60 protein-coding genes (2 of these 60 only partly in view) are annotated in these 56,921 nt (G+C 69.0%); 15 read left to right on the top strand and 45 right to left on the bottom strand.

Annotation, left to right across the window (positions count from 1 at the left end; genetic code table 11):
• Positions 1-659, bottom strand: partial view of a ParA family protein gene (locus A5767_RS22005; protein WP_024101487.1) — the 5' portion only. It extends 142 nt beyond the left edge of the window; 659 of the gene's 801 nt are visible here — the first part of the coding sequence; the start codon lies at positions 657-659; its stop codon lies beyond the left edge, outside the window.
• 74 nt (positions 660-733) lie between these two features.
• On the opposite strand from A5767_RS22005, the gene A5767_RS22000 reads away from it, so the two are divergent.
• Positions 734-1,219, top strand: a complete 486-nt coding sequence (locus tag A5767_RS22000; protein WP_006550239.1) for a GNAT family N-acetyltransferase — start codon at positions 734-736, stop codon at positions 1,217-1,219.
• A gap of 6 nt (positions 1,220-1,225) precedes the next feature.
• On the opposite strand, the gene A5767_RS21995 is transcribed toward A5767_RS22000, so the two are convergent.
• Positions 1,226-1,648: a hypothetical protein gene (locus tag A5767_RS21995; protein ID WP_024101488.1), complete on the bottom strand. Its 423-nt coding sequence runs from the start codon at positions 1,646-1,648 to the stop codon at positions 1,226-1,228.
• Positions 1,649-1,695: 47 nt separating this feature from the next.
• Between A5767_RS21995 and A5767_RS21990 the strand changes: the two genes are divergently transcribed.
• Both A5767_RS21990 and A5767_RS21985 read left to right on the top strand, forming a co-directional pair.
• Positions 1,696-2,634, top strand: coding sequence for a diacylglycerol/lipid kinase family protein (locus tag A5767_RS21990; protein ID WP_064853134.1), 939 nt, complete (start codon positions 1,696-1,698; stop codon positions 2,632-2,634).
• Between the two features lie 271 nt (positions 2,635-2,905).
• Positions 2,906-3,160, top strand: a complete 255-nt coding sequence (locus A5767_RS21985; RefSeq protein ID WP_006550236.1) for a WhiB family transcriptional regulator — start codon at positions 2,906-2,908, stop codon at positions 3,158-3,160.
• A gap of 80 nt (positions 3,161-3,240) precedes the next feature.
• On the opposite strand, the gene A5767_RS21980 is transcribed toward A5767_RS21985, so the two are convergent.
• The gene (locus A5767_RS21980; protein ID WP_064853133.1) at positions 3,241-4,716 is read right to left on the bottom strand and encodes a sensor histidine kinase; all 1,476 of its coding nucleotides are present in this window, start codon (positions 4,714-4,716) and stop codon (positions 3,241-3,243) included.
• Positions 4,717-4,750: 34 nt separating this feature from the next.
• Positions 4,751-4,966 (bottom strand): biotin/lipoyl-binding carrier protein, encoded by a 216-nt coding sequence (locus tag A5767_RS21975; protein ID WP_006550234.1) that lies wholly within the window; start codon positions 4,964-4,966, stop codon positions 4,751-4,753.
• Positions 4,967-5,061: 95 nt separating this feature from the next.
• On the opposite strand from A5767_RS21975, the gene A5767_RS24230 reads away from it, so the two are divergent.
• On the top strand, positions 5,062-5,136 hold the full coding sequence (locus A5767_RS24230) for a 50S ribosomal protein bL37 (protein ID WP_022597109.1): 75 nt from the start codon (positions 5,062-5,064) through the stop codon (positions 5,134-5,136).
• A gap of 165 nt (positions 5,137-5,301) precedes the next feature.
• On the opposite strand, the gene rsrA is transcribed toward A5767_RS24230, so the two are convergent.
• Together rsrA and A5767_RS21965 are read right to left on the bottom strand one after the other, a co-directional pair.
• Complete coding sequence (gene rsrA, locus A5767_RS21970; RefSeq protein ID WP_006550233.1) at positions 5,302-5,583, bottom strand: mycothiol system anti-sigma-R factor; 282 nt, start codon at positions 5,581-5,583, stop codon at positions 5,302-5,304.
• Complete coding sequence (locus A5767_RS21965) at positions 5,580-6,218, bottom strand: sigma-70 family RNA polymerase sigma factor (RefSeq protein WP_051121509.1); 639 nt, start codon at positions 6,216-6,218, stop codon at positions 5,580-5,582. The genes rsrA and A5767_RS21965 overlap by 4 nt, the downstream gene beginning before the upstream one ends.
• A 212-nt stretch (positions 6,219-6,430) precedes the next feature.
• On the opposite strand from A5767_RS21965, the gene ybaK reads away from it, so the two are divergent.
• Positions 6,431-6,928, top strand: coding sequence for a Cys-tRNA(Pro) deacylase (gene ybaK, locus A5767_RS21960; protein ID WP_064853132.1), 498 nt, complete (start codon positions 6,431-6,433; stop codon positions 6,926-6,928).
• A 22-nt stretch (positions 6,929-6,950) separates the two neighbouring features.
• On the opposite strand, the gene A5767_RS21955 is transcribed toward ybaK, so the two are convergent.
• Positions 6,951-7,709 carry an SOS response-associated peptidase gene (locus tag A5767_RS21955; protein ID WP_064853146.1) on the bottom strand — a complete coding sequence of 253 codons (759 nt, stop codon included), beginning with the start codon at positions 7,707-7,709 and terminating at the stop codon, positions 6,951-6,953.
• 80 nt (positions 7,710-7,789) lie between these two features.
• On the opposite strand from A5767_RS21955, the gene aroA reads away from it, so the two are divergent.
• Positions 7,790-9,076, top strand: coding sequence for a 3-phosphoshikimate 1-carboxyvinyltransferase (aroA, locus tag A5767_RS21950; protein WP_037216114.1), 1,287 nt, complete (start codon positions 7,790-7,792; stop codon positions 9,074-9,076).
• On the top strand, positions 9,043-10,062 hold the full coding sequence (rsgA, locus tag A5767_RS21945; RefSeq protein ID WP_006550228.1) for a ribosome small subunit-dependent GTPase A: 1,020 nt from the start codon (positions 9,043-9,045) through the stop codon (positions 10,060-10,062). The genes aroA and rsgA overlap by 34 nt, the downstream gene beginning before the upstream one ends.
• A 74-nt stretch (positions 10,063-10,136) precedes the next feature.
• On the opposite strand, the gene A5767_RS21940 is transcribed toward rsgA, so the two are convergent.
• The 6 genes from A5767_RS21940 to A5767_RS21915 form a co-directional block, all read right to left on the bottom strand.
• Positions 10,137-11,372 carry a fatty acid desaturase family protein gene (locus A5767_RS21940; RefSeq protein ID WP_006550227.1) on the bottom strand — a complete coding sequence of 412 codons (1,236 nt, stop codon included), beginning with the start codon at positions 11,370-11,372 and terminating at the stop codon, positions 10,137-10,139.
• A 35-nt stretch (positions 11,373-11,407) separates the two neighbouring features.
• Positions 11,408-12,721, bottom strand: coding sequence for a fatty acid desaturase family protein (locus tag A5767_RS21935; RefSeq protein ID WP_082937769.1), 1,314 nt, complete (start codon positions 12,719-12,721; stop codon positions 11,408-11,410).
• Between the two features lie 31 nt (positions 12,722-12,752).
• Positions 12,753-13,883: a ferredoxin reductase gene (locus A5767_RS21930; protein WP_019288492.1), complete on the bottom strand. Its 1,131-nt coding sequence runs from the start codon at positions 13,881-13,883 to the stop codon at positions 12,753-12,755.
• A gap of 110 nt (positions 13,884-13,993) precedes the next feature.
• Complete coding sequence (locus A5767_RS21925) at positions 13,994-14,503, bottom strand: DUF6912 family protein (RefSeq protein WP_006550224.1); 510 nt, start codon at positions 14,501-14,503, stop codon at positions 13,994-13,996.
• Between the two features lie 3 nt (positions 14,504-14,506).
• The gene (locus A5767_RS21920; protein ID WP_026061398.1) at positions 14,507-15,916 is read right to left on the bottom strand and encodes a WS/DGAT/MGAT family O-acyltransferase; all 1,410 of its coding nucleotides are present in this window, start codon (positions 15,914-15,916) and stop codon (positions 14,507-14,509) included.
• Complete coding sequence (locus A5767_RS21915) at positions 15,913-16,401, bottom strand: HAD-IA family hydrolase (protein WP_024101497.1); 489 nt, start codon at positions 16,399-16,401, stop codon at positions 15,913-15,915. Before A5767_RS21915 ends, A5767_RS21920 begins: the two co-directional genes overlap by 4 nt.
• Before the next feature lie 174 nt (positions 16,402-16,575).
• Between A5767_RS21915 and A5767_RS21910 the strand changes: the two genes are divergently transcribed.
• Entirely contained in the window at positions 16,576-17,127 is a 552-nt protein-coding gene (locus A5767_RS21910) for an Rv3235 family protein (protein WP_019288495.1), read from the top strand.
• 92 nt (positions 17,128-17,219) lie between these two features.
• Here the strand turns inward: A5767_RS21910 and secA are convergent, their stop codons facing one another.
• From secA to A5767_RS21830, 16 genes are all read right to left on the bottom strand, one after another.
• Complete coding sequence (gene secA / locus A5767_RS21905; protein WP_064853145.1) at positions 17,220-20,060, bottom strand: preprotein translocase subunit SecA; 2,841 nt, start codon at positions 20,058-20,060, stop codon at positions 17,220-17,222.
• Between the two features lie 184 nt (positions 20,061-20,244).
• Entirely contained in the window at positions 20,245-20,913 is a 669-nt protein-coding gene (gene hpf, locus A5767_RS21900; protein WP_024101500.1) for a ribosome hibernation-promoting factor, HPF/YfiA family, read from the bottom strand.
• 235 nt (positions 20,914-21,148) lie between these two features.
• Positions 21,149-21,793 (bottom strand): ComF family protein, encoded by a 645-nt coding sequence (locus A5767_RS21895; RefSeq protein WP_039584801.1) that lies wholly within the window; start codon positions 21,791-21,793, stop codon positions 21,149-21,151.
• Positions 21,794-21,845: 52 nt separating this feature from the next.
• Positions 21,846-23,630 carry an MtrAB system accessory lipoprotein LpqB gene (gene lpqB / locus A5767_RS21890; protein ID WP_019288498.1) on the bottom strand — a complete coding sequence of 595 codons (1,785 nt, stop codon included), beginning with the start codon at positions 23,628-23,630 and terminating at the stop codon, positions 21,846-21,848.
• Positions 23,627-25,276 carry an MtrAB system histidine kinase MtrB gene (gene mtrB, locus A5767_RS21885; protein WP_019288499.1) on the bottom strand — a complete coding sequence of 550 codons (1,650 nt, stop codon included), beginning with the start codon at positions 25,274-25,276 and terminating at the stop codon, positions 23,627-23,629. The genes lpqB and mtrB overlap by 4 nt, the downstream gene beginning before the upstream one ends.
• 68 nt (positions 25,277-25,344) lie before the next feature.
• Positions 25,345-26,022 (bottom strand): MtrAB system response regulator MtrA, encoded by a 678-nt coding sequence (gene mtrA / locus A5767_RS21880; protein WP_024101503.1) that lies wholly within the window; start codon positions 26,020-26,022, stop codon positions 25,345-25,347.
• A 5-nt stretch (positions 26,023-26,027) separates the two neighbouring features.
• Entirely contained in the window at positions 26,028-26,693 is a 666-nt protein-coding gene (locus A5767_RS21875; RefSeq protein ID WP_039584803.1) for a dTMP kinase, read from the bottom strand.
• A gap of 56 nt (positions 26,694-26,749) precedes the next feature.
• Positions 26,750-28,219, bottom strand: a complete 1,470-nt coding sequence (gene ahcY, locus A5767_RS21870) for an adenosylhomocysteinase (RefSeq protein WP_006550214.1) — start codon at positions 28,217-28,219, stop codon at positions 26,750-26,752.
• A 128-nt stretch (positions 28,220-28,347) separates the two neighbouring features.
• Positions 28,348-28,953: a TetR/AcrR family transcriptional regulator gene (locus A5767_RS21865; protein WP_039584805.1), complete on the bottom strand. Its 606-nt coding sequence runs from the start codon at positions 28,951-28,953 to the stop codon at positions 28,348-28,350.
• Between the two features lie 69 nt (positions 28,954-29,022).
• Positions 29,023-29,208, bottom strand: coding sequence for a rubredoxin (locus A5767_RS21860; RefSeq protein ID WP_039584806.1), 186 nt, complete (start codon positions 29,206-29,208; stop codon positions 29,023-29,025).
• A complete protein-coding gene (locus tag A5767_RS21855) occupies positions 29,205-29,372 on the bottom strand; it encodes a rubredoxin (RefSeq protein WP_006550211.1) in 168 nt (55 codons plus the stop codon). The genes A5767_RS21860 and A5767_RS21855 overlap by 4 nt, the downstream gene beginning before the upstream one ends.
• Before the next feature lie 2 nt (positions 29,373-29,374).
• Positions 29,375-30,619 carry an alkane 1-monooxygenase gene (locus A5767_RS21850; protein ID WP_064853131.1) on the bottom strand — a complete coding sequence of 415 codons (1,245 nt, stop codon included), beginning with the start codon at positions 30,617-30,619 and terminating at the stop codon, positions 29,375-29,377.
• A 210-nt stretch (positions 30,620-30,829) separates the two neighbouring features.
• Positions 30,830-32,107: a mannose-6-phosphate isomerase, class I gene (gene manA / locus A5767_RS21845; RefSeq protein ID WP_006550209.1), complete on the bottom strand. Its 1,278-nt coding sequence runs from the start codon at positions 32,105-32,107 to the stop codon at positions 30,830-30,832.
• Positions 32,107-33,192 (bottom strand): hypothetical protein, encoded by a 1,086-nt coding sequence (locus A5767_RS21840; protein ID WP_033097092.1) that lies wholly within the window; start codon positions 33,190-33,192, stop codon positions 32,107-32,109. Before A5767_RS21840 ends, manA begins: the two co-directional genes overlap by 1 nt.
• 147 nt (positions 33,193-33,339) lie before the next feature.
• Complete coding sequence (locus tag A5767_RS21835) at positions 33,340-34,710, bottom strand: phosphomannomutase/phosphoglucomutase (RefSeq protein ID WP_019288507.1); 1,371 nt, start codon at positions 34,708-34,710, stop codon at positions 33,340-33,342.
• Positions 34,711-34,786: 76 nt separating this feature from the next.
• Positions 34,787-35,182, bottom strand: a complete 396-nt coding sequence (locus tag A5767_RS21830) for a DUF3499 domain-containing protein (RefSeq protein ID WP_170318468.1) — start codon at positions 35,180-35,182, stop codon at positions 34,787-34,789.
• An 87-nt stretch (positions 35,183-35,269) separates the two neighbouring features.
• Between A5767_RS21830 and A5767_RS21825 the strand changes: the two genes are divergently transcribed.
• Positions 35,270-35,764, top strand: coding sequence for a metallopeptidase family protein (locus A5767_RS21825; RefSeq protein WP_033097091.1), 495 nt, complete (start codon positions 35,270-35,272; stop codon positions 35,762-35,764).
• A 123-nt stretch (positions 35,765-35,887) separates the two neighbouring features.
• Here A5767_RS21825 and A5767_RS21820 read toward each other — a convergent pair whose 3' ends face one another.
• Complete coding sequence (locus A5767_RS21820; protein WP_167414258.1) at positions 35,888-36,154, bottom strand: WhiB family transcriptional regulator; 267 nt, start codon at positions 36,152-36,154, stop codon at positions 35,888-35,890.
• A gap of 334 nt (positions 36,155-36,488) precedes the next feature.
• Here A5767_RS21820 and cofD point away from each other — a divergent pair, with 334 nt between their 5' ends.
• The 3 genes from cofD to A5767_RS21805 are packed head-to-tail and all read left to right on the top strand — an operon-like array spanning position 36,489 to position 39,402.
• Complete coding sequence (gene cofD, locus A5767_RS21815) at positions 36,489-37,478, top strand: 2-phospho-L-lactate transferase (RefSeq protein WP_072740421.1); 990 nt, start codon at positions 36,489-36,491, stop codon at positions 37,476-37,478.
• Complete coding sequence (locus A5767_RS21810) at positions 37,478-38,845, top strand: coenzyme F420-0:L-glutamate ligase (protein WP_039584812.1); 1,368 nt, start codon at positions 37,478-37,480, stop codon at positions 38,843-38,845. Before cofD ends, A5767_RS21810 begins: the two co-directional genes overlap by 1 nt.
• 2 nt (positions 38,846-38,847) lie before the next feature.
• A complete protein-coding gene (locus A5767_RS21805; RefSeq protein WP_006550201.1) occupies positions 38,848-39,402 on the top strand; it encodes an NUDIX hydrolase in 555 nt (184 codons plus the stop codon).
• A gap of 87 nt (positions 39,403-39,489) precedes the next feature.
• Here the strand turns inward: A5767_RS21805 and A5767_RS21800 are convergent, their stop codons facing one another.
• From A5767_RS21800 to rfbD, 4 genes are read right to left on the bottom strand one after another with little or no spacing between them, the layout of a single operon-like run.
• Positions 39,490-40,254 carry an SGNH/GDSL hydrolase family protein gene (locus A5767_RS21800; RefSeq protein WP_064853130.1) on the bottom strand — a complete coding sequence of 255 codons (765 nt, stop codon included), beginning with the start codon at positions 40,252-40,254 and terminating at the stop codon, positions 39,490-39,492.
• A 14-nt stretch (positions 40,255-40,268) separates the two neighbouring features.
• Complete coding sequence (locus A5767_RS21795) at positions 40,269-41,354, bottom strand: sugar phosphate nucleotidyltransferase (RefSeq protein WP_006550199.1); 1,086 nt, start codon at positions 41,352-41,354, stop codon at positions 40,269-40,271.
• Positions 41,344-42,270: a glycosyltransferase family 2 protein gene (locus A5767_RS21790; RefSeq protein ID WP_052227252.1), complete on the bottom strand. Its 927-nt coding sequence runs from the start codon at positions 42,268-42,270 to the stop codon at positions 41,344-41,346. The genes A5767_RS21795 and A5767_RS21790 overlap by 11 nt, the downstream gene beginning before the upstream one ends.
• Positions 42,271-42,329: 59 nt before the next feature.
• Complete coding sequence (gene rfbD, locus A5767_RS21785) at positions 42,330-43,199, bottom strand: dTDP-4-dehydrorhamnose reductase (RefSeq protein ID WP_006550197.1); 870 nt, start codon at positions 43,197-43,199, stop codon at positions 42,330-42,332.
• Between the two features lie 296 nt (positions 43,200-43,495).
• On the opposite strand from rfbD, the gene A5767_RS21780 reads away from it, so the two are divergent.
• Together A5767_RS21780 and A5767_RS21775 are read left to right on the top strand one after the other, a co-directional pair.
• The gene (locus A5767_RS21780; RefSeq protein ID WP_006550196.1) at positions 43,496-44,989 is read left to right on the top strand and encodes an LCP family protein; all 1,494 of its coding nucleotides are present in this window, start codon (positions 43,496-43,498) and stop codon (positions 44,987-44,989) included.
• A 51-nt stretch (positions 44,990-45,040) separates the two neighbouring features.
• On the top strand, positions 45,041-45,751 hold the full coding sequence (locus tag A5767_RS21775; protein ID WP_006550195.1) for a TIGR03089 family protein: 711 nt from the start codon (positions 45,041-45,043) through the stop codon (positions 45,749-45,751).
• On the opposite strand, the gene A5767_RS21770 is transcribed toward A5767_RS21775, so the two are convergent.
• The 7 genes from A5767_RS21770 to A5767_RS21740 form a co-directional block, all read right to left on the bottom strand.
• Positions 45,729-46,082, bottom strand: coding sequence for a hypothetical protein (locus tag A5767_RS21770; RefSeq protein WP_442978770.1), 354 nt, complete (start codon positions 46,080-46,082; stop codon positions 45,729-45,731). The genes A5767_RS21775 and A5767_RS21770 overlap by 23 nt on opposite strands.
• A gap of 254 nt (positions 46,083-46,336) precedes the next feature.
• A complete protein-coding gene (locus A5767_RS21765; protein ID WP_064853129.1) occupies positions 46,337-48,781 on the bottom strand; it encodes an FtsX-like permease family protein in 2,445 nt (814 codons plus the stop codon).
• Complete coding sequence (locus A5767_RS21760; RefSeq protein ID WP_064853128.1) at positions 48,778-49,563, bottom strand: ABC transporter ATP-binding protein; 786 nt, start codon at positions 49,561-49,563, stop codon at positions 48,778-48,780. Before A5767_RS21760 ends, A5767_RS21765 begins: the two co-directional genes overlap by 4 nt.
• Before the next feature lie 112 nt (positions 49,564-49,675).
• Entirely contained in the window at positions 49,676-50,404 is a 729-nt protein-coding gene (locus A5767_RS21755) for a response regulator transcription factor (RefSeq protein WP_006550191.1), read from the bottom strand.
• A 1-nt stretch (position 50,405) separates the two neighbouring features.
• A complete protein-coding gene (locus tag A5767_RS21750; RefSeq protein ID WP_064853127.1) occupies positions 50,406-51,596 on the bottom strand; it encodes a sensor histidine kinase in 1,191 nt (396 codons plus the stop codon).
• Between the two features lie 12 nt (positions 51,597-51,608).
• The gene (gene purE, locus A5767_RS21745) at positions 51,609-52,121 is read right to left on the bottom strand and encodes a 5-(carboxyamino)imidazole ribonucleotide mutase (protein ID WP_019288515.1); all 513 of its coding nucleotides are present in this window, start codon (positions 52,119-52,121) and stop codon (positions 51,609-51,611) included.
• Entirely contained in the window at positions 52,114-53,388 is a 1,275-nt protein-coding gene (locus tag A5767_RS21740) for a 5-(carboxyamino)imidazole ribonucleotide synthase (protein WP_033097087.1), read from the bottom strand. The genes purE and A5767_RS21740 overlap by 8 nt, the downstream gene beginning before the upstream one ends.
• Before the next feature lie 156 nt (positions 53,389-53,544).
• Here A5767_RS21740 and A5767_RS21735 point away from each other — a divergent pair, with 156 nt between their 5' ends.
• Positions 53,545-54,078 carry a GtrA family protein gene (locus A5767_RS21735; protein WP_024101520.1) on the top strand — a complete coding sequence of 178 codons (534 nt, stop codon included), beginning with the start codon at positions 53,545-53,547 and terminating at the stop codon, positions 54,076-54,078.
• Between the two features lie 12 nt (positions 54,079-54,090).
• On the opposite strand, the gene A5767_RS21730 is transcribed toward A5767_RS21735, so the two are convergent.
• From A5767_RS21730 to A5767_RS21715, 4 genes are all read right to left on the bottom strand, one after another.
• A complete protein-coding gene (locus A5767_RS21730) occupies positions 54,091-55,398 on the bottom strand; it encodes a sensor histidine kinase (protein ID WP_064853126.1) in 1,308 nt (435 codons plus the stop codon).
• 10 nt (positions 55,399-55,408) lie between these two features.
• Positions 55,409-56,092, bottom strand: coding sequence for a response regulator transcription factor (locus A5767_RS21725; protein WP_024101522.1), 684 nt, complete (start codon positions 56,090-56,092; stop codon positions 55,409-55,411).
• A gap of 117 nt (positions 56,093-56,209) precedes the next feature.
• Entirely contained in the window at positions 56,210-56,779 is a 570-nt protein-coding gene (locus A5767_RS21720) for a PH domain-containing protein (protein WP_006550184.1), read from the bottom strand.
• A gap of 55 nt (positions 56,780-56,834) precedes the next feature.
• Positions 56,835-56,921, bottom strand: partial view of a biotin--[acetyl-CoA-carboxylase] ligase gene (locus tag A5767_RS21715; RefSeq protein WP_019288519.1) — the 3' portion only. It continues 759 nt past the right edge of the window; only the last 87 of its 846 coding nucleotides appear in the window; the start codon falls outside the window, past its right edge; the stop codon is at positions 56,835-56,837.

Here is a 56,921-nt window from a genome sequence, read left to right as displayed (position 1 = left end):
TCCGCGAAGCGGACCGTGCGGGGTACGGGCGGGGCCAGCACCGGCAGGTCGTACCGGTCGGAGACATCGGCGAGCACGTCGCGACTGTGCGTGGTCCGCGAGTCGTACAGGGTCGGCAGCGCGCCGAGCAGCTCGAGATCCGGATTGGTGATCTGTTTCACCTCGTTCACCGTGCGCAGGAGCTGCCCGACTCCCCTGTGCGCGAGCGTCTCGCACTGCAGCGGAACGAGCACGGACCGCGCCGCGGTCAGCCCGTTGAGGGTGAGGACGCCCAGAGAGGGCGGGCAGTCGATGACGACGACGTCGTAGTCGTCCTCCACCGACGCCAGCGCCCGCTTCAGGGTGTATTCACGCCCCGGCTTCATGAGCAGCATCGCCTCCGCACCCGCGAGGTCGATGGTCGCCGGCAGCAGCGACATCCCCTCCGCTGTCCCGAGCAGAACGTCCTTCGTCTCGACACCGCCCACGAGCACCTCGTGCACGGATTGTTCGAGCTTGTCGGGGTTGTGCCCGAGAGAGAAGGTCAGGCACCCCTGGGGATCGAGATCGACGACGAGCACCCGCCGGCCCAGCGCCGACAGCGCGGCCCCCAACGACGCGACGGTGGTTGTCTTGGCGACGCCACCCTTCTGATTTGCCACTGCAAGTACCGTTGCCACGACCCCGATCCTCGCGCACTCGGCGGCGCAGCGCGAGGTGAATCCGCCCACGAGACCGCAGGAGGCAGCCCGCCGTGATCCGCAGAGCCACACCCGAGGACGTCCCCGCGATCACCGGGCTGATCTACGACCTCGCCGAATACGAGAAGGCCCGGCACGAGTGCACCGTGGTGCCCGAGCAGATCCACGAGGCTCTTTTCGGGCCGCAGCCCTCGGTGTACGCGCACGTCGCAGAGGAATCCGGAGAGGACGGCACCGAAGGCCGGGTCGTCGGGGTGGCGTTGTGGTTCCGGAACTTCTCCACCTGGGACGGCGTGCACGGGATCTACCTCGAAGATCTGTTCGTCCGTCCCGAACACCGCGGCAAGGGACACGGACGGGCACTGCTCGCGGCGCTCGCCCACGAATGCGTGGAGCGCGGTTACACCCGCCTGAGTTGGTCGGTGCTGGACTGGAACGAGCCGTCCATCGGTTTCTACCGATCCCTCGGTGCCGTCGCGCAGGACGAGTGGACGACCTTCAGGCTCAGCGGCCCCGCCCTGCAAGCGCTCGGCAGCTGAGCCGGATCACTCGTCGACGTCGGGCGCGTACTCGTGCGCGAGCCACCGCGACGTGGGCGGGCTGAACAGCAGCACGAGCGTGGGGACCACGACGAGCGCCAGCACAGTGCCGATGACCGGCTGGTGGGAGTCCGTCAGCAGCGACCACACCACGGGCAGCAACAACAACTGCGCGAGTATCGCCACGGCACGTCCCCAGCGCACACCGCGCACGAGCGCGATCCCGCCGGCCAGGACCCCGCCGAACAGGATGAACAGCCACAGCGCGAAGCCGTAGCCATTGGTGACCGACTGATCGTGTTCGCCCGAGGCGGCGCGGATGATCGAGTACACCGCGAATCCCATCGCGACGACGCCCTCGAGGACGACGAGCCAACCGGCGGCACGCACGGTCGACGGAACGCTGCTGCGAGGTGTTTCGAGAGGCACCCGTCCAGCGTAGTGGACCCGCCGGGCACCACTTAGGCTGATGTTCCGTGCGCGCCCTGCTGATCGTGAACCCGAATGCGACGACGACCACCCCGGCCGGTCGCGACCGCCTCGCTCACGCCCTGAGAGGCCGGCTCGCGCTGACCGTCGCGCACACGACCCACCGCGGGCACGCCGCAGAACTGGCGCGTTCGGCGCACGCCGACGGGATGGACGTCGTCGTCGCGCACGGTGGCGACGGCACCGTCAACGAGATCGTCAACGGCCTCCTCGGCCCCTCCCCCGACCGAGGCGCCGATCCGACCCTGCCGCGACTCGCGGTGGTGCCCGGCGGCTCGGCGAACGTGTTCGCGCGATCCCTGGGACTGTCCGCCGATCCACTCGAGGCCACCGAGCAGGTACTCGAGTCGTTGCAGGAGGGCAGGACCAGCCGGATCGGCCTCGGCCACTGCGACGGGCGGTGGTTCACCTTCAACGCGGGCCTCGGTCTCGACGCCCAGGTGTGCGAGGCCATAGACCTGAGCCGCGCCGAGGGCAAGAAGGTGACGACGGCGCGCTACGTGCGGCACGCGGTGGCCCGGTTCTTCGCGTCGAAGCGGGCCGAACCGGCGCTCACGCTCGAGATGCCCGGATCCGAACCTGTTTCGGGGGTGCACTATGCGTTCGTGTCGAACTCGAGTCCGTGGACCTATCTCGAGTCCCGGCCGGTGCACACGAATCCCGGCACCTCGTTCGACACCGGTTTGGGCGTGTTTGCTATGACGACGACCCGGGTACTTCCGAGCCTGCGGGTGGTGAGACAACTTCTGGCCGCCCGCGGCGAGCCGGCGTCGCCGCATCTGGTGCGTGCGGACGATGTCGCGAGCGTGCGCGCCCGGGCCTCGCGCCCGATCGGACTTCAGGTCGACGGCGACTATCTCGGACTCCGGACCGAGGTCGAGTTCGTGTCCGTGGCGTCGATCCTCGATGTCGTCGCGCCCCGCTGACGATCCCCCCAGCGGGACAGCGACAGAAAGAGAAGCACGAATTCTGTGATTGCCACTACCTTCTCGGCTCGAGGGGAGTAGAAAGAGGGATTGGCGAACTCGTAGCCCACACCAGCGTGAGCTTCCCCACGATCGTGGTCGATTCTATTGACTCCACGCTCGTTCGTGAAAGCATTCACAAGTAACCGCGCGGAAACACTCCGTGCCACAGGCGTGAACACGCATTGACCAATCAGCCGGTGCACACGCACCATCGAAGGAGAGTAGAAGCATGGACTGGCGCCACAAGGCCATCTGCCGCGACGAGGATCCGGAACTGTTCTTCCCCGTGGGAAACAGCGGCCCGGCTCTCGCGCAGATCGCGGATGCCAAGCTCGTGTGCAACCGTTGCCCCGTCACCGCCGAATGCCTCTCCTGGGCGCTCGAATCCGGACAGGATGCCGGCGTCTGGGGCGGTATGAGCGAGGACGAGCGCCGCGCCCTCAAGCGTCGCAACGCCCGCACCCGCGCTCGTACGGCGGTCTGAGCAACTCCGATAGACGTTCGAAGGCCCGGCTCCCCTACGGGGGAGGCCGGGCCTTCTTACGTGCACGGTCGTAAGGACGATCAGGCGACCGGCACCTTGCCCAGCGGTAGTTGCAGGCGTGCATCGGTCCCGCCGACCTCGTTGGACGTCAACTCCAACGATCCGCCGAGCTCGGCAGCCACGAGGGTCCGGACGATCTGCAGACCGAGCCGGTTCGACGCCTCGAGGCTGAACCCCTCGGGAAGACCCTTCCCCTCGTCGCGGACCACGACGTCGAGCATGCGGGCCGAACGCTGGGCATTGACGGTGACCGTGCCGTTCACGCCCGGATCGAAGGCGTGCTCGACGGCGTTCTGGACGAGTTCGGTCAGCACCATGACCAGAGGCGTGGCGCGATCCGCGGGGAACACGCCGAGATTCCCCTCCCGCACCACCCGGATCTGGCTGCCGACCGTCGACACGTCGACGACGATGGGGATCAGCTGGTCGAACACACCGTCGAGATCGACCTCCTCGTCCACTGACATCGACAGCGCCTCATGGACCAGGGCGATGGATGTCACGCGACGGACCGCCTCCCCCAGGGCCTGCTGGGCTTCCGCGTTCCCGGTTCGGCGCGCCTGCAGTCGCAGCAGCGCGGCGACCGTCTGCAGGTTGTTCTTGACACGGTGGTGGATCTCGCGGATGGTCGCGTCCTTGCTCAGCAGTGCCCGGTCGCGTCGCTTGACCTCGGTGACGTCGCGGACGATCACCGCGGCGCCCCGGATCTTCCCTCCCGGGTTCAGGACCAACGCACGGATCAGAACGGTGGCCCCGAGGGCCTCGATCTCCATGCGCTGCCCCAGACGGCCCTCCACGGCCCCGCGGAGGTAGTCGGTGACGTCGCGACTCTCGAAGGGGTCGGTGACCAGTGCGCGGGTCGTCTCGACGAGATCCTGACCGATCAGGTCGGAGTTCAGACCCATCCGGTGATAGGCCGACAGCGCGTTGGGGCTCGCGTAGACGACCTTGCCCTTCCGGTCGAGCCGGATGAATCCGTCGCCCGCACGCGGACTCGACTTGGTGTCCGAGCGCGCCTCGGGCGTCGGGAAAGTGCCCTCGCTGATCATCCGGTAGAGGTCGTCGGCGCATTCGAGATAGGCCGTCTCGAGCGCGCTGGCCGACCGCCGCGACACGCGGGCGGCGTCGCGGCTGAGCACCGCGACGACCCGACCGTCCCAGCGCACCGGCACGGCCTGACGGATGTTGATCCCGGCGCCCGGGGACGACTTGACGTCGACGATCTCTCCGGTTTCGAAAGCCTTACGGACGTAAGGATGTTCGTTGTCGGAGACGAGCGTGCCGACGGCGTCCTCGGGGATCACCGTCGAGGCGGTGGTGGGTCGGCACTGTGCGACGCACACGATTCCGGACGGCGCCGCGTCGACCCACAGGAGGACGTCGGCGAACGACAGGTCGGCGAGCAACTGCCACTCGCCCACGACACGTTGGAGGTGATCGACGGCCACGCCCGGAAGATCCGTGTACCTCGCGAGCAACGAACTGAGTGTGGACACGGGAACCGCTTTCGTACTCAGGAGATATCCGCCGTCAGGAGATCACGGCGATGAGGTCGCCCTGCTGGATGACATCCCCGACCGAGACTCCGACGGAGGTCACGGTGCCCGCCGACTCGGCGAGCACGGGAATCTCCATCTTCATCGACTCGAGGATCACCAGCGTGTCGCCCTCGGCCACCACGTCACCCTCTCGCACGACGACCTCGAACACGGTCGATACCATCTCCGCGCGTACGTCTTCCGCCATCGAACACCTCGTTTCACGCTCCGGCGGCGGACCTGCCGACAGGACCACTCGACCGCACGTGAAACACTGTAATGAACGAGAAAGGAGATCCCACCATGGGTAAGCGAGGTCGCAAGAAGCGCAGCCGCAAGGGTAACGCCGCCAACCACGGCAAGCGTCCCAACGCCTGAGACGCGGACAGGGGCCGGAAAGCAGCAGCTTTCCGGCCCCTGTCACGTTCGGGGGTCTCGCCCAGGACTCGGTACGAGTGAACTCGCCTACGACTCGGTACGAGTGAACTCGCCTACGACTCGGTACGAGTGAACTCGCCTACGACTCGGTACGAGTGAACTCGCCTACGACTCGGCGCTGTCCGTCTCGGTGATCACCACGGTGCGGCGGATCTGCAGCATGAGCCGCTCCCGCAGGCCCTCGGGTGCGTGTTCCCCGCCGCACTTGCGGCTGAGCAGCGATTTGATCTTCTCCTCGATCCCGTAGGCCTCGAGGCAGGTGCCGCACTCGTCGAGGTGCCGCTGCAGCTTCTCGCGGGAACCGGCGTCGCATTCGGAGTCGAGAAGCAGGTAGACGTCCGCGATGACCGCCGAGCAGTCGAGTCGATCGAAGTCGGGTTCGCTCACTGCGGTGCTCCCTTTCCGCTCTCGGGCTGATCCGATGTTCCGGTGGTGGCGTCCACGGCCTTCTCCCGCATGAAACCGCGATCGCGCGCCACGTCGGCCAACAGGCCCCGCAGCTGCTTGCGACCCCGGTGCAGTCTCGACATCACGGTGCCGATCGGCGTCCCCATGATCTCGGCGATCTCCTTGTAGGGGAACCCTTCGACGTCGGCGTAGTAGACGGCCATGCGGAACTCCTCGGGAAGCTCCTGCAACGCCGCCTTGATGTCGTCGTCGGGAAGCGCGTCGAGTGCCTCGACCTCCGCGGACCGCAGACCGGTCGACGAATGCTCGGCCGTGGCGGCGAGCTGCCAGTCGGTGATCTCGTCGGTCGGGTACTGCGCGGGTTGCCGCTGACGCTTCCGGTACGAGTTGATGTAGGTGTTGGTGAGGATCCGGTACAGCCAGGCCTTGAGGTTGGTGCCCTCGCGGAACGACCGGAAGGCGGAGAACGCCTTGATGTAGGTCTCCTGTACGAGGTCCTCGGCGTCGGAGGGATTGCGGGCCATCCGCAGCGCAGCGCCGTAGAGCTGATCGAGCAGGGGAAGCGCGTCCCGCTCGAACCGCTCGGTCAGTTCTTCCACAGACTCCTCGATCACACCGATCCCTTCATCGACGCCTGTCGAGAAGGCTACCGGTCCGACGGCGTCCGGATCGGGGGGACGTCCGATGGCGTCCGGTCGAGGCGGGCACAGCACTGCCACGAATTCTCCGATCGTCGGGTCTCGGGTGGCCGGTGGATCCACCCGTCGGTGTGCAACGCCGTGCCCACCGCGCTTGTTCCCCACCTCCGGTTCTCTAGAGTGATCGGATGGCCTCGACATCCACTCCCGCGACGGTGTTGTTGAAGCGCGAGAAGGTCGCGCACCGGGTCCACGAATACGCACATGACCCGAGGTCGTCGTCCTTCGGCGCCGAAGCCGTCGAGGAACTCGGCACACACCTCGGGGTTTCCGCCGAACAGATCTTCAAGACGCTGGTGGTGTCGCTGTCCGACGGCACGCTCGCCGTCGCGGTGATCCCGGTCCCGGCGACGCTGTCGCTCAAGGCCGCAGCCGGGGCGCTGGGCGGCGGCAAGGCCGTGATGGCCGATCACACCGCCGCCGAACGCGCGACCGGGTACGTCGTCGGCGGCATCTCCCCGCTCGGGCAGCGCAAGCGTCTGCGCACCGTGATCGACGTCTCCGCCGAGCAGTGGGACTGGGTGCTGTGCAGCGCGGGTCGGCGAGGGCTCGAGATCGAACTGGATCCGCACGATCTGATCCGGCTGACCGGCGCCGTCGTGGCACCGATCACGGCCGGTCCGTAGGGCCCGTCCGCTCCGTCAGCGCCTACAACAGCACCATCTGATCGCCGGCGCCGTCGTCGGGTTGCAGCAGTTCGGGGCCGTTGTTGCGGATGCTGTTGACCTTCGCGGACACGCGGCGGATCTCGATCGCCGAGATCGCGTCGACGCTCGGCACGATCAGATCCGGATGGCCGAGACTGTCGGGGTCGAGCCACGCATCCCACCGCTCCGACGGGAGGATCAGCGGCATCCGTTCGTGCACGTTGCCGAGTTGCTCGACCGACTGAGCGGTGAGGATCGTCGTGCTCGACAGCGGCGGTGCCTTCGGGTTCCGCGGGTCGCGCCACTCCGCCCACACCCCGGCCATGCAGATCCGCGAGCCGTCGGCCGGCGCCATGAAGTACGGCACCTTGCGAGGCTTGCCGTCCGGCGCGGGTTCGACCTGCCATTCGTACCAGCCGTCCATCGGGACGAGGCACCGCTTGTAGCGCAGCGACCGCGCGAAGCTCGGCTTGGTGGCGACCGACTCGGATCTCGCGTTGATCAGTGGTGCGCTTCCGCCCACCTCTTCGGCGAAGTGCGGCACGAGTCCCCAGCGCATGCGGCGGATACGGCGGCGGACGGGACCGTCGGGATCTTCCCCGTCGTGCCGGGCGACAACGGTGAGCACCTCGGTCGTCGGCGCGACGTTGTAGTCGGGCCCCCGCCCGTCCCGGCTGCTGTCGTCGCCGGTCTCGTCGAGCGCGTCGAGTTCGACGGCGAGCGTCGCCGGGTCGGCGGTGGAGACATACCTTCCGCACATGCCGTCGAGTGTGGCATCGCCGGGTGACGGAACCGACACCGGCGCGCACCGGGTGGGCGAGGGTGCCCGCACCGGTCCGGATGGGCGAAGATGGTCGGGTGAGTCTGTGGAGAGCACCCCGCGCCGTGTCCCCGGTTCGAGCGTCGGTGACGCTGCCGGGATCGAAGTCGATCACCAACCGTGCCCTGATCCTGGCCGCACTCGCCGACGGGCCGTCCACCCTGACCGGCGCGCTGCGCAGCCGCGACACCGACCTGATGATCGGGGCCCTGCGCACGCTCGGCACGACCGTCACCGAGCGCGACGGCGGCACCACCCTCGACGTGACCCCCGGCCCCCTGCGCGGAGGCGAGGTCGCCTGCGGACTGGCCGGCACCGTCATGCGGTTCGTACCGCCGCTGGCCGCACTGGCCGACGGCGACGTGCGGTTCGACGGCGACGAACAGGCCCGCGTCCGCCCGATGAGCACCGTGCTCGACGCCCTGCGCGCCCTCGGCGCCGACATCGACGGCGACCGGCTGCCCTTCACCGTGCACGGCCGCGGTGCGGTGCGCGGCGGTTCCGTGACCATCGACGCTTCCGCGTCCTCGCAGTTCGTCTCGGGTCTGCTGCTGTCCGGGGCCGCCTTCGACGAGGGCGTGGTGGTCCGCCACGCCGGCGAACCGGTGCCGTCGATGCCGCACATCGAGATGACGGTCGAGATGCTCCGAACGGCCGGGGTCTCCGTCGACACCTCCGAGACCGACACCTGGCGGGTGCCCCCGACGACGATCAAGGCCGTCGACGTCACCGTCGAGCCCGACCTGTCGAACGCCACGCCCTTCCTCGCGGCCGCGGCGGTCACCGGTGGTGTCGTCTCGGTGCCCCTGTGGCCCGAGTCGACCACCCAGGCCGGCGACGCGATCCGCGGCATCCTCGAGCAGATGGGCGCCGAGGTGACGTGGGCCGACGGGACGCTGACCGTGCGCGGCCCGGGCGAATTGCGAGGCATCGACGTGGACCTGCACGACGTCGGCGAGCTGGCGCCGACCGTCGCGGCCCTCGCCGCGGTCGCCGCCTCGCCCTCCGACCTGCGCGGTATCGCGCACCTGCGCGGTCACGAGACCGACCGGCTGGCGGCGCTCGCCACCGAGATCGGTCGTCTCGGGGGTTCGATCACCGAGACCGAGGACGGCCTGCACATCGAGCCGACGCCGCTGCACGGTGGTATCTGGCACTCCTACGCCGACCACCGGATGGCCACGGCCGGTGCGATCCTCGGGCTCGTCGTCGACGGGATCGAGGTCGAGGACATCGGCACCACCGCCAAGACGCTCCCCGATTTCGAAGGCCTGTGGGAGTCGCTGCTGACGGGGAGCGACTCCTGAGGCGGCGGGAGTACGACGAGTCCGACGTCCGGGTCCGCCCCGGGCGCGGCTCGCGGCCGCGCACGAAGGACCGCCCGGCCCACCGCAATGCCGAGGAGGGCATGGTCGTCTCCGTCGACCGCGGGCGGTGGGGTGTCGCGCTCGGCGGTGATCCCGACCGGATCGTGACGACGATGCGGGCACGCGAGCTCGGCCGGACCCCGATCGTGGTGGGCGATCAGGTGGGTGTCGTCGGCGATCTCTCCGGTCGCCCCGACACGCTCGCGCGCATCGTGCGGGTCGAGGACCGCAGCACCGTCCTGCGGCGCACGGCCGACGACACCGATCCGTTCGAGCGCATCGTCGTCGCCAATGCCGAACAGCTGCTCATCGTGGTCGCGCTCGCCGATCCCCCACCACGGACCGGACTCGTCGAACGCGCACTCGTCGCGGCCTATGCCGGCGGTCTCGCTCCCCTGCTGGGACTGACCAAGAGCGACCTCGCCGATCCCGACGAGTTCGCCGCGCACTTCGCGGATCTCGACATCCCGGTGCTGCTCGTCGGTCAGGACGACGATCTCACCGCCCTGCACGAGCGGATCGACGGTCGCGTGACCGCCCTGATCGGGCACTCGGGGGTCGGCAAGTCGACACTGGTGAACAGGCTCGTCCCCGACGCCGACCGCGCCACCGGCGAGGTCTCCGGGGTGGGCAAGGGACGTCACACCTCCACCCAGTCGGTGGCCCTGCATCTGCCCGAGGGCGGGTGGGTGGTCGACACCCCGGGCATCCGGTCGTTCGGGCTCGCGCACATCGGGCCCGACGACGTCGTCGCGGCGTTCGGGGACCTGGCCGAAGCGGTCGAGGACTGCCCGCGCGGGTGCACGCATCTCGGCCCGCCCGCCGATCCCGAATGTGCCTTCGACTCGTTGGAGGGCAAGTCGCACAACCGGGCGATGGCCGTGCGCGAACTGCTCACGGCGCTCGCGTCCAACGACCCCTGGTGAACCGACGAACCCCGGCCGAACGCACGAACCCCGGCACCTGTAGGTGCCGGGGTTCGTGCTCGTTCTCGTGACCGTCAGCGCATGCCGAGCGCGCGGCGGACGAATCCGCGCTTGCGTGTCTTCTCGATGGTGGTGGCCAGACCCACGCGGCGGCCGGTGGCCGGATCGATCTCCGGCGCTCCGCCGAAGCCCCGCTCGGAAGCGGTCTCCGGGGCGGCGTCGCGGTCGTCCTTGAGGTACTTGTCGGGCAGCGACAGCTTGGCGATGGTGCGCCAGGACTTCCAGTACTGCACCGCGAGCGGGCCGGTGGTGTACGGCAGGTCGTACTTCTCGCACAGCTCACGCACACGCACCGCGATCTCCGCGTACCGGTTGGACGGCAGGTCGGGGTAGATGTGGTGCTCGATCTGGTAGCTCAGGTTGCCGGTCATGAAGTCCATGACCTTACCGCCGGAGATGTTCGCGGAGCCGAGCATCTGACGCAGGTACCACTCGGCACGCGTCTCGGTCTCGATGTCCTGCTTCGTGAACTTCTCCGCACCGTCCGGGAAGTGACCGCAGAAGATCACCGCGTTGGTCCAGATGTTGCGCACGAAGTTGGCCGTGGCGTTGGCCCTCATCGTGGACTTCCAGGACTTGCCGGTGAGCGCCGGATAGATCACGTAGTCCTTGAGGTGCTGTTTGCCGAGCTTGGCGAGCACCTCCTTGCCGCGTGCCTTGGTGAGCTCGCGGTCGTCGCGCCCCTGGACGACCTTGCCGAGCTCGAGCAGCTGGATGGCGATGCCGTACTGGAACAGCGCTGCGAGGATGGCGTTGTACGCGACGTTGCCGAGGTAGAACGGCTTCCATCGCTGGTCGCGGGTGACGCGCAGCAGGCCGTATCCCACATCGTCGTCCATGCCGAGGATGTTGGTGTACTTGTGATGCAGGTAGTTGTGGGTGATCTTCCAGTGCGCCGACGGGTCGACGTTGTCCCACTCCCAGTTGGCCGAGTGCACCTCGGGGTCGTTCATCCAGTCCCACTGCCCGTGCATCACATTGTGCCCGAGTTCCATGTTCTCGATGATCTTCGACAGGGAGAGCATGCCCGTGCCCAGCAGCCACAGCGGACGCTTGTTCGAGCCGAGCAGCACGAGGCGCCCGCCGATCTCGAGGCCGCGCTGCAGCCGGATCGTGTTGCGGACGTACCGAGCGTCGCGCTCCCCGCGGGACTCCTCGATATCGTGCCGGATGGCGTCGAGTTCGCGGCCGATGGCCTCGACGTCCGCCTCCGTCAGGTGCGCGTACTCCTTGACATCCGATATCGCCATGCCGGCTACTCTACCGTAGGTTACGGTCCCGTAGGTTAGCCGGATTCGGAGCTGTGGCGCGAATCACAGAGTGACGGAAGGCCGCCGGTGACTCGATTCACCAGGCGACGACGACGTTCTGCTACCGCATGCTCGGCATGGACCCGCAGCGCCGTGAGCAGACCCCGGCGACGTCCGGTGGACGCCTCGGTGACCACCGCGGGCGCCTCCGGGCGCCACCTGTCGAACTTGCGCTCGGAGGAGGTCTCGGGGGCGTCGTCGGCCGTCGCCTTGAGGAATCGGTCGGGCAACGCGAGCTTGTGGATCGTGCGCAGGGCGAGCCAGTACTGCCGGGCGAGCGAACCGGTCGTGTACGGCAGGTCGTACTTGCCGCACAGCGCCCGTACACGGGCGGCGATCTCCGGGTAGCGGTTGCTCGGCAAGTCCGGGAACAGGTGATGCTCGATCTGATAACTGAGATTCCCGGTGAGGAAATCCATCGCACGCCCACCGGAAATGTTTGCGCTACCGAGCAACTGGCGCAGATACCACTCTCCGCGCGTCTCGTTCTCGTAGTGCTCGGTCGTGAACTTCTCTGCGCCGTCGGGGAAGTGGCCGCAGAAGATCACGAGATACGCCCAGATGTTGCGGATCACGTTCGCGGTGAGGTTCGCCGACAACGTGCTGCGCCAGGCCGGACCGGTGAGCGCCGGGAAGAACACCAGGTCCTTGACGACCTGCCGGCCGGCCTTCGCTGCGAATTCCTTGTTGGGCCCCGAATTCCACTGCACGGGCGGGACGCCCTCGAGTTCCTTCTTCGCCGAGAGGTCGTGCAGCGCGATCCCCCACTCGAAGGTCAGCGCGAGGACGATGTTCGCGATCGGCTGCGCGAGATTGCGCGGACGCCACTTCTCGTCGCGCGTCATCCGCAGGATGCCGAATCCCACGTCCTCGTCCATACCCACGATGTTCGTGTAGGTGTGGTGCGCGTAGTTGTGGGCGCGCTTCCAATGCTCGGACGGACCGGTCTGATCCCATTCCCACGATGTCGAGTGGATCTCGGGGTCGTTCATCCAGTCCCACTGCCCGTGCATCACGTTGTGCCCGAGTTCCATGTTCTCGATGATCTTCGCGAGCGACAGCGCAGCGGTACCGATGATCCAGCGCGACCGTCGACGCGAACCGAACAGCGCGCAGCGTCCGACCACCTCCAGCACACGCTGCGCACGGATGACGGAATGGATGTAGCGGGCGTCCCGCGGGCCGCGCGAATTCTCCACATCCCGTCGAATCGCGTCGAATTCGTTTGCAAGAGCAACGATGTCGTCTTCGGTCAGATGAGAGAACGCGCGGATGTCGGTGATGGCCAAGCGGGATCCTTCGGAGGTTTGCTGTCGGTGTCTACACGTCCAGTGTGCAGTCGCCGGCAGCGGCGGAGATACAGGTCTGGACACGTTCGCCTTCTGCGTGCTCCTTGCCGGATCGCAGATCGACGACATGCCCCTTCTCGAGCGGCACAACACAAGTCTGACAGATTCCCATGCGGCAACCGAAAGGCATCAGCGCACCGACGCTCTCACCGGCCTCGAGAATCGTCGTGGCGCCGTCCACAGTGACGGTCTTGCCGGACTTCGCGAACGTGATCGTTCCGCCCGAGCCAGAGGTGTCGGCGCGGCTGACGGCGAAGCGCTCGAGGTGGACCTGATCCTCGATGCCCTCCGCGGCCCAGTGCGCAGTGATGTCGTCGAGCATCTGCTGGGGACCGCACGCCCAGGTCTGACGCTCGCGCCAGTCGGGGCACACCTCGTCGAGCTCCGAGAGCGCGAACTTGCCCTTCTCACGGGTGTGACGCACGTGCACGCGGAAGCGATCGTGGGTGGCGTCGAAACGCTCGAGTTCGGACCGGAACATCACGTTCTCGGCCGTCGGCGCGGAGTGGAGGTGCACGACGTCGGGCAGGTCGAGTTCGCGCTCGACCGCACGCCGGTCGAGCGTCCGCAGCATCGACATGATCGGCGTGATGCCACTGCCGGCCGTGAGGAAGAGGATCTTCGCCGGCGGCGGGTCGGGCAGGACGAAATCGCCCTTCGGGGCGGCGAGGCGCACGACGGTGCCCTCGGGAACCCCACCGACGAGGTGGCTGGACAGAAAACCCTCGGGCATCGCCTTCACGGCGATGGAGATGACCTTGTCGTCCCAGGTGGGCGAGGAGGTCAGCGAGTAGGAGCGCCAGTGCCAGCGACCGTCGACATGCAGACCGATGCCGATGTACTGGCCGGGCGCGTATCCGAAGTCGAAGCCCCAGCCGGGACGGATGACGATCGTCGCGGAATCGGGGGTCTCCTGGCGCACCGAGACGATGCGCCCGCGCAGTTCACGGGCGGACCACAGCGGGTTGACCAGATGCAGGTAGTCGTCGGGGAGCAGAGGGGTGGTCAGCCGGGCCACCGCGCCACGCAGGACGTTGGAGAGCGACTTCTCCCCTGGCGCGACGTGTGCCGCAGGCTTCTCGATCCATTCCTTCAGGCCCATCCGACCGTTTCTCCTCACTCCGGTTACGGCTCCGTAGGTTATCAGAGGTTACGGAAGCGTAGGTTGAGCGAGAGACGGTCGTCACACCCATGACGTGGCGATATGCGAGGTCAGAGCAGTTCGAGGAGGAAGGGCAGTTCCTGGGCCGCGTACCACGCCAGTTCGTGGTCCTCCGCGTCGCCGAGGACGAACTCGGCCTCCTCGTCGCCCAGTTCGGCGGCATCGACGATCTCGCGTGCCCGCGCGACGTCGGCCTCCGCCTCCTGCAGGTCGATGTGCACCGACGCGACCGCACGCATCGTGATCGGCCCGGCGAGCTTGACGACCGCATCGTCGAGATCCGGTCGCGGCTTCACCTCGTCGACGTCGGCCGCGATCACCACCCGACGCGACGCGAAGGACGGATGATCGTTCGGCTCCTCCGACCCGAGCAACCGCAGCGACGCGCGTGCCGCCTCGGCCATAGCGACCTCGGCGAGCTCCTCGTCGTCGCCCGCCGTGTAGGCCTCGCGCAGAGCGGGGGTCACCGCGAAGGCCGTCCGGCCCACCGCGTCGACCTCACCGTCGGCGACGAGGCCCTGCAACATCGCGAGCGTTGCCGGTACATAGACACGCGTCACTTCTCACCTGCCGGCATCCGTCAACTCCTCGAGAGATTCCTGGATCAGCGTCGCTGCCACGTCCACATCGGGCATCGCATCACGATCCGCATTCAAACCGTAGTAGATCTTGCCGTCGTAGGACGTCAACGCGATGCTCAGGGCCTGATTCTTCAGCAGCGGCGAGACCGGGAAGATCTCGAGCAGCCGGGCTCCGGTGAGGTAGAGCGGGTGCTGCGGACCGGGCGCATTGGTGATCATGAGGTTGAACATCCGCTGCGAGAAACCCATCGCGACCCGGGCTCCCACCGCGTGCATCGTCGCCGGGGCGAAGCCCGACAAGCGGACCATCGTCTGCGCCGCCACCCGCCGCCGCTGCCGCGAGTAGGCCTCGCCCGCATGCGCGATGTGCGACAACCGGACCACCGCGTTCGGCTCCCCCACCGGCAGATCCAGCAGGAAGGACGACACCTCGCCCTGCGGGTGCACCTGGATCGTGTCGTTGTCGCCGCAGTCGTCCGGATCCTGGGTGTACACCGACATCGGGACCATCGCCCGCACCACCGTCGCCTCGGTGACCGGCTCCCCGCGGGAGAGCAGCCAGTACCGCAACGCGCCGGCGAGGACCGCGAGCACCACGTCGTTGATCGTGCAGCCGTAGCGGGAGTGGATCTTGCGGTAGGGCTCCAGATCGGAGCGCACCACGGAGAACCGACGGCTCCTCGAGATCTGCGTGTTCAGCGGAGTCTCGGGCGCCGACTGCGCTGCCGTGCGGGCGATCCGGCCGACGGCGTCGACGGTCTCGGTGAGGGTCGCCGTGAGATCGCCCACGGCCGATCGCACGGCGGCGATCCCCTCCCCCGGGCGCGCGACGAGTTCGGCGAGCGCTCCGACGAGCAGAGCGGACTCCGACGGTTCGCGTTCGGGCATCCACAATTCCTCGGGGACCTCACGCGGCACCGGCTCCTTGTCGAAGAGCACCTGGACGATGTCGAGGGCCTCCTCGCCGTCGACGAGCGCCGAATGCGACTTCGTGAACAGCGCCACCCGATCGTTCGCGAGCCCCTCGACGAGATACATCTCCCAGAGCGGTCGCGTGCGGTCGAGCGGTCGCGAGACCAGACGCGCGACGAGGTCGTGCAGCTGTTCGTCGGAGCCGGGTTTCGGCAGCGCGGAGCGCCGCACGTGGTAGGTGATGTCGAAATCGCGGTCGTCGACCCACACGGGTCGCGAGAGCCCGAATGCGACCTCCCGCACCTTCTTCCGGTAACGGGGCACCTCGGGCAGTCGCTGCTCGACCAACCGCAGCACGCTCTCGTAGTCGAGACCGCCCTCGGGGGGTTCGAGGATCGCGAGCGACCCGACGTGCATCGGCGTGTTGCTCGTCTCCAGGTAGTAGTACGACGCGTCCTGCGCCGTCATCCGGCTCGTCATCGACCCCGTTCCCCCTCCTGACCCGAACCTCCCGAACATCGCCACCACGACTCGGCGCCGTCCGTGGCTCCGCTCCCGATCTCCTCGGGATCGAGATCGAAGAGTACGGCCAGTTCGCCCGGCGCGTCGTGTGAACCATCATGGTGTACGCCGACCATCCCCGCAGCGGCGGCGCCTCGCACATTGCCGACCGAATCGTCGACGAAGACGCACTCGCCGGGTTCGAGGTCCAGCAGCCGGGCGACCAGCAGGTAGCTCTCGGGGTCGGGTTTGGCGACACGTGCGTCACCCGAGAGCACCACGCGGTCGACGAACGGACCCTCGAGATCGCGCAGCCACTGCGCGCCGGGCCCACCGGGATCGTTGCTCAGCAGGGCGGTCCGCACCCCACGCGCGCGCAGGACCGTCACGGCCGCGCCGAAGGTGTCGGGGTCGCTTCCCGGCCCGACCAGGACGCCACCGACGTCGAGTACGAGTCCTCGCATCACGACACCACCGTAGGTCCTGGACGTCCTGCTCGCGCAGCGCATCCCGCGCGCGTCGAACCGGGACCGTCGCCCGGAGATGTGGCATCATGTGCGCGGTTCGTCCTCTCCCGAACCGATCCGCCGTCACGGTGTCACCGTGACGATCCGTTCTCATGCCCTTCGGGAGAGCCCATGTCGCATCACACCGGGCGCTACGTGCGCCGCCTCACCCGCCTCGAACCTCCGGTCGAGGAGAGCTGCCACCGTCCCCGCAGCCACGTCGCCCGTCGGCCCACGCCGCACGACGGACGCTCGGGACGCGCCACGCTCCGCCGCGACGGAACCGGACGTCCGGCCGAGGGCCCGAGCATCGAAGGTCCGGCCACAGGGCCGAGCGACCGACCCGCGATCGTGCTCGATCCGGGTGTCGTGCGGGTCGCGGAGACGGCGGTGCGCCTGGTCCTCGAGGTCGTCGACGGCCGCCGTCCCGCGGTGCAGTCCACCACGGTCCTCGATCCGCGTCTCGTCGCGACGATCACCGCGGGCCGGCCTCCGCGTGCCGGACGCAGCACCGCGATACTGCTGCGGACGCGGGTGCGTCCCGTCGACGCCGACACCGTGGAACTGTTCGGCAGCTACGGTCGCGGGGACCGGGTGTTCGCCTTCGCCGGCCGGATGGTGCGCAAGCGTCCCCGTCCTCGTGCTCCGCACCGCTGGACGATCACGACCCTGTGGCTCGGGTGAGCCACAGGGTCGTGGGGTGATCGTGAGTCCTCGACTCAGCGCCTACGTGAGTCTTCGACTCAACGCCTACGTGAGTCTTCGACTCAGCGCGTTCAGCGTCGTCGGTTGGTCTTCGCATCGCGCCGGGCCGCGGCACGACGCTCCTTGCGGGTGCCCGCCTGCCTGGGCGCGGAGCCCGCGTCGGAACCGGCGGTCGTACGCGCGATGTGGGCGCGGCCGTCCTCGTCGGGACCGGTGTAGGTCAGACGCCGCTCGGTCTCGTCGAGACCCTTGGCCCGCAGCGCGGCCGGTGCGGGCTCCGCCTGCGCCGCCGGAGCCGGCTGTGCCTGGTGTGCCGCCGGGGCCGGCTGTGCCTGTTGTGCCGCCGGGGCCGGCTGTGCGGGTCGGGCGGGAGCAGCCTTGGCGAGGCTCGGGGCCGCCTGCGCGGCGGCCGCCGCAGAGGCCGGCGTGACCGCCACACCCGCGGACTGCTGCTGTTGCGCGGCCTCGACCTGGAGGTTGAACAGGAATCCGACCGATTCCTCCTTCAGGCCCTCGAGCATCGCGGTGAACATGTCGAAGCCCTCGCGCTGGTACTCGACGAGCGGATCACGCTGCGCCATCGCGCGCAGGCCGATGCCCTCCTTGAGGTAGTCCATCTCGTAGAGGTGCTCGCGCCACTTGCGGTCGAGAACCGACAACAGCACGCGACGCTCGAGTTCGCGCATCGCGTTCTCACCGGCAATGGCCTCGAGTTCGGCCTCGCGACGTGCGTAGGCGGCGCGGGCGTCCTCGAGAAGGACCTCGAGCAGACCGTTGCGGTCGAGGTCCTCGTTCTCGGCGACGAGCGTCTTGTGGTCGACACCCACCGGGTAGAGGGTCTTGAGCGCCGTCCACAGCTGCTCGAGATCCCAGTCCTCGACGTAGCCCTCGGCGGTCGCACCGTCGACGTAGGCGGTGATCACGTCGGTGAGCATGTGCTGCACCTGACCCTCGAGGTCCTCGCCGCGCAGGATCCGGCGACGCTCCTCGTAGATGACGGTGCGCTGCTGGTTCATCACCTCGTCGTACTTGAGGACGTTCTTGCGGATCTCGAAGTTCTGCTGCTCGACCTGCGTCTGCGCGCTCTTGATGGCCTTGGAGACCATCTTCGCCTCGATCGGCACGTCGTCGGGCAGGTTCAGTCGCGTCATGATCGACTCGAGCGCGGCGCCGTTGAAGCGTCGCATCAACTCGTCGCCGAGCGAGAGGTAGAACCGTGACTCGCCCGGATCGCCCTGACGACCGGAACGGCCACGGAGCTGGTTGTCGATACGACGCGACTCGTGCCGTTCGGTGCCGAGCACATACAGGCCACCGGCCGCTCGCACCTTCTCGGCGTCGGCCTTCGACTCGGCCTTGATCCGCTCGAGGGTCTCGTCCCAGGCCGCCTCGTACTCGTCCGGCGTGTTGACCGGGTCGAGGCCGCGCTTGCGCAGCTCGATGTCGGCGAGGATGTCGGGGTTGCCGCCGAGCACGACGTCGGTACCGCGACCGGCCATGTTCGTCGCGACCGTCACCGCGCCGGACCGGCCGGCCTGCGCGATGATCTGCGCTTCCTGCTCGTGGAACTTCGCGTTGAGCACGCTGTGCGGCACACCGCGCTTGGTGAACTGCCGCGACAGGTATTCCGACCGCTCGACGCTCGTCGTACCGATGAGGACCGGCTGGCCCTTCTCGTGACGCTCGACGACGTCGTCGACGACGGCCGCGAACTTCGCTTCCTCGGTCTTGTAGATCAGATCGCCCTGGTCGACGCGCACCATCGGGCGGTTGGTCGGGATCGGGATGACACCCAGGCTGTAGATCTGGTGGAGCTCGGCGGCCTCGGTCTCGGCCGTACCGGTCATGCCCGACAGCTTGTCGTACAGGCGGAAGTAGTTCTGCAGCGTGATCGTGGCGAGCGTCTGGTTCTCGGCCTTGATCTCGACGCCTTCCTTTGCCTCGATCGCCTGGTGCATGCCCTCGTTGTAGCGGCGGCCCGACAGGACGCGGCCGGTGAACTCGTCGACGATGACGACCTCGCCGTTGCGGACGATGTAGTCCTTGTCCTTGGCGTAGAGCTCCTTGGCCTTGATGGCGTTGTTGAGGTAGCTCACCAGCGGCGAGTTGGCCGCCTCGTACAGGTTGTCGATGCCGAGCTGGTCCTCGACGAACTCGACGCCGGCCTCGTGCACACCGACGGTCCGCTTGCGGATGTCGATCTCGTAGTGCACCTCGGGCTTGAGCAGCTTGGCGATGCGCGCGAACTCGGAGTACCACTTGCTCGACGCGTCGGCGGGACCCGAGATGATGAGCGGGGTCCGGGCCTCGTCGATGAGGATCGAATCGACCTCGTCGACGATCGCGAAGTTGTGGCCACGCTGGACGAGATCGTCGAGCGAGTGCGTCATGTTGTCGCGCAGGTAGTCGAAACCGAACTCGTTGTTGGTGCCGTAGGTGATGTCCGCGGAGTAGGCCGCGCGGCGCTGGGCCGGGGTCATGCCGGACAGGATCACGTCGGTCTCGAGTCCGAGGGAACGGTGCACGCGGCCCATCCACTCGGCGTCGCGCTTGGCGAGGTAGTCGTTCACGGTGACGACGTGGACGCCGTCGCCGGAGATCGCGTTGAGGTAGGCCGGCAGCACGCAGGTGAGGGTCTTGCCCTCACCGGTCTTCATCTCGGAGATGTTGCCGAAGTGCAGCGCCGCGCCACCCATGATCTGGACGAGATAGTGCTTCTGGCCGAGCACACGGAAGGACGCCTCCCGGGCGGTCGCGAAGGCTTCCGGAAGCAGATCGTCGAGCGTCTCGCCGTCCTGGTAGCGGCTCCGGAACTCGTCCGTCTTGGCCCGGAGCTCGGCGTCGGTCAGGGCCTCGAAGTCCGGGGAGAGGGAATCGACATGCTCGGCGATGTGCTTGAGCCGCTTGACCATGCGACCTTCACCGATCCGGAGCAGCTTCGTCAGCGACAGCACTGGTGTGTTCGTCCTCAATCTCGGGTACCTGCACGGACAAGAAATCCGGCCGAGGCCTTGTCGGACCCCGGCCGGATTCCATGGTAGGCGCTGCGCGGGAGTGACCGCGATGGCGAGGTGCCTTCGGTCACTCCCGGCAGTGTCACACGAGCCTGATCAGACCGTAGTCGAAGGCGTGTCGCCGGTAGACCACGGACGGCTTGTCCGTCTCCTTGTCGTGGAACAGGTAGAAGTCGTGACCGACGAGTTCCATCTCGTAGAGGGCGTCGTCGACGGTCATCGGCGCAGCGTTGTGTTCCTTCGTCCGGACGATGCGACCGGGACCGTCCTGAGGCTCCTTCTCGCTGTCGCCGAGCGACAGGTCGGGCGAGATCGCGAGCTCGTCATCCTGGGCGAGGGCCGCGGTGGCTTCCGCCACGGACACGGGCGTCTTCTCACCGTAGGAGACCTTGCGGCGCTCCTTCGTCCGTCGCAGGCGCGATTCGAGCTTGCTGATCACAGACTCGAAGGCAGCGTAGAAGCTGTCGGCACTGGCCTCGGCGCGTACGACAGGTCCCTTTCCGCGGGCAGTGATCTCGACCCGCTGACAACTCTTCCTCTGACGCCTGTTGCGTTCGTGTTGCAACTCGACGTCGAAGATGAAGATCGTCGGATCGAAACGTTCGAGCCGAGCGAGTTTCTCGGAGACGTAGATCCGGAAGTGATCGGGGACCTCGACGTTGCGTCCTTTCACGACAACGTCGGCACGTGGGCCTTCCGTGGCTGCATCGGCCTCTGCAACGGAACCTCTGGACTTCGAAGGGGTCGTCACGCGTACCTCCCGAGTTACGGCCGGCGCAGCCCGCGCGCCGGCATGATGTATGAGCGCGAGAGCGCGCTCACCCGGAATCGGAAGAACAGGCGTTTCCACCCGTCTACCTTGTTGTTTCCGGGTCTGATGGCGACGGTAGTACGTAACGCGGAGGTGTGCCACCGTTCCCGCGCGATTTCCCATCGCGTCGCCTTCCGGTCACTCGGTGAGGTACTTTCCGGGCCCGTCCGCGGGCTCACGCGTGGGCGATCACGAGCACTCCGAGAGGGTCGAATCCGGCGCGTCGGAGTGCCCGCACCGACTCGCGCGCGGTGGTTCCGGTGGTGAGCACGTCGTCGACGACGAGGACCGGGATCGTGCGCGGCAGACCGTCGGCGCGCACCCCGACACGGCCGGCGAGGTTGCGCTGCCTGTCGGCTGCCGAGAGCCCCACCGAATCACGCACCCCGGCCGCCACACTCAGGATCGGATGCACGTGGAGGCGACGGTCGTGGGTCGCGGCGGCCCGGGCGGCACGCGTGACGGGATCGCCTCCGCGTGCCCGCGCCGCACGCGTCCGGGTGGGGGCGGGCGTCACGATCAAGGGACCCTCGGGCAGCTCGCTCCATCGGCGCAGCCGCGCGATCGCGACGGCCCACGCGAGCCCGAGCGGCTCGGCGAGATCCCGGCGGGCACGCTCCTTCGCGACGATCACCGCGCGGCGCCTGGGGCCGGTGTACGGGCCCAGGCTCCACACCGGGGTCCCGGGGTCGACGCGCGGCGCGACGGCCACGGGGTGATCGGAGAGCTCGCGTGCGCACGCCCGGCACCAGCTCGCTCCGGGAGCGGCGCACCCACCGCACCGGGCGGGCAGGACGAGATCGAGAAAGGCGGTGAGCACACCGGGAGTGTGCCCGAAGTCACCGACGCCTGGGCGTCACCGTCGGCACGCTCTAGCCGGGAAGAACCGGGATCGCCGCCATCCCGGCCAGTCCGGGTACCTCCCGCCAGTACCGGTCGCCGGCGGGGTCGCGGTTGTTGAGCTGGAAGACCGTCCGGGAATCCGCGACGAACTCGCTCGCCGTGGACGCCTCGACCGCCACCACCGGGGGCGTGAGATTGCGGCTCGGCAGTGCGTCGATGCGTGAGCCGTCCACCGCGACCTGCACGACGGGCACGTCGGCCGACGCTCGGGAGACGACGATCGTGTCGGCCGTGCTCCAGTCCAAGGCGAGCGCGGGACCGCCGAGGCCGAAGCCGATCTCGCGCGGGTTGGCGAGCGAGTACTCGCCGGTCGTGGTCGGTACGACCGTCGCGACGAAGACCCGTCCGTCGATGATCAGGGCGGCGCGGACACCGTCGCGCGACAGGCGCAGCTCGGTGATGCGGCCCCCGAGGGCACGGATCGCACCCGCTTCGACGCCGACCACGGTGACCCGCCCCGTGCCGGGCTCGCGCACCGCACGCACTACCGCCGTGCCGTTGACGACGGCCCACACCGAGTTGTTGTTCGGTGACCAGGACGGCCGGGTGATCGACTCCCCGTCGACCGCGGGTTCGGCAGCGCCTTCGCTGTAGGCACCGACCATCAGCTGCACGGCCGGCTCCGGTGCCGGTTTCCCGGTGTTCTCGACGGCGGCGACGAGTTCCCCGTCCAGCGACAAGGCGACGGACTGCAGATCGTCGGACATGCCGAAGAAGCTGCGGACCGGTGTCACGCCGGTCTCGGCGACGCTCACCAGCGTCCCGTCGAGCAGCGCGTGCAGGCCCACCGTCACGCTCGATGCGGCAAGGGGGTTCATCGATGCCACGTCGGCGGTGGTCCACCCGTTCGGGAACCGTTCGTCGAGGGGCTGGCCGTCGGCGAGGAGCTGGTACGGGCCGCTGATGTCTGCGTTGGCGAGGGTCCAGATCACCTGCGCGGCGAGCAGTTCGCGATCCTGCCGGCCCATCGAGCCGACCCCCTGGAAGTCGATGCGGATACCGCCGAGTCCGACGCCGACGTCGGTCGTGCGGCCGTCCGCCTTCGTCACCGAGCCGATGACGGTGACGTCCTCGAGGAGATTCTTGACCGCAGGCGCGAGGACCTCTTTCGGCCCTTCGACGAGCAACCCGATCAACTGCGACGCCGTCTGTTCGGGGGTACCCGTGATCCAGCGCGGGTCGGGGACGACGGCGGTGCCGGTCGGGTCGAGGAAGTACAGCGAGCGGCGCTGATAGGTGTTGAGGAAGCGCGGGCGGTCCATGATGACGCCGGCCGGCAACCGGTCGATGCGCCACTCCCCGTCCGTGCGGACCAGGGAGAACCGCGCCTCGAACTCCCCGTCGGCGGGACGGTAGATGCCGCCCTCCTCGAGGTAGCCGACGGTGCTGGCCCGCACCACGTAGGTGGCGCTGTCGCCGTCGCGTTCCTCGACGAGGACGTCGACCTTGTCGACGATCGTCGCGCTCGCCGCGTCGTCCCAGGACTCGGACATCGTGGGGGTGAGGAACTGCCGGGCCGCGCGGTGGCGGTTGGTCGGATCCGTGCTCGCCTGCAGGAAGTCGCGCAGGAGCAGGTCGGGTTCGCGACCGGGCACGGGAGCGGCGACCTCGGTGGTCGCGGGGCCGCGTTCAAGGGTTCCGATGGCCTGCGGTGACGACGAATCCGGCAGCGTGGCGCATCCCGACAGCACGAGTCCGGCCACGGTCAGGAGTACGACGAGCACGCCCGCTGCACGCGGAGTCGAGCGGCTCATGTATTGGCTCCTTCGGACGATGTGCTCGCAGGGTCGGTCGGGATCTCTCCCGTCGAAGGCCGCTCCGGGGTGTCGTCACCCGGCGGGGGCTTGCCCTGCACGGCCTTCGCGGCGCTGGGCACGAGAGGCAGGGGGCTGCGACCCACCTTACGTCCGCGTTCGCGCGGGAGGGTGAGCCGGAAGCTGGCACCTCGTCCCGGTTCGCCCCACGCTTCGAGCTTGCCGTTGTGCAGGTTGGCGTCCTCGACGCTGATCGCGAGACCGAGGCCGGTGCCGCCGGAGCGCCGGACCCGCGACGGATCGGAGCGCCAGAACCGGTTGAAGACGAGTTTCTCCTCCCCCGGTCGCAGGCCCACGCCCTGATCGCGCACGACGAAGGCCGCGGCCGCGTCGTCGGCGCGCAACCGCAGCAGGATGGGTTTGCCCTCGCCGTGATCGATCGCGTTGGCGAGCAGGTTGCGCAGGATGCGTTCGACGCGGCGCGGATCGACGTCGGCCTCGACGGACTCGTCCGGAAGGTCGACGATGAGCTCGGTGGCGGTCTCGCGGGCGAGGTGCCGCACGGTCGAGACGGCGGCACGCGCGCACATCCGCAGATCGAGTCGTTCGGAGGCGAGTTCGGCGACACCCGCGTCGTGCCGGCTGATCTCGAGCAGATCGTTGAGGAGGCTCTCGAAGCGGTCGAGTTCGGCGACGAGCAGTTCGGAGGACCGCTTGAGGACGGGGTCGAGCTCGTCGCTGCCGTCGTGGATGAGGTCGGCGGCCATACGGACGGTCGTGAGCGGGGTGCGCAGTTCGTGGCTCACATCGGAGGTGAACCGTTTCTGCAGGTTGCCGTACTCCTCGAGCTGGGTGATCTGCCGCGACAGGCTCTCGGCCATCTCGTTGAACGACATCGCCAGGCGCGCCATGTCGTCCTCACCACGGACCGGCATGCGTTCCTTGAGCCGTCCGTCGGCGAAGCGCACGGCGATCCGGGAGGCCGACCGGATGGGCAGCACGACCTGCCGCGCGACGATCATCGAGATCGCGGCCAGCAGCACGAGCAGGACCACGGCACCGACGAGCAGGGTGCCGCGGACGAGGGCGAGGGTGCGTTCCTCACCGCCGAGCGGGAAGACGAGATACAGCTCGAGTGTCGAGATGTCGGAGTCGGTGGGGCTGCCCATGATCAGGGCCGGCCCGGTGTAGCCGTCGGGATCGGCGACCGTCGCGAACTGGTACGCGATCTGCCCGTTCTGGACGAAGGCACGCAGGTTCTGCGGGATCTGGTCGGCGGGCCCGCTCGAGGTGGGGGCCCGCGGACCGTCGCCGGGAACGATCAGGACGGGGTCGAAGGTTCCGGCGACGCCGGTGTCCTGTCCCCCGTCGCTGCCACGGCTGGTGAGGATCGCCGCGGCACCGTCGAGGCGGACCGCGAGCGAGCCGGAGTCGTCGGCGCCCGCGAGTTGTCCCTCGACGAGTGCGCGCGAGCGATCCATCTCCTCGGTCGCCGCGTCGATCTTCACTTCGAGCAGTCGGTCGGTGATCTGGCTCGTGAGTACCACTCCGAGCACGAACATGACGATCAGCGACAGCGTGAGGGTCGAGGTCACGACCCGGAGCTGCAGGGATCGTCGCCAGGTGTGCGCGAGTCGGCTGCTCATCGACCGCGACCACCTCACCAGCGGCAGCGTCCTACGCGTGATACGCCGCCGAAGCCGGTAGGTTCGAATCACGGCGGTCCGGCCTTGTAGCCGACCCCCCGCACCGTGAGCACCGCCTCGGGATTCTCGGGATCCTTCTCGACCTTCGCGCGCAGACGCTGGACGTGGACGTTCACGAGCCGGGTGTCGGCGGCGTGCCGGTAGCCCCAGACCTGCTCGAGCAGGACCTCACGGGTGAACACCTGGCGCGGCTTGCGTGCGAGCGCCACGAGCAGGTCGAACTCGAGGGGCGTGAGCGAGATCGCCTCGTCGCCGCGGGTGACCTTGTGGGCGGGGACGTCGATGGTGATGTCCCCGATGTTCAGGACCTCCGCCGGTTCCTGCTCGGTGCGACGCAGCCGGGCCCGCACGCGTGCGACGAGCTCCTTCGGCTTGAACGGCTTGACGATGTAGTCGTCGGCGCCCGATTCGAGGCCGAGCACGACGTCGACGGTGTCGGACTTGGCGGTGAGCATCACGATCGGCACACCGGAATCCGCGCGGAGCACACGGCACACGTCGATGCCGTTCATGCCGGGGAGCATGAGATCGAGCAGGACGAGGTCGGGCCGGATCTCGCGCACGGCACCCAGCGCCTGAGTGCCGTCCCCCACCACGAACGGTTCGAATCCCTCGCCGCGCAGCACGATCGTGAGCATCTCGGCCAGCGCGGTGTCGTCGTCGACTACCAGAATCCTCGGCTTCATAGCCTCTATCGTGTCACCCCTCGAGCGTCGTGAAGCAGATTTGAGATGTCAACGGCGAGTTGTCGCGGGGAGGTCTGCGGGCCTGCGACCTCCCACGGAGACATCCACTGCTGCTGCGCGAGCCCGTCGTAGACCGCGCCGGTGCGCTCCTGCAGACCGGCATCGCGCTCGTAGGCGTCGCGATCGCGGTCGACCTCGGTCGCGGCGCGGTTACGGGCACGCTCGGCGGCGAGGGCGACCGGAACGCGGAGCAGCACCTGCAGATCGGGCACCGGAAGCCCGAACCGTTCGAACTCGAGACGGCGGATCCACTCCACCGCCGGGCCGGTCGCATCCTGGTTCCGGCGCGCCGCGGTGTACGCGGCGTTGGACGCGACGTACCGGTCGAGCAGCACGATATCGTTGTCGGCGAGCAGCTTCCGCAGCTCGTCGGCAGCATCGCGACGGTCGAGCGCCCACAGCAACGCCATCGCCTCGACGCTCGAGGCGGTGTCGCCGTGCTGCCCGCGCAACGCCTCCGCGCCCAGATCGGCGTGGATCGACTGCCCGTACCGCGGGAAGGCCAGCGTCGCGACCTTCCGTCCGGCCTCGCGCCAGGTCTCGACGAGACCGGCGGACAAGGTCCGCTTGCCGGCCCCATCGAGACCCTCGACGACGATCAGATCACCCATGTGCCCTGTGATTTCCGATCACTCATGCGCTCTGCGTTCCCGTCGAGTTGCCGGGATCAGTAGCGGTAGTGCTCGGGCTTGTACGGGCCCTCGACGTCGACGCCGATGTACTCGGCCTGCTCCTTGGTCAGCTTCGTGATCTGTCCGCCGAGTGCCTCGACGTGGATCTTCGCGACCTTCTCGTCGAGGTGCTTGGGCAGGCGGTAGACCTCGTTGTCGTACTGGTCGGGCTTGGTCCACAGCTCGATCTGGGCGATCACCTGGTTGGCGAACGAGTTGCTCATCACGAAGGAGGGGTGGCCCGTGGCGTTGCCCAGGTTGAGCAGGCGGCCCTCCGACAGGACGATGATCGAATGGCCGTCGGCGAAGGTGAACTCGTCGACCTGCGGCTTGATGTTGATCCGCGTGACGTCGGCGGCCCGCTCGAGGCCGGCCATGTCGATCTCGTTGTCGAAGTGGCCGATGTTGCCGAGGATGGCCTGGTGCTTCATCGCCTTCATGTGCTCGAAGGTGATGATGTCCTTGTTGCCCGTGGCGGTGATGACGATGTCGGCCTGGCCGATGAAGTCCTCGACCGTCACGACGTCGTAGCCGTCCATCATGGCCTGCAGGGCGTTGATCGGGTCGACCTCGGTGACCGAGACGCGTGCGCCCTGGCCGCGCAGGGCCTCGGCGCAGCCCTTGCCGACGTCGCCGTAACCGCACACGAGCGCGGCCTTGCCGCCGATGAGGACGTCGGTGCCGCGGTTGATGCCGTCGAGCAGCGAGTGCCGGGTGCCGTACTTGTTGTCGAACTTGCTCTTGGTGACCGAGTCGTTGACGTTGATCGCGGGGAACGCGAGCTCGCCGGCCGCGGAGAGCTGGTACAGGCGCAGGACGCCCGTGGTGGTCTCCTCCGTGACGCCCTTGACGGACTCGGCGACGGTGGTCCACTTCTTCGAGTCGGCCGCGAGCGAGCGGCGCAGCAGCTCGAGGAAGACCTTGTATTCTGCGGAGTCCTGCTCTTCGTCGCTCGGCGGGACGACGCCGGCCTTCTCGAACTGGGCGCCCTTGAGCACGAGCATCGTGGCGTCGCCGCCGTCGTCGAGGATCATGTTGGCGGGTTCGCCGGGCCAGGTGAGCATCTGCTCGGCCGCCCACCAGTACTCTTCGAGGGTCTCGCCCTTCCAGGCGAACACCGGGACGCCCTTGGGCTCCTCGGGGGTGCCGTGCGGGCCGACGACGACGGCCGCGGCGGCGTGGTCCTGGGTGGAGAAGATGTTGCATGACGCCCAGCGCACCTGCGCGCCGAGGGAGACGAGCGTTTCGATGAGCACAGCGGTCTGGACCGTCATGTGCAGCGAGCCGGAGATCCGTGCGCCCTTCAGCGGCTGCACCTCCGCGTACTCGCGACGCAGCGCCATCAGGCCCGGCATCTCGTGTTCGGCGAGCCGGATCTCCTTGCGCCCGAACTCGGCGAGGGACAGATCGGCGACCTTGAAATCGAGACCGTTGACCCGGTCGGCTACGAGCGTGGTGTCAGACACGTGCAGATGCCTCTTCCTGTCGGCAGACGATGTTGGTTCCAGGCTATACAACCTGCGCAAGAAGAGGCCCGGCAGATCGTCCCCCGACGGGATCCGTCCGCCGCACCTTCCTGTACGACGCCCGGACGTCAACCGCGTATGGCGGCCCGTTCGACGAACGGCACGAGCAGATCGGCGAGGTCGGCGGCGACATCACGCCCCGAGGCCGGGGGCATCGAGACGAAGCTCAGCGCGACCCGCACGACAGCGCGCGCGAGGATCCCCGCGTCGGATTCGGACGCCGCGATCCAGCTGTGGTGGAAGGTCTCCGTGAGGCGACCCGCGCCCCGCTCGAGGATGGGGGCGGCGTCGGTGGTGATCAACCGCAGCAGGTCGGGTTTGGCCTCCCCGCTCAGCAGCGACTGCACCAGGGGGTCGGCGGCGGACGCCTCGAAGAAGAAGGTGAATCCGTCCACGAGCGCGGCCCGCGCGTCGCCGACGTGGGCGTACACCGAATCGGCCACCGCATCGACGAACTCGTCGACCAGACGCAGCGCATATCCCTGGGCGAGCCCCTGCCGGGAGGAGAACTCCTTGTACAGGGTCTGCCGGCTGATACCGGCGGCTCGGGCGACGTCGCTCATGGTGACGGCCGACCAGTCGCGTTCGTGTAGCAGCTCGCGCATGGCGTCGAGGATCGTCGAGCGCAGCAGCACCCGACTTGCCTCGTGGAAGGGAACCCGCGCGTTCGGCATGGTGGGAACGCTCTCACGCACGGATGTGCTCGTCAAAGCAAGACGGGTAGTGATCCCCCGTGCAGCGGTTCACCGGCGGACGATCTCGACCATCTCGAAGTCGGCCTTGGCGGCGCCGCAGTCCGGGCACGACCAGTCGTCGGGGATGTCCTCCCACCGGGTGCCGGGTCCGATGCCCTCGTCGGGCCACCCTTGGGCCTCGTCGTATTCGAATCCGCAGACGAGACAACGGAACAGACGGTAGTCGGCACTCACTGGGTGTACTCCTCGAAATCGGTCTTCTCCCGGACTCCGCAGTCGGGACACGGCCAGTCGTCGGGCACGTCGGACCACGGGGTGCCGGCCGGAAAGCCCTCACGGGGAACGCCGGCGGTCTCGTCGTACACGAACTCACAGACGGGACAGCGGTAGGACGCCACGATCACTCCCCTTCCGCAGTAGTGGGATCCGATGCTCCGTAGCGGGTCAGGATCTTCTCGCGTCGACGCGGTTCGATGTTGACGCGGGTGATGTCGCCGTCGTAGTGGTCGAGCACGCGGTGGTCCATGACCTTGCGCCACAGCGGCGGGATGTAGGCGAGGGTGATCATCGTCGCGTAACCCGCGGGCAGTTGCGGTGAGATCTCCATGCTGCGCAGGGTCTGGTAGCGCCGCGTGGGGTTGGCGTGATGGTCGCTGTGCCGCTGCAGGTGGTACAGGAAGATGTTCGTCACCAGGTGGTCACTGTTCCAGCTGTGCGCGGGCGAGCAGCGCTCGTAGCGCCCCTTCGCGGTCTTCTGCCGCAGCAGACCGTAGTGCTCGAGATAGTTCACGGCCTCGAGCAACGAGAACCCGAACACCGCCTGGATCACGAGATACGGCGCGATCGACAGACCGAAGACACCGAGGAGCACCGCGTACAGCGCGACGGAGATCGCCCACGCGTTGAGGACGTCGTTGTGCACGCTCCACACCGGCTTGTCGAGCCGTTCGAGGCGGGCCCGTTCGAGGCGCCACGCCGACCGCAGGCTGCCGACGACGCTGCGGGGCAGGAATCGCCAGAAGCTCTCCCCGAACCGGGCAGAGGCCGGATCCTCCGGGGTGGCGACCCGCACGTGGTGGCCGCGATTGTGCTCGATGTAGAAGTGCCCGTAGAACGACGGGGCGAGCGCCCACTTCGACAGTCGCCGTTCGAATTCGATCTTCTTGTGGCCGAGTTCGTGTGCCGTGTTGATACCGATGCCCGCGACCACGCCGACCGAGATCGCGAGTCCGATCTTCGACATCACGCCGAGCCCGCCGTCGATGCCGAGCCAGGACAGGTCGCCGGCCGACCAGAGGTAGCAGGCGAAGACCAGCGACGCGAACTGGAAGGGCAAGTAGAGGTAGGTGCAGTAGCGGTAGAAGCGGTCGTTCTCGAGTTGCTCGAACAACTCGTCGGGTGGGTTCTCGCCGTCGGGGCCGACGAACAGGTCGAGCAGCGGGACGAGGACGTAGACCAGCAGGGGGCCTATCCACCACAGGACCGGGGTGACGCTCTGCAGACCGAGTTCGTTACCGCCCCACACCAGGGCGGCGGCGACGAACAGCGCCGTCGGGGGCACCAGCCCCAGAAGCCACAGATGGCGTTTCCGGTCGCGCCACTGAAGGTCGGGTCGATCCACCGAATCCGCGGATGCCGTACTCATGTCGGGTCTCCTTCATCACCGTTGATGGCGCCGGGCACGCCACCGCACGGTGACGCACACCACTCATATCTTGACTCTAGGCCACTGTTCGTCCTAGGTCTAGACATATAGCCGATTTTGTAAACCTCACGAAGATGCATCCGGAAACGACGAAGGCGAGCCCGTGCGGGCTCGCCTTCGGTTCGATTCCGTCCCTACCGGGACTCTGCTTCAGGACTCGTCGGTCGCCGATCCCGGTATCTCCCCGAGCCGGGCCCGGAAGACCTGGGTGTCCGCGGCACAACCGTGGACGGTCGGATTCCGGTCGCACGCCGACAACCACGCCGAGTCGCCGGGCCTCAGCGTCACCGACTCGCCGTCGCACTCGACGCGGGCATCGCCTGCGGTGCACAGCAGGATCTGTGGTCCGTCGGCACCGACCCCGAGGGCGTCGCCCGCGCCGAGATCGATGCGGGACAACGCGAACTCCGGTGCCGGGGTGCGGTAGCGGCGTTCGATCGGACTCTGCCCCGACCCGGTCTCCGCCGAGGCCTCCGGCACGGCTTCGAGAATCGGCACCGAGGCCGCACCGAAGTCGAGCACCCGCAGCAGTTCGGGCACGTCCACGTGCTTCGGGGTGAGACCACCGCGCAGCACGTTGTCGGAGTTCGCCATGACCTCGACACCCATGCCGTGCAGGTAGGCGTGCAGATTTCCCGCGTCGAGGTACAGGCCCTCGCCCGGCTGCAGGGTGATGCGGTTGAGCAGCAGCGAGGCGAGCACTCCGGCGTCGCCGGGATAGAAGTCCGCCAGCTGCAGGGCCGTGCGTACCTCCGGAACGAAATCGCGTTCGCCGTCCCGTCCGGCCGCGAGATAGGTGACGCAACCGTCGAGCACACGCGGCAGCAACGCTGCGAGAGCGGGCGGGGGCAACGTGATCCAGGTGGTGAACAGCGCCCGCAGACCGCTCGAATCGGGTTGGCCCGCGAGCAGTCCCACATAGGGGTCGAGTTCCGGCACGGCCAGCGCCTCGAACAGCTCCACGGTCCGTTTCGGGTCACGGAAGCCGGCCAGGGCCTCGAACCGGGTCAGCGCCACCACGAGTTCGGGCTTGTGGCTGGCGTCCTTGTAGTTGCGGACGGGCGAGTCGATCGGGATGCCGAGTGCTTCCTCACGAGCGAAGCCCTCGGCCGCCTGGCCGGCGCTGGGATGCGCCTGCAGCGACAGCGGCTCCTCCGCCGCCAGTAGCTTGAGCAGGAAGGGCAGGCGGGGACCGAACGCCCCCACCGTGCGATCACCGAGGTGTCGCTGCGGATCGGCCGACAACACGTCGAGCAGCGAGTGCTCGTCGCCGTCCGGATCCACCAGCCTGGCGGGATCGGCCGGGTGCGCACCGAGCCACAACTCGGCCTCGGGATGATGGGACGGCACATTGCGGCCACGCAGGGTGGCGATCGCGGTCCGCGATCCCCAGGCGTACGAGCGCACCGCACCTTCGAGTCGGTGCACTATCTCCCCCCTGCCAATCCGAGATATGCGGCCGCCATCTCTGTGCGGACGGTCAACACTGCCACCTGTTCCAGCACGGTCGGAACCGTGCTCGATTCGAATTCTCCGATCACGGACATCAATTCCACATCCGGAAGTGCCGCCGTCCTGCGCTGCGCCGCCGAGCGGTCGGGGTCGGTGCTGAGCACGAACACCCGTGCCGGTGCGATCGGCGCCGGTCCGTCCAGCTCCTCGTCGTGGAAGAACGGGTCGTAGTTCTCACCGCTCGCGGTGACCACATTCGTGAGCCGGTCGCGCGCGACCAGCACGTCGCTCAGTGCCGCAGCGCCGGCGACCACACCCGCCTCCTGGAGCAGGGCCTCCGACGCGTGCCGTGCGAGCACCGTCGTCGCGGCGGAGTCTCCCGCGAACGCCACGCGACGCGACTGCATGCGCACCGCGAGCGACTTTGCGGGATTGTGGAAGACCTCGTTCGCCGGATGATTGCGCGCCGCTTCCTCGTCGGCCGTGTCGGCGACCTCGGCGAGCGGAGGGACACCGGTGATCCGGACGGCGCGCTGCAACACGCCGAGCACCGCACAGAACACCGCGACGTGCCGGGCGAGCACGTACCGGGTCTGGACCCGGACGCGCGGCGGCAACAACATCGCGCGACCGGCCGAGACCGCCCGCACCGGACCTTCGTCGGGGGCGTCGACGACGACCTCAGCGCTGCGACGCAGTCCGGCGTCGATGCTGCGCGCCAGCTCTGGATCGCCGGCGTCGTTTCCCGAGACCACCACGACATCGAGCGCGCCGACCCACGGCGGTGTGGTCGGCGCGGAGATCAGCGGTACACCGGCCTGCCCACCGAACATCGCGACGACCAGTTCCGCGGCCGAGCGGGCGCGGGCGTCGGTGCCGACGAAGACCACACTGCGGGGGTGCATGTCGGTGAGCCGGCCGAGCAGACCTTCGTCGACCGCCGCGGCGACCGCGCGGATCTGGGCGCCGCCGAGGGCCGCGCTCCTGAGGATGCCGTCGACATCGGCGGCGAGAACACCGCCCGCATCGTCGAAGTCGAACAGCGGTGAGGGTGCCGTCACGACCGCATCACCTTCCTTCCGCCGCCGCGACCTCGGCGGGCCGGCTGACAGGGCCCGGTGGGGCCACCGACCCGAGATCGGTGCTCCGCCGAACCGACACCGGCACGACCTGTCCCGGCACTTCGATTATTCCCGTTGTCCCTCCGCCTACGCACGAACGACGGAAAGGATCTCCTTCACCAATGCCTCGACCTCACCGTCCGTGCGGGCCTCCACGTTGAGCCGCAGCAACGGCTCGGTGTTGGACGCGCGCAGGTTGAACCATGCGTTGTCGGGCAGGTCGACGGTGACACCGTCGAGCCGGTCGATCGATACCGCGCGGTCCTCGAACGCCGCGACGACGGCCTCGGTGCGCTCGGCAGCATCGGCGACCGTCGAGTTGATCTCGCCCGACGCCGCGTACCGGTTGTAGGAGCTCATCAGCTCGGAGAGCGGACCGTCCTGCGAGGCGAGTGCGGCGAGGACGTGCAGCGCCGCGAGCATGCCGGAGTCGGCACCCCAGAAGTCGCGGAAGTAGTAGTGCGCCGAGTGTTCCCCGCCGAAGACGGCACCGGTCTCGGCCATCTGCTGCTTGATGAACGAATGCCCGACCCGGGTGCGCACCGGCTTGCCGCCCTGCTCGGCGACGAGTTCGGGCACCACGCGCGAGGTGATGAGGTTGTGGATGATCGTCGAGCCGGGTTCCTTGGCGAGTTCGCGGGCGGCGACGAGCGCCGTGACCGCGGACGGGGTGACCGGCTCGCCGCGCTCGTCGACGACGAAGCAGCGGTCGGCGTCGCCGTCGAAGGCCAGGCCCACGTCGGCACCGGACTCGACGACCAGACGCTGGAGGTCGACGAGGTTGGCGGGGTCGAGGGGGTTGGCCTCGTGGTTCGGGAAGGTGCCGTCGAGTTCGAAGTACAGCGGCACGAGATCGACGGGCAGGGCACCGAAGACGGCGGGGACGGTGTGGCCTCCCATGCCGTTGCCGGCGTCGACCGCCACCTTCAGCGGACGCATCTCCGCGAGATCGACCAGGCCGCGGACGAACGAGGCGTAGTCCTCGAGGACGTCCTGCTCGGTGATGTTGCCGCGCTCGCCGTCGTAGGCGGGCACCCCCTCGACGAGGTCGGCGGAGATCTGCGCCAGACCGGTGTCCTGACCGACGGGCTTGGCACCGGCACGGCAGAGCTTGATGCCGTTGTACTTCGCGGGATTGTGGCTGGCCGTGAACATCGCGCCGGGTGCGTCGAGCAGGCCCGACGCGAAGTAGAGCTGGTCGGTGGATGCGAGGCCGATCAGCACCACGTCGAGTCCCTGGGCGGTGACCCCGTCGGCGAAGGCCTGCGAGAGCGAGGGGGACGAGGCGCGCATGTCGTGCCCGATCACCACACGGTCCGCGCTGCCCTCACTGCGCAACAGGCGTGCGAACGACGCTCCGACCTCGCGGACGAACTCTTCGTCGATCTGCTCTCCGACGACACCCCGTACGTCGTAGGCCTTGATGACTGCTGACACCGACTCGGCAGCTCTCGCCACTGTATTAGCTCCTGAACTCGACTCGTGCGATACCGTCCTCCGCGCCATCGCACTCGCTCAGCCTAGTGCGAACGGCTCAGGACGTGGGATCGGGAAGAACACGCAGGTGACCGCGTCGGCCGGTGCGTGCGGTGGGAGGCACGACGGCCCGTTGGGGTTGCTCGGCGTCGTCGTCGCTCGCGTCGGAACGGGAACGCTCCCCCAGGCCGGCCTCGCGTACGGCCTCGGCGAGGGCGGTCAGATCGTCCTCGTCGGGGGTGGCCGACGAGAACGCTCCCTCGTATCGGACGAGTTCCCAGCCCTTGGGTGCCGTGATGCGCGAACCGTGCATCTCGCAGAGATCCCACGAGTGCGGTTCCGCGACGGTCGCCAGGGGACCGACAACGGCAGTGGAGTCCGAGTACACGTAGGTCAGCGTCGCAACAGCAGGGTTCTTGCACCCAGGCCGGCAGCATCGACGCAGTGTTCTCACGACTGGGAGCGTAGCGCGCCGGACGCGCCAGGACTATTCGGACACACCGAAAGGGTGGAGCGATTTTCGTGTCGTAGTGTCCATGGCATGGTCCGCGCACGACGTTCCCGCCCTGTGTCGTCCCGTGCCGTGGCACGCCGCGGCAGGGGAATCCGCGGTCCCCTGTTCCCGCAGAGCCTGCCGGCGTGGAAGACACGCGCAGAGAAATTCGACCTGCTCGTATTGGGGGCGTTCGCGCCGATCGACGCGCGCTGGCACGACCGCCTCACCAAGCTCGACATTGCCGTCGACGAGGTCCCGAAGATCCGGGCACGCGACCCCGACTCGGTCAACTGGCCGGACGAGGTGGTTGCCGACGGGCCGGTGCCGCTGTCCCGGCTCGTGCCGGCGGGGATCGATCGACGAGGCGCTGCCACCCGGGCGCGGATCGTGTTGTTTCGCCGACCTCTCGAGGTGCGCGCGAAGGATCCGGACGATCTGACGGATCTGGTGCACGACGTCCTCGTGCACCAGGTGGCCACCTATCTCGGTGTCGAACCGGAAGTGGTGGATCCGACACTCGACGAGGACGACGAGGACTGAGAAACGTTCCGGATACATGACGAAGGCCGGGTTGCTCGTCCCCCACGGCCGCAACCCGGCCTTCGTCATCCGATTCGGTGTTTCACTCGGTCCCGCACTCCCCGTACCGGGCCGAACTCCTCGTCAGACTATTCCGCGCTTGAGGCGACGGCGTTCCCTCTCGGAGAGCCCGCCCCAGATACCGAACCGCTCGTCGTGAGCGAGAGCGTATTCGAGACATTCGTCCCGGACCTCACACCCCATGCAGATGCGCTTGGCCTCTCTGGTGGAGCCACCCTTCTCGGGGAAGAATGCCTCCGGATCGGTCTGCGCACAGAGCGCACGCTCCTGCCACTGCTCCTCGCCGTCCGCTGGGTCACCGAATCCCGAGATCAAACTCAGGACGGGCACCCCGACGTCCGGGTAGTCACAGACAGCCTCGACTGCAGTATCGCTTCGAGTGAGCTCGAAGCTGTCGCGCTCGCCGGCCATTGTCCCTCCTCACCTGCAGCGCCGAATCATGACCGGGGATCAACCCGCTGCCATCCTTCGAATACTCGTTCGAATGCGGGTTCACCGCAAGGGATCTCGAATTCGATTATCGAATGACATGTATGTGATTAGACACTTCGGGTGTGTCGCGGTCAAGCGGAGCGGCGTTGTTCACATATCATCGGCCGCTTTGCCGAAACGCGTTTCGGACGGTGCGCGACCGGGTAGGCGACGCACCGCTTAGGCTTGGGCCGTGAATGTGACTGTATTGGTCGGAGGTGTCGGTGGGGCGCGTTTTCTCTCAGGTTTGCGCCGGCTTCTCGATATTTCTCCGGGCGTGGAGCCGAATCCGGACGCGGCACACCGCATCACCGCGATCGTCAACGTCGGCGACGACGTGTGGATGCACGGCCTGAGGATCTGTCCGGATCTCGACACCTGCATGTACACCCTCGGCGGTGGGATCGACACCGAACGCGGCTGGGGCCGCGCCGGTGAGACTTGGAACGCCAAGGAGGAACTCGCCGCCTACGGGGCGATCCCCGACTGGTTCGGTCTCGGCGACCGCGACATCGCCACCCACCTCATCCGGACGCAGATGCTGCGGACCGGCTATCCGCTCTCCGCGATCACCGAAGCACTGTGCACGCGGTGGAAGCCGGGTGTGACCCTGCTGCCGGTCTCCGACGACCGCAGCGAGACCCACGTCGTCATCACCGATCCCGAGGACGGTGAACAGCGGGCCGTGCACTTCGAGGAATGGTGGGTCCGCCACCGCGCCCAGGTGCCCACCCACAGCTTCGCCCACATCGGCGCAGAAGAGGCAGAGCCCGCTCCCGGTGTGCTCGAGGCGATCGAGAACGCCGACGCCGTCGTCCTGGCCCCGTCGAACCCCGTCGTGAGCGTCGGAGCGATCCTCGCGATCCCCGGTATCCGTGGGGCGCTGCGCACCACGTCGGCGAAGGTCGTCGGCCTGTCCCCCGTCATCGACGGCAAGCCCCTGCGCGGCATGGCCGATGCGTGCCTGGACGTCATCGGAGTGGAGACCACCGCCGAGGCGGTCGGCCGGTACTACGGCGCCCGCTCGGGCACAGGCATTCTCGACGGCTGGCTCGTGCACTCGACCGACAACGCCGAGGTGCCAGGCGTCGAGGTCCGATCCGTTCCCCTGCTCATGACCGACACCGACGCGACGGCCGAGATGGCCCGCGCCGCCCTCGACCTCGCCGGAGTGACCCTGTGATGCCGGACGCCGTCGCCGACCCTGCAGTGCGCGACCACGCGCCGGGCGGCCCGATCGAGATCCTGCCCGTCGCCGGGCTTCCCGAATTCCGGCCCGGCGACGACCTGGCCGCAGCCGTCGCGCAGGCCGCACCGTGGCTGGCCGACGGGGACGTCCTCGTCGTCACCAGCAAAGTGGTCTCGAAGGTCGAGGGACGGATCGTGGCCGCGCCCACCGATCCCGACGCCCGCGACGCGCTCCGCCGGCGCCTGGTGAACCAGGAAGCGGTGCGCGTGCTGGCACGCAAGGGCCGCACCCTCATCACCGAGAACAAGCTCGGCATCGTGCAGGCAGCCTCCGGCATCGACGGATCCAATGTCGACAGCGCCGAACTCGCGCTGCTGCCCGAGAACCCCGATGCGAGCGCAGCGGCGCTCCGCGAACGGATCGGTGCGCTGCTCGGCGTCCGGGTCGCCGTGGTGGTCACCGACACCATGGGCCGCGCCTGGCGCAACGGCCAGACCGACGCCGCGATCGGCTCGTCCGGGCTTCCAGTCCTGCACGGCTACGCCGGCTCCCACGACTCGCAGGGCAACGAACTGCAGGTGACGTCCGTGGCGGTCGCCGACGAGATCGCCGCCGCAGGCGATCTGGTCAAGGGCAAGCTCGGCGGTGTGCCCGTCGCCGTGGTACGCGGACTCGGCCTGCCCGACGACGGATCCACCGCCCGCGCCCTGATCCGCAGCGGCGAGGACGACCTGTTCTGGCTCGGCACCGAGGAGGCTCTCGAACGCGGTCGGCGCGAGGCGCTGCTGCTGCGCCGGTCGGTGCGGCAGTTCGCCTCCGAGCCCGTCGATCCCGAGGATCTGCGCGAGGCGGTCGCCGAGGCCCTCACCGCACCCGCACCTCATCACACCCGTCCGGTCCGGTTCGTGTGGGTGCGCACCGAGCAGGTGCGCCGCCGGCTCCTCGACCGCATGCGCGACAGGTGGGCCGAGGATCTCCACGGCGACGGACTCGACCCGGTGGCCGTCGAACGCCGGATCTCCCGCGGCGCGATCCTCTACGACGCACCCGAGGTGATCGTCCCCTTCTGGGTGCCCGACGGCGCACACCACTATCCGGATGCCCGTCGCACCGCGGCCGAGTCGACGATGTTCACCGTCGCCGCCGGCGCCGCGGTGCAGGGCCTGCTCGTGTCCCTGGCCACCCGCGGGCTCGGCAGCTGCTGGATCGGTTCGACGATCTTCGCTCCCGAGGTGGTCCGCGAGGAACTCGGTCTTCCCGCCGAGTGGTCGCCGCTCGGGGCGGTCGCCGTCGGTTACCCGCTCACCGAGCCGGAACCGCGCGAACCCGCGGACCCGGGCGACGCCCTCGTGGAGCTGTAGTCGTGTCGGCGCGTTCCCTGCACGCCTCGGCGATCGACCGGCTCACCGCCTGGCGCACCGACTCGGAAGACGCCGAATCGCTGCGGCATACGATGCTGGCGTTCCTCGATTCGGCGCCCGACGGGTGCCTGCGCGAACACGTGCCCGGCCACATCACGGCGTCGTCGATCGTGCTCGACGCCGACCACCGCAACGTGTTGCTCACCCTGCATCCGCGGGTGGGGCGGTGGATCCAGCTCGGCGGTCACTGCGAGCCGTCGGACGACACGGTCGTCGACGCGGCCCTGCGCGAGGCCACCGAGGAATCCGGCATCGCCGATCTGGTGATCGATCCGGAACTGCTGTCGGCGCACACGCATCCGATCACGTGCTCCCTCGGCGTGCCCACCCGTCACCTCGACCTGCGGTTCCTGGTGACCGCACCCGTCGGTGCCCGGCCGGTGCGCAGCGACGAATCCACCGACCTGCAGTGGTGGCCCGTCGACGCGCTTCCGCCGGAGGCCGAGCACGAGACCATCGCGCACATGGTCCGGCTCGCCGCGGCCCGACGGGCCTGAGACGACGCGGCCCGACGGGCCTGAGACGACCACGCTCGTCCCGGTGGGTTGCCGGGACGAGCGTGAGGTCGGAACCGGGCCGTGAGGTCAGAACCGGACAGGGCCGAGGTCGGGGTATTTCGGGGTGATGCCGTCGCCGGAGGATACTCCGCGCAGCCGCCGGCCCACCCAGGGGACGAGGAACTCGCGCATCCACGCGCGGTCCGCGGCGCGTTCCTGGGCCCGTGTGAGGACGGGTGCCTCGTCGAACTCCACCGGTCCGAGACCGTGTGCGACGCCCAGCAGATCGAGCACGCGGATCGCCATGTTGTGGTGGCCGGCCGCGGACATATGCAGCCGGTCGAAGTCCCACATGCGCAGATCGCGGTACTCGTCGAACCGCCAGAAGTCGACGATGGTCGCCCCGTGTCGATCGGCGATCGTCCGGACGAGTTCGTTGTACACGGCCCAGCGGCCGCGCAGCATCCCGAAGACCGGCGCCCAGCTGCCGTCGTAGGCCGTCCACATCAGGATGCGGGCGCCGGTCGCGGCGAGCTTGCCGATCGCCTCGTCGTATTCCGCCGCAAGCGTGTCGAGGTCGAGCTTCGGACGCATGAGGTCGTTGCCGCCGGCATAGATCGTCACGAGATCGGGACGCATCGCCACGGCGGTCTCGAGCTGCTCGTCGATGATCGGTCGCAGCAACCGGCCCCGGATGGCGAGGTTCGCGTACGCGAAGCTCTCCGAGTGCCGCGCCAGCTCACCGGCGACGAGATCGGCCCAACCGCGCAGCCCGTTGGCACGCGCCGGATCCGGGTCGCCGACTCCCTCGGTGAACGAATCACCGAGGGCCACGTATCTTTCGAAACCCACTTCGACCTCTCGACTCACACGTCGGTACTGAACCGGATACCGCCGTCGGGGATCTTCACTCCCGGCCACACCCGGGCACCGCGCAGCAGCTCGCATCGCGCACCGATATCGGCGCCGTCACCGATCACACCGTCGCGGATCAAGGCCCGCGGACCGACCCGTACACCGAAACCGATGATGCTCCGTTCGACCACCGCACCGGCCTCGACCCGCGCACCGTCGAAGATCACCGCGCCGTCCAGGCGGGCACCCGCACCGATCTCGGCGCCGCGGCCGACGACCGTGCCCCCGATGAGCAGGGCGCCCGGGGCCACGGAGGCACCCGGATGCACGAGCGACTCGCCGCGCTGCGGCGGGAGCGCCGGGGACGGAGCGATACCGCGGACCAGATCGGCCGAGCCGCGGACGAAATCCTCCGGGGTGCCCATGTCGCGCCAATAGGCCGCGTCGACGTGCCCGAACACCTTCTTGCCCTCGGTCAGCAGCGCCGGGAACACCTCGCGCTCCACCGACACCGGACGGCCTTCGGGGATCTGCTCGATGATCTCGCGGCGGAAGACGTAGCAACCGGCGTTGATCTGATCGGTCGGCGGATCCTGAGTCTTCTCGAGGAAGGCGGTCACCCGGCCGTCCTCGTCGGTCGGCACACAGCCGAAGGCACGCGGATCGCTCACCCGCACCAGGTGCAGGGTCACGTCCGCCTCGGTCCGCACGTGGGTGTCGAGCACCGCACCGAGATCGGTGCCACCGAGCACGTCGCCGTTGAAGACCATCACGTTGTCGGCGCGCAGCCTCGGCAGCACGTTGCGGATACCGCCGCCGGTGCCGAGCGGCTCGGTCTCGGTGACGTACTCGATCTCGAGACCGAAGTCGGAACCGTCGGCGAAGTGCTGCTCGAAGACCTCGGCCTTGAACGAGGTGCCGAGGACGACGTGTTTGATGCCTGCCTCACGGATCCGTGCGAGCAGATGGGTGAGGAAAGGCACCCCCGCGGTGGGCAGCATCGGCTTGGGTGCCGACAGCGTCAACGGGCGTAGCCGCGTGCCCTGTCCGCCGACCAGAATCACCGCATCGGTGTGCGGTGCCGACTCACTCGTCATCGTCTCCCCTGTTCACTGTCGTGCCGACCCGAATGTTCCGGTCGGTCCTCCCGTTCCGACGCTCCCGCACGGCCGCTGCGACCGCCACTCGCGATCGCACCGCGAGCCCGGCCCGCAGAGCCCACCGCAGCGGTGCCTGCCACCCGTGGGGGTGACGGTCCGCCTGGAAGCGGTAGGCACTCTCATGATGTGCCGGAAGCATCAGTTCGGGATGCCGTCCGGCCGCGTGGCCCTTGGCGTGCGTGACCACCGCGGACGGCACGTACACGTTGAGCCAGCCCGCTCGTCCGAGCCGGTCGCCCAGGTCCACGTCCTCCATGTACATGAAGTACCGCGAATCGAAGCCGTCGATCGAATCGAAGGCCGCTCGCCGTAGCAGCAGGCACGATCCGGACAGCCAGCCCACGGGGCGTTCGCTGATCTCCTCGTTCTCCTGCCGGTAGCGACGCGTCCACGGATTGGCCGGCCAGACGGTGCCGAGCAGCGCGTGACCGGCACCGGAGGCGAGGGTGGGGACGGTGCGTGCCGAGGGGTAGACGCTTCCGTCGGGTTCGTGGATCAGCGGCCCGAGCGAGCCGGCTCGCGGCCAGCGACGCGCCGCCTCGAGCAGTTCGTCGATCGAACCGGGGTGCCACCGGACGTCCGGGTTCGCGACGATCACGAACTCCGCGGACGGGTCGATCTCGGCGACCGCGCGATTGATCGCCCCGCCGTATCCGATGTTTCCCCCGGTCCGGAGCAGTCGCACGTTCTGGTGTGCCGCGTCGGCGGCCTCGGGAGCACCGTCGATCGAACCGTTGTCGGCCAGGATCACCTGCGTCGGCAGAACGGTCGCGGAGGTGAGCGAGGTGAGAAAGTTCTCGAGGTGCTCACCGGGCGAATAGGTCACCGTCACCACGGCCAGCGTCGAATCCACGCCGGTCACCTTAGCGACCTCGACGGTGTGCGACACCTCACGGGCCGTTTCCTCCCACGTCATCGCGCGGGCGGCACGGTTCCGCTACCGGCGATCGCCTCGTGCAGTGCCTCCCGCCACGGACGGAAGCGCGTCAGGCCGGCACCGATCCAGGCACTGTCGTCGAGCACCGAATAGGCCGGCCGCGGCGCGGGGCGGACGAACTCGTCGCTGCCACAGGGTTGCACCCGCTCCGGGTCGGCGCCGATCTCCTCGAAGACCGCCCGGGCGAGGTCGAACCACGTCGCTTCTCCGGCGTTCGTGGCATGCAGAATCCCACCGGGGATCCGGTCACCGTGCTCGGCGAGTTCGATCAGTCCGTCGGCCAGGTCGCGCGCGTAGGTGGGGCAACCGCGTTGGTCGTCGACGACGCGCAGGGTCTCCCGCTCGCCCTCGAGCCGCCGCATGGTCGCGACGAAGTCGTTGCCGTCGCCGGTGTACACCCAGGCGGTGCGCACGACGTGCGCGGTGGGAAGCACCTCCAGCACCGCCCGTTCACCGGCGAGTTTGGTGCGGCCGTACGCCGTGCGCGGGCCGGTCGGCGCGTCCACGCAGTAGGGCTCGGTCGCGTCGCCGGCGAAGACGTAGTCGGTGGAGACATGGACGAGACGGGCACCTTTGTCGGCACAGACGGCGGCCAACACGCCCGGGCCCGTGCCGTTCACCACAGCGGCCCGGTCCTCGTCGGTCTCGGCCGCGTCGACGGCGGTGTACGCGGCGGCGTTGATCACCACGGATCCCGGTTCGACCGCGGCGGCCACGGCCTGTGGATCGGTGATGTCCACCTCGGACGATCCGACACCGCGGATCGGTATCCCCGCCGCGGTGCCGCGGTTCACGAGATGACGGCCGAGCTGGCCACGGGCTCCGGTGACGAGAACGCTACGCACTCGGAGAAGTCTGGCACGCCGGAGTGGTGCGCGCCGGGCGAGCGTCCCCACCAGTAGCCTTCAACCGAAAGCTACATCCACAGACCCCGTACCACCCACAGGAGGAGTACCAGGTGCCGCCAGAGCCGCGTCGCCGCACCGGCCGACGTCCCGCCCCCACGGGACGTCGCACCCGCGCGGGCGATCCGACAGCTGCCGACGGCAGGTACGGGTCGGATCCCGGTCCCCGGCAGTCCCGGCGTTCCGCGCGTCGCGAGCCGCCCTCACGCAGCCCCGGAGCACCGGCGGAGGCACGGGTGTACAGCGGAAGGCCGTGGCAGATCGCCGTCGCGATCGCGGCGTGCCTCGTGCTGGTCGTCACCGGTGCGGCGTGGCGCAGCGTCGACGCGCTGCAGTCGTCGCTGGCCTCGGTCCGCGGCCTGGCCCTCGGCGACGGCGAGGACGGCGCCGTCGACATCCTGCTGGTGGGCACGGACAGCCGCACCGACGCGCACGGCAATCCTCTCTCCCAGCGCGAGCTCGACGCGTTGCGCGCCGGCGAAGAAGTAGCGAACAACACCGACACGATCATCCTGATCCGCGTGCCGAACGACGGCCGGTCGGCCACTGCGATGTCGATCCCCCGCGACACCTACGTCGAGGTGCCCGAGATCGGGATGTCGAAGATCAACGCGGCCTACGGCGCCACGAAGGCGAACCGGCGCGCCGAGCTCGTCGAAGCGGACGCCGACGCGACCGAGGCCGAACTCGAGAAGGAATCGACCCAGGCAGGCCGGGAGGCGCTCATCGAGTCGGTCGCCGACCTGACGGGTGTGACGGTGGACCACTACGCCGAGGTCGGACTCCTCGGCTTCGTGCTGCTCACCGACGCCGTCGGCGGTGTCGAGGTGTGCCTGAACGCACCGGTCGACGAGCCGCTGTCGGGTGCCCGTTTCGATGCCGGTGAGCAGACCCTGCAGGGTTCGGACGCACTGAGCTTCGTCCGCCAGCGTCACGACCTGCCGCGCGGCGATCTCGACCGGATCGTGCGGCAGCAGGTGTTCATGGCGTCGCTGGCACAGAAGGTGCTCAGCGCCAAGACGTTGTCCAACCCGTCGAAGGTGAGTCAGCTGACCGCCGCAGTGCAGCGCTCGGTGGTGCTCGACTCCGATTGGGACATCATGGCGCTCGCGACGCAGTTGCAGGGCCTCGCCGGTGGCGACGTGACCTTCTCGACGATCCCGGTGCAGGACATCAACGCGATGACCGACTACGGCGAGTCGGTCGTGCAGGTCGATCCGGACGAGGTGCGCTCCTTCGTCGCCGAGTTGATCGGCCGCGAACCGGACGGCAGCGAGACCACCTCGACCCCGGTGCCCGCTCCCGACATCGACGCGTCGACCGTTACGGTCGACGTCGCGAACGCCGGATCCGTGTCCGGCCTGGCCTCCCAGGTCTCCACGGCTCTGTCCGAGGAGGGCTACGTCGAGGGCGAGGTGGGCAACTACACCGGTTCCGGTGTGGGCACGTCGACGGTCTTCGGTGCCGACGAGGACTCCGACGAGACCCGCGCGGTGGCCGCGGCGCTCGGTGGTCTCGCCACCGAGTCCGATCCCTCGCTCCCGGCCGGCACCGTGCGGGTCGTGCTCGCCGGCGACTACACCGGCCCCGGCTCGTCGTCGTACTCCGGTTCGTCCACCGCCGCATCCGCCTCCGACATCGGCGTGAGCCCGGCCGGTGGCACCGCCACCCCGGCTCCCGCCGCACCGCCCATCGATGCGGGCTCCGACGGCCCGCGCTGCGTGAACTGACACCTGTGTGAACCGACAGTCGCGCGAACAGAATCCGAGAAGAAGGACATCGTGACCACCCTGACCGACGCACTGCTCGACCCGATCCTCGCCGAAGATCCGGCGGGTCCGCGGATCACCTGGTACGACGACGCGACCGGCGCGCGGATCGAACTGTCGGCGCTCACCCTCGCCAACTGGGCTGCCAAGACGGCCAATATGATTCGCGACCAGTTCGGAGTCCTTCCGGGAGGTCGGGTGGCGGTGCTGCTTCCCGCCCACTGGCAGAGCGCCGCGGTCCTGCTGGGCGTGTGGTGGGCAGGGGCCGAGGTCGTCCTCGACGCCGACCCGGATGCCGATCTCGCTCTCGTCACCCCCGACCGGTTGGACGAGGTCGACACGGTTGCCGAGGTCGCGGCGTTGTCGCTCGACGCCTTCGGTGCCCCCGTGCGCGACCTGCCGCCAGGGATCACGGACTATGCGACGGACGTGCGGATGCACGGCGACCAGTTCCGATCCTCCGGTGCGGGCGACGCGGTGCTCGCCGGACGTTCGCAGTCGGACGTGCTCGCTGCCGCCACGGAGTCGGCGTCGGCGGCGGGTATCGGCAGCGGCGACCGCGTGTTGTCGTCCCGGTCCTGGTCGCAGCCCGACGCTCTCGTCGCCGGACTGCTCGCGGTGCTCGCGGCCCGGGCGTCGCTGGTACAGGTGAGCAATCCCGACCCGGAGGCCACCGAACGCCGCGTCGCGAGCGAGAAGATCACGGTTCGTCTGGACGGGTGATCCCGCGCTCCGCGCGGTAGCCGCCATCGGCGAGTCCCGCCTCGATCTCGAACCTGTTGCGGGACCCCGGGTTGCGGAGTTCCTCCCACAGATAACGCACCGCGAAGCCGATGCCGTAACGGGCCCACTGGTCCGCGTGCACGGATTCGTGGCGCAGCAGCGCCCGCGTCGGTGGCCTACGGGTGAGGAAGACACCGCCGACGGTGGTGCCGCCGCGCGCGAAGCCACCGCGCATACCGCTGCAGACGAACAAGCCGAACTCGTCGTCGAAGGACACCGAGCCGCCCCAGGCCCTGCCCCACACCGTCGCGAGCGCGGTGACGAACCGCACCGACGGGACCCCGCGCGACACCCGTATCGCCCTGGCACGCTTCCGGCCCCGTCCCGACACGGCTCGAGCCTACGCCGACTCGATCGGTCCGATCCTCTGCCGACTTCGTCGGCCTGATTCTCTGCCGACTTCGTCGGCCTAGTTCTCGGCCGGTCGTCTCGAACCGCCGATTCGACGACGAACGCCCCCGAGCCGCGGAAGGACTCGGGCGCGTTCCGGTCGACCGGGAGTACCGTCGGGCGGAGGACCGACCGTCACCCCGCCATCGCCGCGACCGGCGACACCCGGCTCGCGCGCTGGGCGGGGACGAGCGAGGCGACGACGCCCGCCACACCGCCCACCAGGACGATCGCCGCGAGCTGCCACCACGGCACCGAACCTGGTGCGATGTGGCCCGGGCCGATCACCGAGGCCGTGCCGGCCGCCCCGAGCAGCAGGCCGAGCACCACGCCGAGCAGCGACGCCACGCCGGCTATGATCGACGCCTCCCGCACCAGCAGACTCCGCACACCGGCCCGCGAGAGACCCACCGAGCGCAGCATCGCGGTCTCCCGACGCCGCTCGAGCACCGACAACGCCATCGTGTTGCCCACGCCGATCAGGGCGATCACCACGGCCACGGACAGCAGCCCCCCGACGATCAGCAGCATCGTGTCGAGGATCTTCTCGAGCATCTGCCGCATCTGCACCGCACCGACCACCTCGCTGCCCGGAACCTCGGCCGCGGCGATCCGCGACAGGTCGTCGGAGACGGCGACGAGGTCCTCGTCCGACAGTCCCCGATCGAGTTTCAGCCACACGGTATCCGCCGTGACGGGACCGGCGACGGCGGTCAGGTCGCTCCACTCGATCATGTCGGGCATCCCCGGCTCGGTCGTGGCGACGGTCAGCTCGCGGGTGCCCACCGGGCCGCCGACGGTGACGACGGCTCCGTCGTCCACGCCCACCGACCTCGCCAGAGAGCGTTCGAGCACGATCGTCCCGGCCTCGGGCAGGCGCACGTCGGTCCGGACGGTCGAGGCCATCGCCGCGGGATCGACGCCGAGGACCGACGCCTCCGTGCCACCGATCGTGAGGTCGACGGTCGCGAGCTCGGCGCCGCTGCTCACCCGCTCGACCGCCGTCAGCCGCTCGGTCACCTCCGGGGCGAGCCCGTCGCGTTCGGGCGCGGTCACGGCCATGTCGACGGGGAACTGCTCGTCGATCACGTCCGGCGCCCCGGCCTCGAGCGTGCCGATCCCCACGACGAGGGTCGAGGTCAACGTCACCCCGATGAACAGCGCGGTGGCCGTCGACGCGGTGCGGCGCGGATTGCGCCGCGCGTTGCCGGCAGCGAGCACCGCGAGCGGACCACCGGTACGGGCGAGCACGTCCCCCACCGCACCGACCGCGGCGGGCACGAGACGGCGGGAGGCGAGCACCACACCGACGAACAGCAGCAGCCCCCCGGGGCACGCGACGAGCACGTTCGCCATGACCACCCCGAGAGCGAGCAGTGCCGTGCCCCCGACGATCGCCAGCGCGGCACAGATGCGGCGCACCCACGAATCGCGCACCGGTTCGGGGCGGGTCTCGAGGGGCTGCAGGGCCGCGAGCGCCCGCACGCGGGTCGCCGCCCGCGCGGCACCGTTCGCGGCGACCACCGTCATGCCCGTTCCCACGATCAGACCCGCGATCACCGTGGTGGCCGTCACCGAGACCGACGTGAGCGGGATCGGGGCGTCCACGGCCCGCGCCGCGGACACCACGGCCGCGGCGAGTCCGGACCCGCCGAGCACGCCGAGGACGGCCGCGACGAGGCCGACGACGAACGCCTCACCGCGGACACTGCGGCGGACCTGGGTGGACGTCACGCCCACGCAGCGCATCAGGGCCAGTTCGCGGGTGCGCGCGGCGAGCAGGACGGAGAAGGTGTTGGCGATGACCAGGCCGGCCACGACCACCGAGATCGCCGCGAAGCACAACAGGACGTTGCGCAGCAGGGCGACGTCCCCGACGTAGTGGTCGGCGACCGCCGTGGCGCGATCGGCACCCGGCACGACGTCGACGCCCGACACCGGCGCGAGTGCCGCTCGCACGGCGTCGGCGTCACCGACTGCACGGACCTCCCAGTCCGTCGTGTCCCCGGACCACGACCGCACCTGCGCGGCGTCGCCGAAGACCGATCCCGGGCTCAGGGCGAGCGGTGATCCGTCGAGATCGACGACACCGACGACCTCCACGGTGGTCGGGGGGACAGAACCCGTCGGGCCGGCGACGGTGATCTCGTCACCGATCGCCCGGCCGGACGACGAGCCGACGGCGACCTCACCCGGGTTCGACGGCCAGCGTCCGTCCCCGAGCTGCTGCCACCGCAGGGCGCCCTCGGGTGCGATGCTCGTCGCGGTGCCGTTCGAGGACGACCCGTCGGCTCCGATCAGCCGGACGGGACCGCTGACGTCGAGCGCCGCCGCCTCGACGCCCGGTGTCGTGGCGACCAGCGCGAGCACCTCGTCGGGTGCGACGGTGGAGTCGGCGGGAAGAGCGACTGCCGCGACCCCCTCATACCGGGCCGCCATGGATTTCGAGACCGACGCACTCACCGTGTCGCCGAGCACGAGGGTGGTGACGACGAACGCGACCGCGACGAAGACCGCCAGCACGGAGGCGACGTACCGCCCCCGATGGGCGCGGGCCTGGGCCAGGACGAGATGCCTCATCGGACCGGCACCACCGTTCGGGAGGTGCGCAGGTCGCGCATCGCATCGATCACCGAATCCGCTGTGGGTTGCGCGATCTCACCGGCGAGCCGGCCGTCGGCGAGCAGCACCACCCGATCGGAGTAGGAGGCCGCGACCGGATCGTGCGTCACCATCACCACGGTCTGACCGGTCTCCCGCACGCTCGACCGGAGCATCGAGAGCACCTCCCCGCCGGACTGCGAGTCGAGGTTTCCGGTGGGTTCGTCGGCGAAGATCACGTCGGGCTGCGGCAGGAGCGCCCGCGCGACGGCGACGCGTTGCTGCTGACCGCCGGACATCTCGTGGGGAAGGTGGTCGAGCCGGTCGGTCAGACCGAGCCGGCCGGTCACCTCGTCGAACCACTCGGGCGTCGGGCGCGAGCCGGCCAGCCGCATCGGCAGCAGGATGTTGTCGCGGGCGGTGAGCACGGGCAGCAGATTGAACGCTTGGAAGACGAATCCGATGCGGTCGCGGCGCAGTTCGGTGAGCACCGCATCGGGGGCGGTGCTGATCTCGACGTCGGCGCGGCGGCCGTCGCCGTGGAGAATCACGCGCCCGGAATCGACACCGTCGAGACCGGCGAGGGTGTGCATGAGCGTCGACTTGCCGGATCCGGACGGTCCCATGATCGCGGTGAAGCGTCCCCGCGCGAAGGCGACGGACACCCCGTCGAGGGCACGCACCTCGGCGTCGCCGCGCCCGTAGATGCGGGCGACCCCCTGAGCCGAACATGCGGGTACGAAAGAGCTGATCGAAGTCATGCTTCGACGCTAGAAACGATGCGGCGCACGCACATCGACCCGCGAGTCGATCTTCGTCGCCCCGGTGTCCTACCCGGGGAGGACCGGTCGTCTCCGGGATGGCACCACGGTCCTACTCCCCCGAGCCGAGCAGATCGTCGGGATGCACGAGACCGGCTCGGAAGGCGAACAGCACCGCCTGCACGCGGTCGCGCGATCCCGTCTTCGCCAGCACCCGGCCCACGTGGGTCTTGACGGTCGTCTCGGAGAGCACGAACCGCTCGGCGATCTCCCCGTTGGTCAGGCCGTGTGCCATCGCGACGAGCACCTCGAGTTCGCGCGGAGTCAGATCCTCGGGCACCGCGACCGGCACCGCGCGCCGCTCCGCACCGTCGAGCAACGGCGAGACGTGGTGCAGCAGTGAGCGGGTGGCGCGCGGGGCCATCACGGCGTCACCGCGGTGCACCGTCCGTACCGCGGCCAGCAGGTCCTCGGGCGGCGCGTCCTTGAGCAGGAAGCCGCTCGCACCGGCGGCGATCGCCTGGACGATGTAGTCGTCGTTGTCGAAGGTTGTGAGCACCACGACCTTCGGCGCGTCGGCCGAGCGCAGCAACGACCGCGTCGCCGAGATCCCGTCGACCCGCGGCATCTGCACGTCCATCAGCACGACGTCCGCGCGGACCCGTTCGAGTTCGGCGACGGCGGCCTCGCCGTCGGACGCCTCGACGACGACCTCGATGTCCGGCTGCGATTCGAGCACCATGCGGAAACCGGCGCGCACGAGTTGCTGGTCGTCGACGAGCCCGATACGGATGGTCGTGTCGGATCGGGTGTCGCGGGCGGGTTCGGTCACGGACGCCACCCTAGGGGGAGACCGCCGGTGCGGGCAGTTCGGCACGGACCCGGTAGCCGCCACCGTCCCTCGGACCGGCCGCCGCGCGACCGCCGTGCAGCCGGGCCCGCTCCTCGATACCGGTCAGCCCCTGCCCACCCGGGCGGGCCTCGACGAGCGCCGCCGCTCCCCTGCCGTCGTCGACGATCTCGACGACGAGCGTGTCGGGCCGCCAGTCGAGACGGACGTGGGTGCGGGCGCGGGGACCCGCGTGCTTGAGGACATTGGTGAGCGATTCCTGCACGATCCGGTAAACCGACAGCCCCAGTCCCTCGGGCACCTCGCGGCTCTGCCCGTCGACCGAGAACTCGACCTCGAGCCCGCTCGTGCGCATCTGCTCGACGAGCGCCGGCACGTCGCCGACGCCTGGTGTGGTGGTGAACTCGCGCGGCGTGTCCTCACGGAGCACCGACAGCAACCCGCGCATGTCGGTCAACGCGCGACGCCCGGTCTCGGCGATGGTGGTCAACGCCCCTGCGGCCGCCTCCGGGTTCGTCGCGGCGGCGTAGCGACCACCGTCGGCCTGCGCGATGATCGCCGTGAGCGAGTGCGCGACGATGTCGTGCATCTCCCGGGCGATGCGGGTGCGCTCCTGGGTGGCGGCCAGTTCGGCCTCCTTGAGGCGTTCGAGTTCGAGCAACCGGTTGCGCTCGGTGAGCGAATCCATCTCGCGCAAACGCAACCCGCGGACCCGGCCGAACGCCCACACACCAGCGAGCAAGACCGCGACGAAGGTGGCCGTCACGAACGCTTCGAGCGCGGTGCGGCCGTCGTAGCCGAAATAGAGCACTCCGGCGAGTGCGCCCCCAACCACCGCGACGGGCAGCGCGGTGTTGGCGGCCCACCGCGGAGCGTAGGCGGCGAGCGCGTACACCGCGATCGGTACCGCGATCGCCGCGATCGGCAGGACCTCCGGCAGGACGAGCAGGTGCGCGTAGGCGGCGAGCGCGACGAGCGAACCCGCCACCACCGGGCGGGTCCTGCGCCAGTCCAGCGGCAGCGTGAGCGCGAGGGTGACGAACAGACCCGCCACCGATCGCGCGTCCGCCACGTGCAGGGCGACCCCGAACAGGGCGAGCACCGCGGCCAACGCCCCGTCGATCACTCCGGTGTGCCCGCGGGCCCACCGGTTCCAGCGTTCGAGCAGCGGGGTCGTCTGCACGGCGACGCTCCGTCAGCCGAGCAGCTTCTGCCGCAGCGCCTCGTCCTTCTCGAGCACCATCTGCTCGAGACCCGCCTGGAACTTCTCCATCTGCTCGCGCAGCGCCGGATCGGAGGCACCGAGGATGCGCGCGGCGAGCAGACCCGCGTTGCGGGCGCCGCCGATCGAGACGGTGGCGACGGGGACACCGGCGGGCATCTGCACGATCGACAGGAGCGAGTCCATACCGTCGAGGTACTTCAGCGGCACCGGAACGCCGATCACCGGCAGCGGGGTCGCCGAGGCGACCATGCCGGGTAGGTGGGCGGCGCCGCCGGCGCCCGCGATGATGACCTTGATCCCGCGGCCGGCGGCGTCCTTGGCGTAGTCGAGCATCCGCTGCGGCGTGCGGTGCGCCGAGACGACACCCACCTCGAAGCGGATCCCGAACTCGACCAGCGCCTCGGCCGCGGCCTGCATGGTCGGCCAGTCCGAGTCGCTGCCCATGATCAGGCCGACCTGTGCACCCTGTGCCACGTCACTCACCGATTTCTCCCGTGTGTTCGTTCCAACCGTCGGTCCACACCGCGTGCGAGAGCCAGTGCGCCGCGCGTTCCGCGCGTTCGCGCACGGCGGCGACGTACTCGGGATCGTCGATCGACCCGGACGGCGCGCCGAGCACGTTGACGTGGCCGATCTTGCGGTCCTTGCGCTCACCCTTGCCGTAGAGGTGCACGTGCACGTCGGGCATCCGGGCGAACAGGTGGTGCAGTCGCTCGTCCATGCTCATCGCCGGCGCCTCGGGCGCGCCGAGCACGTTCGCCATCACCGTCACCGGCGCGATCGGGCTCGTGTCGCCGAGCGGGTAGTCGAGCACGGCGCGCAGGTGCTGTTCGAACTGGCCGGTGCGGGCACCGTCCATGCCCCAGTGACCGGAGTTGTGCGGACGCATCGCCAGTTCGTTGACGATCAGCTCACCGGAGCGCGTCTCGAACAGCTCGACCGCCATGACACCGACGACGCCGAGCTCACCGGCGATGCGCAGCGCGAGCTGCTCGGCGGCGGTGGCGACGTCCTCGGGCAGGTTCGGGGCGGGTGCGATGACGACGGCGCACTGGCCGTCGCGCTGGACGGTCTCGACGACCGGCCACGACGCGCCCTGGCCGAACGGGGACCGCGCGACCATCGCCGACAGCTCGCGCGTCCACTCGACCTTCTCCTCGGCGAGGAGCGGGACACCGGCAGCCAGCTGGTCGGCGACGACCCGCTCGAGTTCGGCGTGGTCGTCGAGAATCCACACGCCACGGCCGTCGTAGCCACCGCGTGCGGCCTTGAGCACGTACGGATCGCCGAGCGCGTCGAGGGCGGCGCGGGCATCCTCGACGGAGGTGATCTCCGCGAACTTCGGCATCGGTGCGCCGAGCTCACCGAGCCGCTTGCGCATCGCGATCTTGTCCTGGGCGTAGATCAGGGCCTGCGGGGGCGGCAGCACCGCGACGCCTTCGCGCTGCAGGACCTCGAGATGTTCGGTCGGGACACCCTCGTGATCGAAGGTCAGCGCGTGCGCGCCGGTCGCGGCGCGGCGGAGGGCGTCGAGGTCGTCATGGCTGCCGAGCACCACATTCGGGCTGACCTGCGCGGCGGGTTCGTCGGCGCTCCCGGCGAGGACGCGGAGCGTCTGGCCGAGCGCGATCGCCGCCTGATGGGTCATCCGCGCGAGCTGTCCACCACCGATCATCGTGACGACCGGCATGCCCGTCGTCAGGGTGCGGGGCGTATCGGATCTGGGGGACGATTCAGGTCTGCCTGTCACGGCTGTCCATGGTGTCACAGCATGTCGTGACGTCGTTCCGCTGCTCCCCCGCCGAGCGTCGAGGGACCTTCCACCGGCCCGCCCAGCGGTGTGGGAATGCCGACATGTGCGGTCGGGTTTCGGAAATTCACCTCTTCGTTTCGTACACTTCTCCAAGTGACAATCGTCGATGAAGCGTTGAGCAGAGTTCCCCAGCCTTTCCGGGGGCTGTTGCTCCGGCATCGCGAATTGATCAAATTCGCCATCGTCGGCGGCACCACCTTCGTGATCGACTCGGCGATCTTCTACACGCTCAAGCTCACAGTTCTGTCCGAGAAGCCGGTGACCGCCAAGATCATCGCCGGTGTCGTCGCGGTGATCTGCTCGTACATCCTCAACCGCGAATGGTCTTTCCGTAATCGCGGCGGTCGCGAGCGCGCCCACGAGGCGTTCCTGTTCTTCTTCGTCAGCGGTATCGGCGTCGTGCTCTCGTTCATCCCGCTATGGATCTCGAGTTACGTCTTCGACCTGCGCGTACCCGAGGTGAGCCTCGCGACGGAGAACATCGCCGACTTCGTCAGCGCGTACATCATCGGCAACCTGCTGCAGATGATCTTCCGCTTCTACTGCTTCAAGAAGTTCGTCTTTCCGGAGGAGATGGTCCCGGACGCTCCCCTGGGCGAGCCCAGCGAGCAGCTCGACCGCTCCTGACGGGAAGAAGGTCTAGCGGGGTTCGCGCGTGCCGGTCGGCGTACAGGTGTCCCGATCGCGGGGCGCGCCGAGGAACAGCGCAAACAGTGCCGGCCGGCGTCGCTGCAGTTCGAGTCGACCGCCGTCGGCCTCCGCGAGGGCACGTGCGAGCGCCAGTCCCACCCCGGTCGACCCGCCCCCGGAGAAGCCGCGGTCGAAGACGTACGGCGCGACCTCGTCGCTGACACCCTCTCCCTCGTCGGCCACCTCGACACACACCGTGACGTCGCCGCGGGTCGCGACCTGCCGCACCGAGACCGTGCACGTGCCTCCTCCGTGCACGAGCGCGTTGTCGACCAGCACCGCCACCGCCTCACGCAACCGCGAACCGGTCACCGCCGCCCGCAACGACGGATCGCCGCGCAACACCAGCTCCCGTCCCGCCTCCTCGTAGGGACCGCGCCAGTCGGCGACGACACCGGTGAGTTCGCCGACCACCGAGACGTCGGTGCGCTGGTCGGCACTGCTGTCGCGGGACTGGCGCACGAGACCGTCGATCGCGGTGGTCAGCCGGTCCACCTGTGCCATGGCCGCCTCGGCCTCCTCCACCACGGCAGGATCCTCGTGGGTGGACAACTCGTCGAGCCGCAGCCGGATCGCGGTCATCCGGGAGCGGAGCTGATGCGAGACGTCGCCGACGAGCGCGTGCTCGCGCTGCAGGCGGTGCGAAATCTCGACGGCGGCCGAATCCAGCACGTCGGAGACGCGATCGAGTTCGGGGATACCGTGCCGCCGGACCACCGGGCGGAAGTCGCCCTCGGCGAGACGGGCCGCCCGGTTCGCCACGTCGCGCAGCGGGTCGGCGAGTCTTCGGGCGGTCGCCACCGCGACCAGCGCCCCGGCCGCGACGGACAGCAGCACCAGCAGGCTCACCGCGGCGAGCACCTGCTGCTGCAGAGTTCGCATGCTCTCCGAGGGCACCTCGATGAGCAGCGAGCCGGACGTCCCCATCGACAACGACTCGACGATCGACGCCCCGAGCACCGGCGTGCCGATGTCCAGCCGCGCCGCGACGTTCTCGGGTGTCGGGTAGACCACGACAGCCCGCCCGTCGGTGGGGACGAGCAGACGCAGGGAACTCGTGTCGAGACCACCGACGACGAATCCGTCGGTGCCCTCCTGGGCGATGATCTCGTCGGCCATGCGTTCGAGCCGGTTCTGCAGGTCGCGGCGGGCGGTGTCCTCGACGAACAGGAACGCCGTGTAGGCCAGCGGAATGCCGAGCAACAGCGCGACGAGCAGCACGGTCGCCAGGACGGCGTTGAGGATGCGGCTGCGCACGCCGGAGACGCTAGTCGGTGTTCAGCCGGAAACCGACACCGCGCACCGTGGCGATGCGACGTTCCCCGGCCGGCCCCTCGTCGCCGATCTTGCGGCGCAACCACGACATGTGCATGTCGAGCGTCTTCGAACCGCGCAGGTCGGCGTCGCCCCACACCTCCTCGAGGATCGCGTCGCGGGAGACGACCTGCCCCGCGTGCTCGAGCAGCACACGCAGGAGCTCGTACTCCTTGTTGGCGAGCGTCACCTCGGAGCCGTCCACGAGGACACGGCGCGCGGCACGTTCGAGCCGGATCCCGGCGACGTCCACGATGTCGTCGTTCTCCGGGCCGCCGCGCCGGCGCAACAGCGCGCGCACACGCGCCATGAGCTCAGCGAGACGGAACGGTTTGCCGACGTAGTCGTCGGCGCCGGCATCGAGACCGACGACGAAGTCGACCTCGTCGGTGCGGGCGGTGAGCATGAGCACGGCCAGATCGGAGCGGCTCGCCCGGATCTGGCGACACACTTCGAGTCCGTCCATCCCAGGTAGACCGAGGTCGAGGATGAGCAGTTCGAACCTGCCCGACAGTGCCTGTTCGAGCGCGGCCGGACCGTTGTCCTCGACGGTCACGTCGTACCCTTCGCGTCCCAGCGCGCGGGACAGCGGTGCAGCGATTGCGTCGTCGTCTTCGGCGAGTAGAACGGCAGTCACCACGCCAGCGTACGGATCGCGGTTCGCTTTGTCGGGATTACCGGCGGGTCGTGTCGGCGCACCTGCGACTCGCGTCGGCGCACCTACGACTCGCGTCGGCGCACCTGCGACTCGCGGTCACCACCCCTTGCGGTGCTCATGCCCGTGCTCGTCGCGCCGGTAGCGGGTGGTGTGACGGTCACCGGGGCGCTGGTTCTGCGCGTCGAAGGCCTGCCGGTAGAGCAGGGCGTGCACCTGCTGGACGTCAGGGATGTCGTCGAACTCGATGGGATCGTCGGCGGCGGACACCACGACGAGCGTGCCGGTCCGGAGCATCCGGTCGACGAGGCCGTGCCGGAACTGGACGTTGCTGATCCGGCCCATCGGGATGTCGATACCCGTGTGGGTGAGGACACCGGTGCGGACGAGGACGCGCCGGTCGGTGACGATGAAGTGCGTGGTGAGCCACCCGACGAAGGGAGGGACGCACCGCCAGCCGACGAGGCCGATCCACGCCGCGGCCACGGCGAGGCCACACCAGGTCGCGGCGGCACCGTCGAGCCGCGCCTGGACGAGTCCCACCAGGAAACCGGCGGCCATCGTCGACACGAGGAAGGTGGCCGTCGGCAGTACGAGAGACTTCCAGTGCGGATGCCGGTGCAGCAGCAACTCTTCCTCGGGTGCGAGGGCGTCCTCCGGGTATCCCATACCGCCCACGATGGCATATGTCGGTCTTGTACCGATGCGAGCAGTCGCAGGGTGCTCAGACCGGTCGCAGATGTGTGATGTCGCCCGCAGCGACCGCCACGGACTCTTCCCCGCCGTCGGGGCGGATCACGATCCGTCCCTG

It is taken from the genome of Rhodococcus sp. 852002-51564_SCH6189132-a (assembly GCF_001665495.1).
GTDB classification, from domain to species: domain Bacteria; phylum Actinomycetota; class Actinomycetes; order Mycobacteriales; family Mycobacteriaceae; genus Rhodococcus; species Rhodococcus pyridinivorans.
The sequence above is the reverse complement of the archived record's forward strand: the minus strand, read 5'-3'. Positions and strand labels throughout refer to the sequence as shown.

Bases quoted from the DNA above. Each gene is read 5' to 3' on its own strand.
- A5767_RS21955 (WP_064853146.1), bottom strand. From the start codon at position 7,709: ATGTGCGGAAGGTATGTCTCCACCGCCGACCCGGCGACGCTCGCCGTC.
- A5767_RS21810 (WP_039584812.1), top strand. From the start codon at position 37,478: ATGCCGGACGCCGTCGCCGACCCTGCAGTGCGCGACCACGCGCCGGGC.
- A5767_RS21915 (WP_024101497.1), bottom strand. From the start codon at position 16,401: ATGCGAGGACTCGTACTCGACGTCGGTGGCGTCCTGGTCGGGCCGGGA.
- A5767_RS21985 (WP_006550236.1), top strand. From the start codon at position 2,906: ATGGACTGGCGCCACAAGGCCATCTGCCGCGACGAGGATCCGGAACTG.
- lpqB (WP_019288498.1), bottom strand. From the start codon at position 23,630: ATGAGCCGCTCGACTCCGCGTGCAGCGGGCGTGCTCGTCGTACTCCTG.
- ybaK (WP_064853132.1), top strand. From the start codon at position 6,431: ATGGCCTCGACATCCACTCCCGCGACGGTGTTGTTGAAGCGCGAGAAG.
- A5767_RS21875 (WP_039584803.1), bottom strand. From the start codon at position 26,693: ATGGGTGATCTGATCGTCGTCGAGGGTCTCGATGGGGCCGGCAAGCGG.
- A5767_RS21795 (WP_006550199.1), bottom strand. From the start codon at position 41,354: ATGACGAGTGAGTCGGCACCGCACACCGATGCGGTGATTCTGGTCGGC.
- A5767_RS21760 (WP_064853128.1), bottom strand. From the start codon at position 49,563: ATGACTTCGATCAGCTCTTTCGTACCCGCATGTTCGGCTCAGGGGGTC.
- A5767_RS21940 (WP_006550227.1), bottom strand. From the start codon at position 11,372: ATGGCGATATCGGATGTCAAGGAGTACGCGCACCTGACGGAGGCGGAC.
- mtrB (WP_019288499.1), bottom strand. From the start codon at position 25,276: ATGAGCAGCCGACTCGCGCACACCTGGCGACGATCCCTGCAGCTCCGG.
- A5767_RS21720 (WP_006550184.1), bottom strand. From the start codon at position 56,779: ATGGGATACCCGGAGGACGCCCTCGCACCCGAGGAAGAGTTGCTGCTG.
- A5767_RS21850 (WP_064853131.1), bottom strand. From the start codon at position 30,619: ATGAGTACGGCATCCGCGGATTCGGTGGATCGACCCGACCTTCAGTGG.
- A5767_RS21765 (WP_064853129.1), bottom strand. From the start codon at position 48,781: ATGAGGCATCTCGTCCTGGCCCAGGCCCGCGCCCATCGGGGGCGGTAC.
- secA (WP_064853145.1), bottom strand. From the start codon at position 20,060: ATGGTCAAGCGGCTCAAGCACATCGCCGAGCATGTCGATTCCCTCTCC.
- A5767_RS21975 (WP_006550234.1), bottom strand. From the start codon at position 4,966: ATGGCGGAAGACGTACGCGCGGAGATGGTATCGACCGTGTTCGAGGTC.
- A5767_RS21865 (WP_039584805.1), bottom strand. From the start codon at position 28,953: ATGCCGAACGCGCGGGTTCCCTTCCACGAGGCAAGTCGGGTGCTGCTG.
- A5767_RS21910 (WP_019288495.1), top strand. From the start codon at position 16,576: ATGTCGCATCACACCGGGCGCTACGTGCGCCGCCTCACCCGCCTCGAA.
- A5767_RS21930 (WP_019288492.1), bottom strand. From the start codon at position 13,883: ATGGGCCTGAAGGAATGGATCGAGAAGCCTGCGGCACACGTCGCGCCA.
- aroA (WP_037216114.1), top strand. From the start codon at position 7,790: ATGGGCGAAGATGGTCGGGTGAGTCTGTGGAGAGCACCCCGCGCCGTG.
- A5767_RS21920 (WP_026061398.1), bottom strand. From the start codon at position 15,916: ATGACGAGCCGGATGACGGCGCAGGACGCGTCGTACTACTACCTGGAG.
- A5767_RS21825 (WP_033097091.1), top strand. From the start codon at position 35,270: ATGGTCCGCGCACGACGTTCCCGCCCTGTGTCGTCCCGTGCCGTGGCA.
- mtrA (WP_024101503.1), bottom strand. From the start codon at position 26,022: ATGAAGCCGAGGATTCTGGTAGTCGACGACGACACCGCGCTGGCCGAG.